We start from the raw sequence: 45,857 nt of genomic DNA on the forward strand, positions 1-45,857 counted from the left end.
TACTTTTTTCGAAAGTGCTTTTATATATCTGTATCAAATTATAACTTCAGTTCCAACAGTGGGGCTTTTTTAGAGCTATTCATATTGATTGACCCGGTTGGATTTAACCCGTTAAGCTTAATTTAATAAGTCCATTTTAAGATAACGGAGTTGTGAAAGATGAAAAATATAGCTGTCACTTATCAGAGTCATTATGGGACTACCAAACGATACGCTCAATGGATTGCAGAAGCGTTAAAAGCAGATCTTTTTGAGAGCCAACAACTCACAGAAGCGCAATTAGCTAATTATGACCTCATTATCCACGGTGGTGGCTTATACGCTAGCTCAATTTTGGGGACGAAAATGTTACGCCAATATCCCAATCAGCACTACTTGTTATTTACAGTTGGATTAGCCAATCCCGAAACGACAGATTACAGCAAAATTTTAGCGCAGAATTTACCTGCAACATCACGGCAACCAGTCAAAGTTTTTCATTTTAGAGGCGGTATTAATTATCAAAAGTTAGCTAAGCGTCACTTACTGTTGATGAAATTAATGAAAAAGATGTCAATTGATCACAAACAACCTGAAGAATTAACGGCAGAGGATCAGGCCTTTTTAGCGAGTTATGGTGGTCAAGTTGATTTTTGTGATCGCAAAAGTATTGCCCCGTTGCTTGAATTTGTGCAGCAAGATTATGCGTGATCTTTAACTAAACCTTGATAATTTTTACTAGCGCAGTTTCACGAAAGTAACTTAAAATGTTAGAATGTAATTGCTTACAAAAATAAATTACAAATTATAGACTAAGGGTAAAGTTGGTGTAAGCTAGCTATTTTGAAAGGACTGATTTAATTTGACTGACATTAAATTTCCAAAAGGTTTCTTATGGGGTGGTGCTACTGCGGCGAACCAATTAGAGGGTGGCTATCAAGAAGATGGCCGTGGTTTATCGATTGCTGATGCTTTGCCTGGTGGTCCAGAACGTTTCAAGATTGCCAGCTCACCTGATTTTAATTGGGAGATTGATTCGGACAAGTATACTTATCCCAACCATGTGGCGATTGATCATTACCATCATTACCAAGAAGATATTGCCTTATTTGCGGAAATGGGCTTTAAAGTTTATCGGTTCTCAATTGCTTGGAGTCGGATTTTTCCTAATGGCGATGAAACAAAGCCTAATGAAGCTGGCTTACGCTTTTACGATCATTTAATTGATGAATGTTTGAAATATAATATTGAACCGTTAATTACCATTTCTCATTATGAAATGCCCTTGAATTTAGCCAAAAATTACGGCGGTTGGAAAAATAAGCAATTAATTGTTTTCTTTGAACGATTTGCTAAGACGGTTATTGAACGTTATGGCAAACGCGTTAAATATTTCTTGACTTTTAATGAAATTAATTCAGCTGCTCATTTTCCAGTGATGAGCCAAGGTTTAGTGCCCAATAATGGGGCTAACGACCAGAAGAATGTTTTTCAAGCTTGGCATAATCAATTTGTTGCTAGCGCTAAGGCCGTTAAGATTGCTCATGAATTTAATCCTAATATTCAAATGGGTTGCATGATTCTTTACGCAACGAGTTATAGCTACAATGCTAATCCAGTCAATCAATTGGCTAATTTACAACATAATCAAGACTTTAACTTCTTCTGTGCTGATGTTCAAGTTCGCGGCAAGTATCCAAGTTACACGCACCGTTATTTGGCTGAAAATGGCCTCACTGAAGCTGACTTAGACCGAACACCAGAAGAGTTAGATTTATTGAAACAATATCATGTTGATTTTATTTCCTTTAGTTATTATATGTCCTCAGTCACTGAAACAACTGGCGAAAGTGATGAGACCGTTGCTGGTAACTTAATGGGTGGCGTTAAGAACCCCTATTTGCAAGCTTCTGATTGGGGTTGGCAGATTGACCCAACTGGCTTACAAATTGCCTTAAACGAATTATATGACCGTTATCAAGTGCCACTATTTATCGTTGAGAATGGTTTAGGCGCTAAAGACGTCGTCGAAGCTGACGGTTCCATTCAAGATGACTATCGGATTGATTACTTACGCTCACACATTGAGGCAATTGCTGGGGCAATTAACGATGGTGTTGACGTGATGGGGTATACACCTTGGGGTTGTATTGATTTAGTTAGTGCATCAACGGGCCAAATGTCGAAACGTTATGGCTTTATTTACGTTGATTTAGATGATGAAGGTCATGGTTCAATGGCACGTTCACGCAAGCAATCCTTCTATTGGTATCAAAAGGTGATTAAGAATAATGGTACAGATTTAGATTAATCGTAATAATGACAATAAGTTCGGACGTTGTGCAAATTGCGCAACGTCTTTTTATGAAGTTGTAAAGTATAGGGAGGATTTTTTGAATAACATGAGCATTAATCATATTTTCTGTGTAGACTTGAGCTTTTTGGTGTATTACTATTAATATGACAATAATAGTCAGTCAAGTATTTAGGAATATTGTCAACAGACTTAAATTTTAATTAATGTAGAAATTGATTAAGCCATAGGAGGACAGGATTGCGTATTTTATAGTGCAATCAGATTTATGAAAAAAAATTTAGATTTAATTATCGCGGCGGTTATTGTGGCTTTGGCCGCAGTTTTTGGTGTTGCCTATCGCGTTCATCAAAATAATGCGGTTGCTGCGCAAAATACTTATTTAACTCAGGTGAACCAGCAAATAAAGACAGTTAACAGGTCCGTTGAACAAATGAAGACTAAGAAAAGTGATGCTGACAAGTTAACCAAGTTAAAAAAACTTGAGCAAGATTATAAAAAATATCAGCAAAGTGAACATCATGATTCTCGACTAACAAATGCCTATCAAAAGGCAATTAAAAAAGGGCAAACAATTTTTGTAAAGCAAAATCAGCAACAATTAAAAGAAAATACTAGTCATGATTTAAGTAAAGAAACGCAGAAATCACTACAAAAAAAGATTGGGCATTTAAAGACTTTACGTAAAACAATTAAGACACAAGGTCAAGTTGTCTATGATCATGATCGATTACAGACCAACTTAGCGACAATTGACCAGCTGCTGAAAACTTATAAAAATAAATTAACAGCGCTAGACAAACAAGAAGATGCTGATAAAGAAGCAGAAGAAGCGGCTCAAGCAGCTACTGCTGAAGCAAATCGACAAGCAGAAATTGCCGCTGCTCAAGAACAGGCAACTGCAGCCGCTAATGCTCAAGCTAGTGAACTTGACACCACAAGCAGTGTTACTACTGATGATACTAGCAGCAGTAGTAACAGTAGTACAACTACTAGTAGCACTGATGACTATACCAGCTCTAGCTTGACGACGCCTAGTTACAGTCAAATAAGTAGCAGTCAGACTTATGGTCAATCAAATACTACTGGTAGTAGCGGTCAAAGCTATACTACTGGTGGGAATTATGGCTATAGTAGTGGTACCACAGGTGCAACTTCTTCAAGCACAAGTTCTCAATCTAGTTACAATTCAACTACTGATCAAACTAATACAAGCAGTACAACACCAGCAACACAAGATGACACCACTACGAGTACTTCAAGTAGTAGTACTTATCAACAAAATGGTACAGGTAATAGTAGCTACTAAACAAATTAAAAAAGTTTGAACAATCGAAATTGATTGCTCGAACTTTTTTAACGTTGTTGTGAGCTTATGAGGGTACTTTATTATTAACAAAGGTTGGTAGTTGTACTAAGTAATACAAGTGGCCTATAATTTTCTTAGTTAAAGTAACTGGGGGGATAATTAATGGGCGCTTATATTACACCGATCACAACGGCGATGGTTCTTTTTCCGTTTTTGGCAGCCTTAGCAGTCGTTCCTTATGCACTATATCAATATCGTAAGTATGGTTCGATTTCTAAGTTGAAATTGCTCGTGGTGTTTAGTTTTATTTTTTATTTATTATGTGCTTATTTTTTGATTATATTGCCGTTACCATCACGTTTAGCAGTGGCACAGCTAACGACACCACGTTATAATTTATTACCTTTTACTGCGGCGCGTCAGTTCTTTAATACGACTGTCTTGAATCTAATGCAACCAAGTACTTATTTAGCGGCGATTCGACAACCTGGTTTTATTCAGCCGTTCTTTAATTTAGTTTTGACGGTGCCCTTTGGTTTATTTCTACGTTATATTTGGGGTGTTTCCTTTAAAAAAGTTGTTTTAGCTAGTTTTTGTTTATCATTATTTTTCGAGTTAACGCAATTAAGTGGTTTGTACTTTATTTATCCACGGTCTTATCGCTTATTTGATGTTGACGATTTGATCTTAAATACCTCTGGTGGTCTTGTGGGCTATTTAATTGAGCCAATATTTGTTAAAATTTTTCCAACAATTACTGAATTAAATCAAGAAGCTAGTAGTGAACGAGCCATTGCCAGTTTTTGGCGTCGGTTTTTAGCACTAGTGATCGATTTATTTCTTTTTAATCTTTTATTTAGTGGTGTTAATTTATTAATTCAAGAAGTTTCGCAGCGTAATTATGGCTTTTATTTATTAGGTGTGTTGCTTTACTTTGTTTTAGTACCATATTTTAATCAGGGGGCGACCATTGGTAAAAAGATCGTCAAGATTAAGGTAGTTGGCTTAAACGACCCGACGCTTAAATTAGGTAACTTATTATTACGCCAAGTTTTACTCTATGGGGTTGTTTTAGGAAATTTGAATTATTTGTTGCCACAACTTTTGAAGTTGCTTACAACAGCCAATGGTCATCATGTTGCTTTTTACTTCACGTTAATTGCTTTTTCAGCGGGCTTTTTAGTTTTGTGCGGCTTAAACGTCGTCGTACTTCTGTTTAAGAAGAATAGTCGTATGTTTTATGAGCGTTTGACTAAAACCAAAGAAATTGGTTACTAGATATTATTGATCATCATGAGAATTGAGGGATAGTTTTGCCAGTAAAAACATTATATTTAATGCGTCATGGTCAAACGCGGTTCAATGAATTACACCGAATTCAAGGTGCTAGTGATTCGCCGCTAACCGCCTTAGGAATTGACCAGGCCAAACAGGCGCGTGCTTTTATTCAAGACGTGACTTTTGATCATGCCTATTGTTCCACGCAAGAGCGTGCCAGCGACACTTTAGAAATTGTCACCGAAAATCAAATATCCTACACGCGTTTAAAGGGCTTAAAAGAATATGACTTTGGCGTTTTTGAAGGTCAAAGTGAACAGCTCAATCCTAAAATTACCGGCGACAATGGTTATGGCGATTTCTTCGTGCAATTTGGTGGCGAATCTGCGGACCAAGTGGCCCAACGCATGGATCAAACGATCACCGAAATTATGATGCAACCTGATAATCAGCAAGTGTTAATCGTTTCTCATGGTGGGGCAATTTTTAGTTTTGCCCGCTTGCATTTTGACGCCGCTGGAATTCTCGGCCATGGCTTTAAAAATCTATCGACGTTAATTTTTACATTTGATACTGAAACACAAGCGTTCACGTATCAAAAAGTGTTGACGTTGGCCTCGTTAACGAATAAATAGTCAACATCAGACCAATAACAAGTCATTAAGCCGATGGTGCGGCTCACGGATAATTCTAGGTGTGGTATCATAGTGACTAGTGAAATAAAGGAAGATTTTTTGAGGTGATTTATGAAGCCTAAATTAGACGATGTGGCGCTAGAGGCTGGGGTGTCTAAAACAACCGTATCAAGAGTATTAAACAATCGCGGATACTTAAGTGAAAAAACCAAGCAGAAAGTTTATGCTGCTATGGAAAAATTAAATTATCATCCTAATGAAGTCGCTCGGCAATTGTTTGAAAACCGGACGCATTTAATTGGTTTAATTTTTCCAACGACTGCCAATCCGTTTTTTGGTGAACTGATTGCTAAGATTGAAGAGAATTTGTTTTTAGCAGGATATAAAGCTTTAATTTGCAATAGTATGAACAGTCCGCAAAAAGAGCGCGAATACTTACAAATGTTGATTTCTAATCAGGTTGATGGGATTATTGTTGGCGCTCATAATACTGGCATCAAAGAATATCAGACAGTCGGCTTACCAATTATTTCAATCGATCGTTTCCTAAGTGATCAAATTCCGATTATTAGCAGTGATAATTATGAGGGCGGCCGACTAGCAACGGAGTATTTATTTGCCCACGGTGCGCGGCAGATTATTCATACTAATGGCCCGATTGAAAAGAATGCACCAACGATGTTGCGAAAAAAAGCTTATGAAGATGTCATGCAAGAACATCAAATGATGTCCAAAACTTATACAATCGATCTGAATATGACTGATGTTGAAAAAAATCAGCACATTCAACAAATTTTTGCAGAAAATCCGGAAGTGGACGGCATCTTTGCCAGTAATGATCTTGATGCAATCAGCATTATGAATATGGCGAAAAAATTTAAGCGTCAAGTGCCACAAGAATTATTAGTCGTTGGCTATGATGGCACTCAGGTTATTCAAAATATTTACCCACAATTACCAACCGTGGTCCAACCAATCAATGAAATGGCACTAAAGAGTGTGGAAATGCTACTAAAGTTACTTAAAGACGAGCCTGTTACTGGAAACGTCACTTTACCAGTTAGGTTATCAACTAGCCATTAACCATATAAAAAGTCACTGAAATTTCAGTGACTTTTTATATGGTTAAATTTAATTTTTAACGTCAAATATTAGCTATGATAAGCCTTCAAAGCTAAGGCAAAATTACCTAATGTTGCGGAACCATTATTAGCCATTAAGGGCATCGTTAAATAATGTTCTAAGTCAGGAACATCAACATAATTGTTGAGTAAGCTGGCAAAATCGCGGCGAATTTTTGCTAAGAAGGTTTCGTTAACGACGCCACCCCCAAAAACAATTTTATTAGGGCGGAGTGTAAGGGTGGTTTGGATCGCAGCTTGAGCAACATAATAACTCATAATATCCCAGACGGGGTCATCTGCAGCGACATCTTGGCCCTTATGGCCAGTGCGTGCTTCAAAAGTAGGACCGGCAACTAGCCCTTCCAAACAGTCACCATGGTAAGGACAAATACCTTTGAAATCCAGATCATCAGGATGACGTTTTAAATAGACATGCCCCATTTCAGGATGGCCTTGTGTTTCTAAGAATTGGCCATTTACGACAATACCTGCGCCAACACCAGTGCCGATTGTGTAGTAAACTAGCGAGTTAAGATGTTCATTAGCCAAAGTAGCCATGGTGTACTCACCATACGCAGAACCGTTAACATCAGTTGTCCAGGTCATTGGACAATCAAATTCAGCTTTCATTCTTCCCAGAAAATCTACATCGTGCCAACCTTTTTTAGGAGTGTTGGTGATATAACCGTATTTTTTTGAGTTGGTGCGAATCTCGATAGGGCCAAAAGTGGCGATTCCTAAGCCATCTAAGTGAAATTGCTTAAAATAATCAATCGCCTTGCCCAGAGTTTCCTCAGGGGTAGTCGTGGGAAATTGAATCTGATCTTTAATACGGAAATCCTCATCACCAACGGCACAAACAAATTTAGTACCGCCTGCTTCAATACTGCCAAATAACATCAATAAAATCCTCCTAATTGTTTAAAATAAATAAAGTTAATTGAGATTAAGTGCTTCACCATGGACATCTTCGTCATCTTTTTTGAGTAGGAAGAAGGCGCAGATCGTGGCAATGAGGACAACTCCGGAAATAACGCGGAAAGTGGTGCTGTACCCAAAGGTATCACGGAATAGACCTAATGGTGTTGATAGAATGACTTGACCGATTTGTGCGGCAGCTTGAAAGCCAACCATGTATAGCGTTGCTGAAAGCCGTGTGTCAAAGTGTAACGTAAAATATCTGAAAATCGGTAACATGAACAGTGGCACTTCAATAGAATGCAACATTTTGATTAGTGAGACTGCTACTGGATTATGGACAAGACCACAACCGCCAATCCGAATCGCCATAACTAACATACCTAATATTAATGTTTTGCGGACACCAATTTTACGCATTAAAAGTGGAATAATTCCCATCATCACCGCTTCAAAGAAAACCTGAATTGAATTTAGCGTTCCGTACATATGTTGGCCTAAAGCTGGCGTGGTGAATAATTGGGTGTAAAATTCTGGAAACATCTGTTGATCAAAGACAGTATAAAAAGTCCAAGTAAACATTGTTAGAAAAATCATCACCCAAGGCTCAGGCAATTTAGCGACTGCTAACATATCTTTAACTGTTGGGATTGAACTTGTTTTTGGCATATCCATAGTTGAAGCTGAATCAGCAACGATTGATTGGTCATCCGATTTGGAAAAAATAAGATCAAGTAAGAATAATAACCCTAAAATTGAGCCACTCCAGAAATTTAATAATGGATTAATAACAAATAAGAAGCCAGCTACTAATGCTGCTAAAGCGTAACCCAACGAAGCCCAAGCACGTGCTTGACCATACTCAAAGTGGAATTTGCGGCTTGCTTTTTCAGCATAAGTTTCAGTTAAAGGTGCTGTTGCTAAAAATGCAGTTGGTAAATAAAGGGCGCCAATAATAATACCTAAAATAAAATGATTTTGCAGTAATGGGGCGTAGATCCAGGTAAAGAATGGACCAACTAGACTGGCTAAAACACCACAAAAAATTAATAATGAACGTTTAAGCCCCAGTTTGTCCTGAACGGCGCCGTAGACAAACATTAAGATTAAAGTAGTTGCAGAATTAGCTGCATAAATTGTGCCCACTGCACCACCGGAAAGACCTAAACCGCTTTTGGTAGAAGTTAGCCATAATTGGAAAAATGACCACCAGATTGCTTGACAAGCGAAGAAGAGAAAGATAGACGATGAGCTATGCAAATAGCCGGGATTATGAAAATCTTTAACGTATGACTTAATCACAATGAAACCTCCAAAATTTTATTTAAATAATTGCTAGCATTATTTGAAAACGATTTCTATTATAATCCGTTTTCATTTTATGTCAACCGGTTGACATCATAAAAAATATATAATATACTTCAATCGTCTCATAGGGAGCGCTTTCTTAAAGAGATTAATCTTAATGATTAAAATAGTTAACCTACACTAGGGAGGAATTAAAGATGACGAACTATTCTGTTGTAACTAACGATCGCTATCGTTTGAATTATCATGTGATGGCACCATCAGGTTGGATTAATGATCCCAATGGTTTTAGTTTTTTTAAAGGTTATTATCATATTTTTTATCAATATCATCCAGAATCTGCAGTATGGGGACCAATGCACTGGGGGCACGCTCGTAGTAAAGATTTAGTTCATTGGGAGAATTTACCAATTGCATTGTTCCCAGGAGATGAAGAAGATCAAGACGGCTGTTTCTCCGGTAGTGCGATTGTTAAAGATGATCGCTTGTACTTAATGTATACCGGCCATAACTTACATGATAAGAATAATCCTGATGATTATTGGCAAAATCAGAATATAGCTGTTAGTGATGATGGTATTCATTTCACTAAGTGTCAGGACAATCCTGTCATTGCTGAACCACCTACTGATAATGCTGCTGACTTTCGTGATCCTAAAGTTCGCTTTGAAAATGGCAAGTGGTTGGTGGTAATTGGTAGCAAGGATCAGCAAGGGTTAGGTCGCGTCTTACAATATCAGTCAACTGACTTAAAAAATTGGACTTATGTCGGCCCACTAGCGACTGCAGAATCTGCTGATACCCAAGGCTTCGTCTGGGAATGTCCTGACTTATTTAAGCTAGCCGGCCAAGATATTTTGATTATGTCACCTCAAGGTATTAAGCCTCAAGAATTAAAATATCGTAATTTATTCCAGACAATTTATTTATTAGGTACTGTTGATTCGGCTACGCAACAACTTAATTATCATGAATTCAGAGAGTTAGATCATGGTCATGATTTCTATGCGCCTCAAAGCATGTTAGCACCAGATGGTCGCAGAATATTATTTGGTTGGATGGATATGTGGGAAAGTGACATGCCTGAACAAGCCGATGGTTGGGCCGGAGCATTAACCTTTCCTAGAGAATTGCATTTAAACGGTGATAAATTATGTATGACACCAGTTCAAGAAATTGCGCAATTGCGGGAGCATTTACTTGTAGATGAAGCTGATTTACAAGCAAAATACTGTTTTGCGACTCCAACTAAGAGCGTCGAATACTTAGGTGAATTTGACACAACGGCTGCAGTTGAAGTTAAAGTTACTGATACCGATGATCAGGTTTTAGTTGGTCTTCGTTTTGATCCGGAAAAGCAAAAGCTTATCTTAGAAAAATATAATGATGACTTACCTCGAGAAGTTGCGGTAACTAAGATTGATGATATTCATTTATTATTGGACAAGAGTTCAGTTGAATTATTTGTTAATAATGGTGAAGTATGTTTTTCAGAACGAATTTATGATGAAAAAGATTTTTATATCGAGACGAGTTCTGATGCGGAACGCTTTTCAATTAAAGCCTATCAACTAGGTAAGGGCGTTTTTATTAACGAGTAGTACTTATGACAATTATTTAAACGATTAGGAGAGATAACTATGGACAATACAAACTATTATGACGTTACAAAATGGTCAATTGGTGATCCTTATCAAGATATTGGCGTAGTGATTAACAGCATCATTGATGATATTAAGAAACACCAAATGGATTCTGATGTTAATAATGGCGGTAAACCAGGCGCAGTTATTTATTTACCACCAGCTGATTATCATTTGAAGACCCAAGTTGTGATTGATATTAGCTTTTTAAAGATTATGGGCGCTGGTCATGGTTTTACGTCATCAAGTATTCGTTATAATGTTCCTGAAGATCAATGGCCTGACTTACATGAACTATGGCCAGGAGGCAGTCGCATTCTAGTGGATTTAAAAGCTGATGATCATGATGAATCAGCCGCTGCTGCCTTTTATGTAAAGCGCGAAGGGGATCCACGGATTAGTTCAGTTGAATTTGCTAACTTTTGCATAGATGGCGTTCATTTTGTAGATGATGGTACGGGTGAACCAAACCCAGAAAATACTTATGTTAACGGTAAAACTGGTATTTATGTAGGGAGTGCCCAAGATTCTTTTAGAATTACCGAGATGGGGTTTGTTTATTTGGAACATGGCCTGACAATTTATAATGCAGATGCTTTAACAATTCACAATAACTTTATTGCGGAATGTGGTAACTGTATTGAATTGCGCGGTTGGGGTCAAGCTTCTAAAGTGACAGACAATTTAATGGGTGCTGGTTTTAAGGGTTATTCGATTTATGCTGAGAACTTCGCACAATTGCTGGTAACGGCTAATAATATTTTTCCGCGCGGTGCTAGTTCAGTTCATTTTAATAAGGTTACGCGATCGCTACTGTCCAATAATATTTTACATGCCTTTTATCCAGGGATGGTTATTTTAGAAAATGGGTCTTCAGAAAATTTAATTGCCACTAATCATTTCTTGCGTGATCATGAGCCGTGGACACCGATGCAAATGCATGATAATGGTCTAGATGATTTATTTGGTTTGCTGACGATCTCTGGCAATAATAATTCAGTTATCGGTAATCATTTCTCTGAAATTATCGATCAAGAATATATTAAGCCAGTTGACGCACGACCAGTTATCATTCATCTTGTGGCAGGACGTGAGAACTATATTGCCAATAATAATGTTGTGGCTTCAGAAGCACATGCTCAAAGTGGCGACTCTGCTTTTGCAGCACAAGTGGATTCACTATTAACTGTTGAAGAAGCAGCGCCACTTCAGGTTATTACGGTGTTAATTGAAGACCAGGCACAAAAAAATACAGTACTAGATTCAGGAAGTGAACAACAAGTTCATTTGGATAAAACAATGAATGCTTTCAGAGCAACACCGACAATTAATTAGTGCTGTGTATGAGATTAATTAGTTAAAAAATTAAGACGTTTAAACAAATAAATTTAACCCCTAGCAGCGGCTGTTAAGCCAATGTTAGGGGTTAAATTATTATCTCTTAATTAATCTTTTTCAGAAGCGCCAGAAATGGCATCTGGTTGTTGGCGACTGACTTTTTCAGAAGCGCCGGAAGTCGCATCTGGTTTTTCAGTATCGTCTTTTTTTGAAGCACTAGAAACGGCGTCGGGTTTTTCAACGGTATCTTTCTTTGAAGCACCAGAAACAGCGTCAACTTTACCACCAACTAATTGTTTACCTGTCTTCTTCAAGTACCAGTCAATAATTGGTTGGAAGTCGAGGATATATTCATTAATACCACTATAATTACCATCAGTATCATGTAAGGCTTGGTAATTGTGGACCACATATTTACCAGGACCATGAGGAACGGGCATATGGAAGGAATCTAATTTTCCAGCACGCAACATACTGATCACTTGTTTAACATGTTCATGAGTACGTGCAGGGTGACAATTACCAATTGGATTACCGACTTGTTCAGGCTTACGATGGGCAAACATATTCTTAGAATCTTCAGTATGATTAAAGTATAAGAATTGATTGTTACCATCGACAAAAGTGATTTCAAACGGCATTGATTTTAACAATTCATCGATTTGGTCAACGGTTAAAATACCATGATCTAATTGAACATAAGTATCGCCCTTAACTGGATGAACTTTAGCAGCGGCTTCTTCAACCCAATGATCAGATGACATATCAACATCAGGAATCGTGGTGGCAACAGAGCCCCTAGCTTGTAAATCTTCATCAGGTAATTGATCTTTAGTTTCATCAAGCTTAGAAACTACACTGATGAACTTCATGAATTTTTGTAGTGTTGCTTGTAAGAAAGTCCGTGTCTTATCATCTTTAAGATTGCCAAATTCGTCAAAGGCTTCTTTAACGTTGCCTAATAAGAATTCATTGCCGGGCATGGCAATGGCGTTAACACCAGGTGATTCCAAAATTTGACGTAAATGTAATTGTGCCCGCGAAGTTCCTTGGTCGTAAAATGAACAGCCAACAATCAAAACGGGTTTATTAGCCAGGGGATGAATTTTAAAAGATAACCATTCAATTAAACTCTTTAAACCAGGCGTAATTGTATGGTTATGTTCGGCAGTAGCGATAATGACCCCGTCGGCCCGTAAAACTTTACGATTTAAATTTTGAATGGCAACACTTTCAGTTTGATCATTGCTTTCATCAAATAAAGGCAAGTCCTTAACTTCAATGAGTTCCAAATCAAATTTGGTGGCAAATTCTTTTTCAATGTATTGTAGTAATTGGCGGTTATACGATTCTTCGGCAGCAGAGCCGACGATTCCTAATAATTTCATTATGGTTGCTCCTTTATTTTATTTTGTCCCAGTCAAAATCAGCAGCCGCTTTTTTATTAGCAGCGTGGGCATTTTTTAATTGCTTAGCAATATCAACGAATAATAAGAAGTCTGCAAAAATACCTTCCAGCTTCTCAATGGTTGTTGCATCTTTTAGCTGACCATCTTCAGTGAAAGCATTCAATGAGTTACCTAATAAAAATTCTGAGCTAGGCATAATCATGGCGTGTAATTCTGGGGCGTCCAGAACTTGACGCAATTGTGCTTGAGCACGTGATGAACCTAGAGCACCATAAGAAGCCCCAGTCACCATCACAGGTTTGTCAACGAAAGGATAAATATTGTAAGAAAGCCAGTCTAAAGCATTAAGTAAAGCGGCAGGTGCAGAGTGATCATATTCTGCAGTACTGATGATTACGCCATCAGCAGCTTCAATTTTAGCAGCCATTTCTGTAATGATCTCAGGCAATTTATCTGTAGTAGGCTTATTAAACATTGGTAAATTTTGAATTTCCATCAATTCAATGGTGGCATCTTTTTGAAAATGCTTTTGCATGAATTGTAGCAATTGGCGGTTAGTTGAATTGGCAGCATTAGTGCCGACTATTCCGATTAATTTTTTCATAACAGGGCCCTTTCCATTGTATTAACTTTATTCTAGCAGTCTCAATGGGGAAATCAAAGAGGTGTTTGTGTAATTTTTGTTAAACAATTTTGTTGATTTAAGCTTAAGCTTTTAAGTACTGCTGTTTAAAATAATTGGTTAATTCGCAAAGCTTGAGGAATTCTTAATCTAAACTATGATTTTAGGTTTAAACATAATATAATTATAACTAAGTCCAAATTTATTCTGGTATTTAAATGCTGAGTAAGTTGGGAATTGATCATTATTAAGAAGTTAACATGGTGCTGCGTGTTAATGTCATTTTTAATGTTAATTAATAATAAAGATTGAGGCGGTTTATTTGTCTGATAGTTCAAAGGGTGGCATGACGCTAATTGCGTTAACCATGATGATTTTTACAACCATTTTTGGTTTTGCAAATGGTCCAGTTGCCTTTTATTTAATGGGATATGGTTCAATTGTCTTCTACGTATTGGCGGCAATTACCTTCTTTATTCCTTATGCTTTAATGATGGCTGAGTATGGTTCAGCTATTCACGGTGGTAATAGTGGGATGTACAAGTGGTTGGAAGTGAGTGTCGGGCCACGGTTTGCTTTTATTGGGACCTTCATGTGGTTTGCTTCATATGTTATTTGGATGGTTTCAACATCATCTAAGGTTTGGATTCCGTTCACAACTGCTTTTGCTGGTCATGATTTGACGCAAAGTTTGGGATTGGGTGGTTTATCGTCAACCCAAGTTGTCGGTTTATTAGCTTGTTTATGGATTATTATGGTTACTTTTGTTTCCATGCGTGGGGTCAAAAGTATTGTCCGAATCACCAGTTTGGGTGGTTTGGCCGTTACCAGTTTGAACGTGGTTTTAATTTTGATTTCTGCGATTATCTTATTCTTTAACCACGGTCAATTGGCCCAACCTTTAACTCATATTATGCACTCACCTAATCCAACTTATCAGTCGCCAGTTGGGATGTTGAGTTTTGCCGTCTTTGCAATTTTTGCCTATGGTGGTATTGAAGCCGTTGGTAGTATGGTTGATAAGACAAAAAATGCTGAAAAGAATTTCCCACGGGGAATTATTCTATCAGCTTTAATCATGTCCGTGGTTTACGCTTTGGCAATCTTCCTTTGGGGCGTTAGTACGAATTGGAAAGCTGTTTTGGGAACTGATTCAACTAACTTAGGGAATATTACTTATGTCATGATGAATAACTTGGGTTATGAATTTGGTAAAGCCATTGGTGTACAAACTGCTACTGCGGTAACAATTGGTAACTGGTTTGCCCGTTACACTGGGATCGGCATGTTCTTAGCTTACAGTGGTGGTTTCTTTACATTAGTTTATTCACCATTAAAGACGTTAGTATTAGGTACTTCTAAGAAGTTATGGCCTAAGAATTTCACGAAATTAAATAAAAACGGAATGCCAAGTATGGCTATGTGGGTGCAATGTTTCATTGTTGTTGCCATTGTGTTGATTGCGTCATTTGCCATGCCTGATTCATCGTCATTTTATAATGTGTTAACGTTAATGGCGAATGTTTCAATGACTTTGCCTAACTTATTCTTGATTTATGCATTTCCTAAATTCAAAGCCAAAAAAGATTTGGAACGGCCTTTTGAAGTATACAAGAGTCAAGCTTGGACCAACATCATTAGTGTCGTTGTCTTCATGATTGTCTTGTTGGCCAATGTCTTCACGATTATTCAGCCCGTGATTGACGGTCAAGGTTTCCATGATACGATTTGGATGATTGCCGGACCGCTTGGCTTTGGTTTATTGGCAGCTATTCTTTATCAAAGTTATGTTAACCGTACCAAAAAAGAAAAGAATTAAGTAAACGAATAAATTAGTTTGAATAGCATTGTTGCAACCTAAGATTGCAGCAGTGCTATTTTTTATGCTTAAAAGATGGTTACGTAGTTCCAGAAAATCACCGGTGGAACGTGTTGAGTATTGTGTGAGCACGACGAAGCAGTCAAACTAAGTTCACAATTTTTATTTTACAAACGGGCGAACTTGCTTCGAAAATGTTACTTTGCTATGCTGTAATAGTCCGATAACAGACTAAACAAGCGGCGCTAATTGTGGGGTGATGTTGATAATGAGTGACAGTGATTCGGTATTACAAGATTTGCATATGTTTTTTAATCAATGGCATGAATATGGTGATATTTATGCTGAATATGCCAAAAAAGTTGGTATTTCCAGTTCAACTTTGGATGTCTTGCTGGTTTTAAATGAAGACCCAGCCGAATGTACGCAAAAAATATTAGTTAATGAGACGTTTTTGCCTAAGCAGACGATTAATTCAATCGTAACGAGTTTATTGCATCAGGGTTTAGTTGCTCTAACCGAGTCGCAGACTGACCGACGCTCTAAGAATATTAGCTTAACTAAATCTGGGAAAGTATATGCTAATAAAATTGTTCAACCAATTTTAGCAGCAGAACACCAGACGATGGCAGACTTGCCAGCAGCTAAAAGACAAAAAATGTTGGCGACGTTAACACACTATTTACAGACGTTTAAGCAAAATATACGTCAAATTTAAACGATTTAAGGGGGAGCTATGACTTCACTAGTAACTTATTTAAAAAAATATAAAGGCGATGCCTTGATTGCAACAATTTCAGTGATAATTATTGCTTTTGCGACTTTATGGCAACCACGTATTCTTCAAGAAATGATCACAGCCATTTTGCAAAAAGATCAGACAACCGTTTTACATTTAGGAATTCAATTAATTGCCTTGGCAATTCTAGGTATTATTGCTGGGATTATTAATACCATTTATGCGGCTAAAACAGCTCAAGAAATTTCAGCTGATATGCGTGAAAAAGGGTATCGGAAGATCCAAACTTTTTCGTTTGGTAATATTGAGAAGTTCTCCGCTTCTAACTTAGTCATTCGATTAACGAACGACATTAATCAAGTGCAGTTAGTGATTATGAGTGTCCTACAACAGTTAACGCGAATTCCGATTTTATTTGTTGGGGCTTTTGTCTTAGCGATTGTCACAATGCCTCGCTTCTGGTGGATTATTGTGCTGATGTTAGTATTGATTGTTGTTGTTAGCGTGTTTGCTTTTACACGTATGGGGAAATATTTCGAGAAAGTTCAGACTCAATTAGAAAACAACAACACATTAGCACGCGAGAATTTAATGGGGATGCGTGTTGTTAAATCTTTCGTTCAAGAGAAAAATCAAATTGCTAAATTCTCAAAATCTTCAGATGAAATGACGGATACGACGATTAAAATTGGTAATTTATTCTCGATTCTAATGCCAGCGTTTTTCTTAGTCGGTGATTTAGCTGTTGCTGGCTCGATTATGTTAGTTGGTACGATGATCACAAAAGATCCAAGCATGATTGCTGCAGTCCAGGCATTCATTAGTTATTTGATGCAAATTCTCTTTTCAGTTGTGATGGGCGGCTTCATGATGACAGGCGCATCACGCGCATTTGTTTCGTTACGACGACTGCAGGAAATTTACGATACTAAGCCTGATTTAACGTTCCCTGATGTGCCGGAAACGTCATTAAGTGGGGACGTGCAATTTGAAAACGTGACGTTTGCCTATCCCGGTGATGACGAACCTGTTTTACAAGATATTAGCTTCAAGGTTAAGGCCGGCGAAATGATCGGTATTGTTGGCGCAACTGGTTCTGGTAAAACAACATTAGCTCAATTAATTCCGCGCCTTTACGATCCTAATTCTGGTGTGGTCAAGGTCGGGGGACGAAATATCAAAGACGTTAATGAAAAGTCGCTGCGCAATGCCGTTTCTTTTATTTTGCAGCGTTCCACGTTATTTTCGGGGACAATTTCGCATAATTTGAAACAAGGTAAGCAGGATGCAACGTTGAACGACATGAAATGGGCGGCTAACGTGGCACAAGCAGCTGAGTTTATCGAAAAGTTAGATGAGCAATATGATGCTAAAGTTGAAGAACGTTCAGCGAATTTCTCTGGGGGACAGAAGCAACGCCTGTCAATTACCCGGGGTGTGATTAAAAAGCCTGACATCTTGATCATGGATGATTCGACTAGCGCCTTAGATGCACGGTCAGAGAAGTTAGTTCAACAAGCTTTGGAAAATCAACTTGCTGGAACGACCACAATTATTATTGCTGAAAAAATTTCTTCAATCATAAAAGCTGACCGGATTTTAGTTTTAGACAAGGGACATTTAGTTGGTGAAGGGACGCATCAAGAATTAGTGAAGAACAATCAAATTTATCAAGAAATCTATCAAACACAAAAGGCTTTAGAGGAGGTGTAAGCATGGAAAATTTAAAAGGTGCTGGTCAATTTTTCGCTCATTATTTAAGTAAATATTGGCGTAAATTGACGCTGGTATTTGGGCTAACGATTTTAAGCACTTACTTCCAAGTTAAAGCCCCAGTATTCATGGGAGAGGCTTTTGAAGATTTAGCACGTTATTTGCAGGAATTCATGAATCCGGCGACACGGGCCGCTGCTTCAAAGGCTAACTTTAATGCTGCTATTTTGAATTTGGTGATTTTTTACATTTTGATTTCAATTTCAATGTTAATCAGCTCATTGATTATTTCGCAAGTGGCGGGACGCTCAACGGGGACGATGCGAATTGGGTTATTTCGTAAGATGCAACGCATGCGGATTAGTTATTTCGATACGCATTCTGATGGCGATATTTTGGCTCGTTATACATCTGATTTGGATAATATCTTTAACGCAATGAATCAAGCGTTGTACGAAGTGATTAATGCGATTGTCTTATTTATTGGGATGTTAATTATGATGTTTCGCCAAAATTCAACGTTGGCCTGGATTACAATCGCAACGACACCGTTAGCCGTGATTATCGCTGCAGTGGTGATTGTTAAGGCAGAAAAGTATGTTAATCAACAACAAGATGATGTCGGTAAACTTAACGGTTATATTAACGAACAGATCACCGGACAAAAGGTCATTATCACCAATGGTTTACAGCAAGATTCAATTAAGGGATTTTTGAAGCATAATCAGCAAGTGAAACAAACGACTTTTAAAGGTCAAACTTGGTCTGGCATTTTGTATCCATTGATGCAAGGCATGTCATTACTAAACACAGCAATTGTCATCTTTTTTGGTTCTTGGTATGTCTTAAATAGCCAGATGAGTCAAGCTGTTGGTTTAGGCTTAGTCGTGATTTTTGTCCAGTATGCGCAACAATATTATCAACCGATTATCTCGTTAACATCGTTATACAGCATGATTCAATTAGCGATTACTGGTGCACGGCGAATTAATGAAGTACGGGAGCAACCCGATGAAGTGGCCCCAGTTGCTGGGGTAAAAATCGATGGGATTAACGATAAAATTAATATTAAAGATGTTCACTTTGGTTATGTTCCGTATAAAGAAATTTTGCATGGCATCAATATTGAAGTCGATAAAGGGCAAATGGTCGCCTTAGTGGGTCCAACTGGTTCGGGAAAGACCACTGTGATGAACTTGTTGAATCGTTTTTACGATGTTGATTCGGGTGCGATTACTTTTGATGGTCGGGATATTAGGGAGCTAGATTTAAATAACTTGCGTGAAAATGTTGGCATTGTTTTGCAAGATCCACAACTATTCAGTGGTACGATTGCTGATAATATTAAGTTTGGTAAGCCTGACGCGACAGATACTCAACTTTATGATGCAGCACAGCAAGCCAATATTCACGAGTTTATTATGAGTTTGCCAGATAAGTATGAGACTAAAATTGATGATGATCACTCAATTTTCTCAGCAGGGCAAAAGCAATTAATCTCGATTGCCCGAACGATTATTACCAATCCACGCTTGCTGATCCTTGATGAGGCAACTTCTAATGTTGACACTGTAACCGAAGCTCAAATTCAAACGGCGATGGATAATGTGATTGCTGGTCGGACTAGCTTCGTGATTGCCCATCGGTTGAAGACCATCTTAAATGCTGATAAGATTGTGGTTCTTAAAGATGGTCAAGTGATTGAAGAAGGTAATCACCAAGAGTTATTAGCTGAAAAAGGCTTCTATTCAGAGCTTTACCATAATCAAATGGTCTTTGAATAGAGTTTGTACAGCAAGACAGGCTTCAATCGTAATTTGAATATAAAGATTCACAACATTAAAAACTATTAAGCCTATAAAAAGAGCTCAGAATCAGGTTAATTTGATTCTGAGCTCTTTTGCATTTTCTGATCAGCACGATGATATAGCCAGACCACGTACCACTGGAATAAATTATGATAGTCATGAAAGTCATAGCCGGTAATTTCTTTAGCTTGATTGATACGATAAGTGAGGGTATTGCGGTGAATATGAAGTAACTGCGCAGTATCAGCAATATGGCCATTAAGTTGAAAATACGCTAATAAAGTGTGATTTAATTCGCCATCATTGAGCTGATCTAATTGATTAAAGGCAGTTGTCATTTCAGGAAGTGCCAAACGTCGTTGTAATAATTCATCGGTAAATTGAACTTGCTGGTAGTATTTTAATTCTGAGTTTGAAAGTAGCTTTTGCAAATATAAAGTTTGTCGTGCTTCTGTTGAACTACGCTGTAAATTCGTTGTTAAGCTGCCAATACCAATTTGGCAATCATTCTCTTGGGCAAATTTAATCAGGCGATTTAGACCGTGTTTAGTTTGAACAATGATTAATTGAGAAGGTGGTCTAAAGGGAAGTTGAAATTCATTAACATCGAGCTGATAGTTATTGGCAGCCTTCCCAGAAAGACAGATGACCCGTCTGGGAATTTCTAAGTCGATCTGATTGGTTCGTGCTTCTAGTTTTAAGAATGAATCAGTCGTCGGCTCAGCAGTTTGGAGCCAACTACTCAGGAAACGAACCAGTTGAGTATGTCGTGTTTCTTCACGTTTACTTTGTTGATCTTGTTTAAGCAGTAAAGTTGTCGCAGTGACCAATAATCGTGCAAACGGTGAAACCTCAGCAGGGGAGCCAGTGATACCGATTACACCAATAATTTCGTTATCAAATCTAATTGGCATATTAACACCCCAATTACCAGCCTCGCCATAATCATCGGCCAGTACAATCGTTTTATCTTGCTCGATTGCAGAAACCGCGCCAATATGCCGACTACCGATGCGATTTGGATCACCGCTGGCAATAATGACACCATGTTCGTTCATCATATTGATGTTGTAAGGAATCTGTTTCATCATTCGATCGACAATAGACTGACTTAAACTAACGGATAATTTCATCGTTCATTCTCCAATCACATACTCAACAAATTGTGCATATGCACAAAGAAAACTTTAGCATAATTAGGGCAATATTTCTACTTTAGCTGCGAGTATGTCTATTTGTGCACTAATAAACTGTGGTCACTTGCCTAGCCTCAAAGTCTGATAAAATCGCTATTATAAGATTTATTAGTGAAAAAATGTATAAATGAGGAGAGAGCTTTTTTATGACAGTAAGTTGGATTGGGGCCTTAGTTGGGTTAGCTTTAGCTATTATTTTGATTCTTTATCGATTAAATCCTGTCTATGCGTTGATGTTAGGGGCAGTTGTTGGTGCGATTGTCGGAGGCGCTAATTTAACGCAAACAGTTAACATTGTTGTGACCGGTTCGCAAAGTGTGATGGGAACGGTTATGCGGGTTCTGGCGGCTGGTGTTCTAGCCGGAGTGATGATGGAATCTGGCGCTGCTAATACGATCGCTCGTGCGATTGTTGACGGTCTTGGTGAACGGTTTGCCTTGTTATCATTGGCGTTATCAGCAATGATTATTACCCAAGTTGGTGTTTTTATTGCAGTGACGGTTATTATTTTGGCACCTATTGCTTTAGAAGTTGGCGAGCGGATGCATCTTTCTAAACTTTCGTTATTAGTTGCCTTATCGGGTGGCGGCAAAGCAGGTAACATTATTTCGCCAAATCCTAATACGATTGCGGCTGCTCATGGCTTCAATGTTGAGTTAAGTCAATTAATGATTGCTGATTTTGTTCCGGCTGTTTTTGGTTTAATTGTCACGGTTTTATTAGCCACTTTAGTTAAGAATAAAGGCGAGATTGCTAGTGAAAAAGATTTAGATAAGCTATCAGTTACGGATCAAAACGTTTTACCATCGTTAAAAACGGCTTTGGTAGCACCAATTGTGGCCATTGTCTTGTTGTTAATCAATCCAATTGGTAATCTTTTAAATATTAGTTTGTTAATTAAATTCCAAGTTGATGCGATGTATATCTTACCCTTTGCTGGTATTGTTGGCGCCTTAGCTATGGGTCATGGTAAGAAGTTATTGTCGTATTGTTCAGCCGGGATGGCTCGAATGACAGATGTTGTTTTAATTTTAATTGGTGCCGGTGCCATTGGTGGCTTGATTACATCTTCTGATTTGCCAAGCCAAGTTGTTGGTCTAGTTCAACATTCTGGTATTTCTGGTGTCTTCTTAGCACCACTCGCGGGTATTTTAATGGCAGCAGCAACAGCTTCAACTTCAACTGGTGTTATTCTCGCTACGGGTTCGTTTTCAAAATCAATCTTAGCCTTTGGTGTTTCACCAATCGGTGCTGCTGTGATGGTTCATACCGGGGCAACCGTAATTGATGAACTACCACATGGGAATTACTTCCACGTCACAGCTGCTTCAATGCATATGTCGTTTAAGCAACGGATGCAAACCATCCCTTATGAAGCTTTGGTCGGTTTAACGATGACAATTGTCGGAACTATTATGTATGGCATGATACTTAAGTAGGAGGGTCAAGATGAAATTTGTATTTGCACCAGATTCATATAAGGGTAGTTTGACGGCTAAAGAAGCTGCTGCTGCAATGCAAGCTGGCGTTAGCAAAGTTTTCCCCGACGCTACCTTTGTTCAAATTCCCATGGCCGATGGCGGCGAAGGAACTGTTCAATCTTTGGTCGATGCCACTGGTGGTCACCTAGTTAGTGCAGAAGTAACTAACCCGCTCGGTCATAAGACGCTGGCCAGTTATGGCATTCTTGGTGACGGAACGACAGCAGTTATTGAAATGTCTGCTGCTAGTGGCATTCAATTTATTGATGCCGACAATGCTAACCCTTTAACGGCAACAACTTATGGCACCGGAGAATTGATGTTAGATGCGCTGGATCATGGTGTCCAACATTTGATTCTTGGTTTAGGCGGTAGTGCCACTAATGATGGCGGTGCTGGTATGGCTCAAGCAATTGGCGTGCAGTTGTTACAAGCTGACGGTCGCCCGGTTGACTTGGGCGGTGCAGGACTAAGTAAACTTGCTCGGATTGATCTTAGTCAACGTGATTCGCGTTTTGAGCAGGTGGATGTGACCATTGCATCTGACGTTACGAATCCACTAGTTGGGGCTAAAGGTGCCAGTGCCGTTTTCGGCCCTCAAAAAGGTGCCACTCCCGAAATGGTCGCCACTTTAGATCAGGCCTTAGCACACTATGCCGATATTATTAATCAAGATTTAGGCGTCGCTATTGCCCAGCAACCGGGAGCTGGTGCAGCAGGTGGCCTTGGAGCTGGCCTGTTAGCTTTTACCAATGCTCAAGTGCAAAAAGGCGTGGAAATTGTCCTTGACCGCACTAACTTCAGGGAACAAGTTAGTGACGCTGACGTTGTGCTAACTGGTGAAGGCGGGATGGATTTTCAAACGCAATACGGCAAAACGCCGATGGGTGTTGCTCAAGCAACCAAAGCTAGTGCGGGGCAAATTCCTGTGATTGCATTAGTTGGTAATATTGGTACCGGTGTGGAGGTCTTGTATGACTTAGGTATTGATGCGATTTTTAGTACCGAACCAGGTGTTCAAACACTTGATCAAGCAATCAAGGAAGCAACAGCAAATTTAATTCAAACGGCAGAAAATGTTGCACGCTTAATTAAAGCGGCGCATTGATTCTAGTGACAAATAAACCACGCTAGCCCATGTTTTAGTTGATTTGGTGACATTAAGTTTGTAAAATCAATTTTACTATCATGACTGTTCAACGACACAATTTGGCTGCCAATTTCGGCACCTTTTTGAGGTCGTTTTTTGTTGTTCTGGTCAAAAGCTATCAATGCTATAATAAAAGTTAATTGTGAATAAGGAGATTTAAAGCATGCAAATTGCCACAACAACACTTCATTTAATGGGGACGATTATTCGATTACAAGTTGAAGCTGCTAATCCAGAAGCGTTATTAGAACTTGCGTCAGCTAAATTACGTGATTATGAAAAGCGGTTTAGCGCCAATGATGAGAATTCTGAATTGATGCAAGTGAATCATCAAGCTGGCAAAAGTGGTGTGGTTGTCGATCGTGAACTGTATGAGTTGATTAAAATTGGTAAAGCCCAGAGTGTCGCACCAGGGAGCTTTTTAAACATTGCAATTGGCCCATTGATTCAAGAATGGCGGGTTGGTTTTGCCGATGCAAAAATGCCGACTGACGAACGCATTAAGGCCTTATTACGCATCATTGACCCACATAAAATTAGTTTGACTGATGACAGTCACCAAGTCTTTTTACAAGAATCGGGTATGGCGATTGATTTAGGTGGTTTAGCCAAAGGGTATTTCGCTGATAAAATTATTGCTGATTTCAAACAAGCTGGTGCCAAGTCAGGTTTGATCGATTTAGGTGGTAATGTCTTAACTTTTGGTCCAGCAGCCAATCATGAAGATGGGCAATGGCGGATCGGCATTCAAAATCCGTTCCTGCCGCGCGGGAACTTTGTCACAATTTTACCCACTCAAAACCAATCAATTGTCACGTCAGGTATTTATGAGCGTAAATTTAAATGGCAGGGCAAGACTTATCATCATATTTTTGATAGTCAGACTGGTTATCCTTCAACAACAGATCTAGCAAGTTTAACGATTGTTTCTGAAAGGTCATTAACTGGTGAAATTTGGACAACGCGCTTATTCGGCCAAAACGCACGTGAAGCGATTCAAATCATTAATCAAACGCCAGAAATTGAAGGAATTGCCATTACTGATGATGGTCAAATTGCTTTTAGTTCAGGGATCAAAACTCAATAAAAAAGCTGCGTGACTGGATGAGCTTTCATCTGGTCACGCAGTTTTTCTTTAGATATTTTCAGCGATTTTCTCAAGGAAAAAGTTAATGAGGCTTTTTTCAATGGTATTGAGTGTCTTTTTATTGGAATGGGCGATGAAATAATTCAGTGAAACAATGTCTAGAGGCAATTGATAAAGATTATAGTGTCCGCAACTAGGGGCTAAAGTCACACTTTCTGGTAAGAAGGTGACGCCCAGATTAGCTTGGGCCAGCTTGCCGATTGTAAAAATATTATTGCTTTCTAAAATAATATCTGGTTGAATGTCCAATTTTTGAATTAAGTAATCAATTTGCCGCCGAATGGCAGAACCAGATTGCGTCAAAATCAACTTTTGTTGCAGTAAGGTTTTTAAATCTAAGCTACCTGCCGGCAAATTAACTATGCCAGGTTGATAAAGTGGCGAAGATTCAGGAATAACCGCGTAATAGCCGTGAGTACCTCGATCATAACTGGTTAATTGTGGGGACAACGTTTCTGGATTTTGACCGACCAAAAAGTCCAGTTCATCATTGAGCACGCGTTGTTCATTTCTAACCGGAACATCTTCAGTTAATTCAATCTTAACCTCGGGGTATTTCGCCAAAAATTGGGGGATAAATAGTGGTAAGACGTAGGTGCCTAAACTAGAAAGGACGCCTATGTGCAAAATGAGTTTATGAGGTGAGGTGTATTTGGCAAGATTCTTTTTTAGGAGGTCTTGTTCATTAACGAGAGCCAACAAGTATTGATAATAAACGCGCCCGGCTTCGGTTAATTGCAGTGGGTGTGCTTGGCGGTCGATGATTTCAATGCCTAGCTCGGTTTCTTTTTTCTTAATGACTTGGGTTAAATAAGGTTGTGAAACGTAGATATTCTTGGCTGCTTTTGTGAAACTGCCGTGTTTCATGAGTTCTTCTAAGAATTGCAGCATATTTAATGAATTAATCTGAACCATGAAGGGCCTCCACACGCTTATTAAAGATATTATAACAGAAGTGTTATCGAGTGATAGTTAAATAAGTATTTTACAGTTCTGTTCTTTTGTTTTATGCTGAGTTTATAGACCTATTATATAACAGCTGTCCAATGAGATCGCGGGGTCATAAGTAAAACGTAATATTTTTTTGGTAACAATTGTTCTAAATATCACATATAGGAGAATCTAAGATGAAATTAATTGGGATTGTCGGAACGAATTCTGATCATTCAACTAACCGCCAATTGTTGCAATATATGCAGCAATATTTCAGTAAAGAAGCAGAAATTGAAGTTTGCGAAATTAAAGATTTACCAGCTTTTAATGAACCAGCTGATAAAGTTGCACCGGCGACTGTGCAAGAATTATCAAATAAAATTAGCGCTGCTGATGGTGTGATTATTAGTACACCAGAATACGATCACTCAATTCCCGCGGTATTAAAGAGCGCAATTGAATGGCTGTCATACACAACTCGGCCCTTGATTGATAAGCCGGTGATGATTGTCGGTGCTTCCCATGGTTCATTAGGTACTTCTCGTGCTCAAGGTCATCTGCGCCAAATTTTAGATGCGCCAGAGTTAAAGGCCCGACTAATGCCGAGTGCTGAATTCTTATTAGGTCATTCTTTGACGGCTTTTGATGATAATGGTCAATTGGTTTTCCCAGAAAAAGTGCAAGAGTTAGAAGAATGCTTTGAAGAATTTAGAGACTTTGTCACGATTAATAATGAATTGGTTAAAAATCATCAAGCCAAAGCTGAATTAAATCGTCAATTCAGTTGGGAACTTGACGCTAACGGAGGTCAAAATTAATGAAGTTTATCGGAATCGTCGGTACCAACGCCGAATTTTCATATAACCGTTTGTTGTTAAACTACATGCAAAAACATTTCGCAGCAGAAGCTGACCTTGAAATTCTCGAAGTCACTGATGTGCCAATGTTTAATGAAAGTGACGATCAAACCAATAGTCCTATTATTCAAACCTTCAATGATAAAATTACTGCCGCTGATGGTGTAATTATTGCCACACCAGAACATAATCATTCTATTCCCTCGGCTTTAAAGAGTGTTCTTGAATGGTTGTCCTTTAATGTTCATCCTTTTGATGGCAAGCCAACCATGTTAGTTGGTGCTAGTTTAAGTGACCAAGGTTCGTCCCGGGCACAATTACATTTACGCCAGATTTTGGATGCACCAGGTGTTAACGCAGCGGTGATGCCAGGTAATGAATTCTTATTAGGTAATGTTCAATTAGCCTTTGATGACGAAGGCAACTTAAAGGATCAAGGGACGATTGATTTCTTAGAAACTTGCTTCTCTCGCTTCATGCGCTTCACTAAGATTAGCAATTTATTGAATATTCCCGAAGAAATCACGTTTACCCCAGGTACTTTTGACGTCACAACACCTGGTCATAATGGCGACTTGCCAATGAAGGTCACGTTGTCCAAGAAACGAATCGAAAAAATCGATATCGATACTTCTAAGGAAACAGAAGGGATTGCGGATGTTGTCTTTGAACGAATCCCGCAAGAAATCATTGATGGTCAGACGTTAAATGTTGATGTCATTTCTGGTGCTTCAATTACCAGTCACGGCGTCATTGATGGTGTGGCACAAGCCGTTAAAATGGCCGGTGTTAATCCTGATTACTTGCGTCAACGTCCTAAGGCTGGCGCACTTCAGGCGATTCCTGATGAAGAATATACCACTGATGTCGTCATTGTTGGTGCTGGTGGTGCAGGTTTAACAGCGGCGGCGAAGACTTTACAAGAAGGCAAGCAGCCAATCGTAGTTGAGAAATTCCCAGCAATTGGTGGGAATACCGTTCGCGCTGGTGGCCCAATGAATGCAGCTGATCCTGAATGGCAAAAGCAATTCCCAGCTATTCCTGGTGAAAGCCATACTTTACAAGAAATTGTGGCGATGGATCCTGAATCAATTGATGCTGAGTATCGACCTGATTTCTTAGCTTTACGGGACCAATTACAAACTTATTTAGCAGAGAACACGGATGAAAATAGTTACTTATTTGATTCAACATTGCTTTATCGAATTCAAACTTATCTTGGCGGTAAGCGTACTGACTTAAACGGCCAAGAAATTCACGGTCAATATGATTTGGTTAAGATTTTAACTGATCATGCCCTTGAATCAGTTGAATGGTTAGAAGATATTGGTGTTGAATTCGATAAGAGTGAAGTGACAATGCCAGTTGGGGCTATTTGGCGTCGTGGCCATAAGCCGGCTAAGAGTGTTGGCTATGCTTATATTGAAGCCTTAAGCAACTATGTTAAAGCTCACGGTGGCCAAATCATGACTGAAACTGACGTCACTAGCCTGATTGACGAAGACGGTCGCGTTTGTGGCATTGTGGCTACTGGAGCCAAAGGTCAAAAGATTACCATTCATGCCCAAGCAGTAGTATTAGCTTCAGGTGGTTTTGGCGCCAATACGCAAATGTTGAAGCAATACAACACTTATTGGACTGAAATTGATGATGATATTCAGACTTCTAATTCACCAGCAATTACTGGTGACGGCATTCGCTTAGGTCAAAGTGTTGGGGCTGACTTAGTTGGCATGGGCTTCTCGCAAATGATGCCGGTTTCTGATCCTGAGACTGGTGAATTATTTACTGGCTTACAAGTGCCACCACAGAACTTTGTCATGGTTAACCAACAAGGTCAACGATTCGTTAATGAATACGGTAGTCGTGATACGTTAACCCAAGCCGCAATTGATAACGGTGGTTTATTCTACTTAATCGCAGATGACAATATTAAGGCGACTGCTTATAACACCAGTCAAGAAAAGATTGACCAACAAGTTGCAGCCGGGACATTGTATCGTGATGAAACATTAGCTGGTTTAGCTCAACAATTAGGGATGGATCCCGCTGTCTTCGAACAAACGATTGCTAACTACAACCGTTATGCAGATGAAGGTTTAGATCCGGAATTTGGTAAAGATGTTTTCGACTTAAAAGTTGAAAAGGCACCATTTTATGCTACACCACGTAAACCAGCCGTTCACCATACGATGGGTGGTTTGAAAATTGATACTAAAGCTCATGTTATCAACGAAACCGGGCAAGTGATTAAGGGCTTATATGCAGCTGGCGAAGTTGCCGGCGGTATTCATGCTGGTAATCGTCTCGGTGGTAACTCCTTAACGGATATTTTCACCTTTGGTCGCATTGCTGCCCACAATGCAATTGCTGAAGCGGCAGAATAATTAAATAACGTCGCTTAACAATGCTTCAAGTCAATACTGATCACAAGATCGCAAACAATGGAGGAGCATTATGAATAAAACTAAAACAGTTCATCGTTGGACGATTTTAGCCGCTTCAACGATTGTATTACTATGTACAGGCGCTATTTATGCGTTTAGTGTTTTAGCAGGACCTTTAAGTGCGAGTAAGGGCTGGAGCATGCCAGATATTATGTTGGCCTTTACGATTAACTCAGCAATTGCCCCAATTCCGATGATCTTAGGTGGTTTCTTCACTGATCGTGGTTGGGCGAAGTGGTCAATTACAATTGGCGGGTTAATGTTTGGCCTAGGCTTCTTCTTATCCGGCTTAGCAACCAGCACGGGTATGCTTTATGCCACTTATGGTGTGCTAGCCGGTTTAGGTCAAGGCTTAGCCTACTCAGGTTGTTTGAGTAATACCATCAAGTTATTCCCAGATAAAAAGGGACTTGCTTCAGGCATTATTACAGCCGGTATGGGTGGGGCTGCCATTATTGCTGCACCAGTGGCCAATTTCCTAATTAATCAACAAGATGCAGCTCATGCGTTTCGGATTTTAGGCTTAGCTTATATGGTTATTATTGCCATTGCCAGCTTCTTTATTAAAGCGGCGCCAGCTAATTATCAACCAGCTGGGTGGGTGCCACCTGTTCAAGCTGGCGGTCATTTCGTTAATAAGAATTGGCTTGATATGATGAAGACACCGCAATTTTATTTGATCTTCTTCATGCTGTTTACAGGTGCTTTCTCTGGCTTAATGATTGCGTCAAACGCTTCATTAATCGGTCAGCAAATGTTCAAATTGTCAGCAACCACTGCCGCTTTCTATGTTAGTCTCTATTCACTAAGCAACTGTTTAGGTCGAATTGTTTGGGGCACAGTTTCTGATAAAATTGGTCGTAATCAAACCCTGAATATTATTTTTGGTGTGATTGTCGTTGCTTTTCTGTTATTAATTACCTTGTCATCAACGGTTGGTTTTGCCTTAGGCATTATCATCTTAGGCTTGTGTTTCGGTGGCGTCATGGGGGTCTTCCCGCCAATCGTCATCGAAAATTACGGACCGAAAAATCAAGGTGTCAATTATGGCATCATCTTCTGTGGTTATTCAATTGCCGCTTTCTTCGGTCCTAAAGTTGCTGCTAATATGGCCACAGCTAACAATGGTGATTTTACCAAAGCTTTCTACGTGGCAATTGTGATTGCAGTTGTTGGCTTAGGCTTGAATTTACTATACAGTGCCTTAAAGAAACGCGCTGTTACCGTAGCAAAAGCATAATAAGTTAGCTTGTCATTTGATTAACTGAGGAATCTGATGATAAAACTATTAAAGCTTAACCAAATATCAATTGGTTAAGCTTTTTTATTGGCTGGTAATTAAACTTGAAAAGTCAAACTATTTTACAGCAGGCGAAATTTAGCTTAGTCTAAATAAATAGTTTAAAAATTCAATGATTATTGTGAGTGAACATTAATGGAATTAGTAGGAATTGTTGGAGATAATCGCTGGTGGTCTTATAATCGCTTGTTATTGACCTATATGCAGCAGCATTTCGGCGATGAAGTTGATTTGGATTTACTAGAGGTGATGAACGTCCCATTATTTAATGCTGATCGCCAACATGCTCAGCGCGATTTATTAAGAGAATATACTGAGGAAATTGAAGCCGCTGATGGTTTGATTATTGCCGCACCTGCAGTTAATCGCGGGGTGTCAGCGGCTTTGAAAAGTTTGTTGGAGTGGCTCTCTTTTGAAGTCCATCCGTTAGACCGTAAACCAGTTATGATTGTCAGTGTTAGCGAAACAGCACTGGATTTATTAACGGTTCAAAATGAGTTACGGGATATGTTAGGTGCACCAGGGGTTAACGCCGCACTAATGGGGAACAATGATTTTCTATTAAGTCAGCCAGAAAAAGCTTTTGATCAACAAGGGAATTTAATCGACCCGCAAGCAATTGCCCAATTAGAACTGAATTTTGCGCACTTTAAGCGCTTTGCGGAGATTAATAACGCATTGAATATTCCCCGAGAAGTCACCTTCAATCCAGGAACTTTTACGGTGACTACGCCGGGTAACAGTGGTGATTTACCAATGACGGTCACGTTGTCTGAGCATCGCATTGAAAAGGTTGAAATTATTACCACACAAGCAATGGCCGATTCACAGGACATCGTCTTTACAGAAATTCCGCGTAAAATTGTTGACGGTCAAACCCTCAACGTCGATGCCATTTCCGGTGCCACGGAAACTAGTAATGGTGTTGTGGAAGGGGTTGCTGAAGCCGTTAAAATGGCCGGCGCTAATCCAGAATATTTGCGCATGCGCCGCAGAAAATGAGAAGTACCATGATCTGAATTCAGTGATTGATTTATTGGCACAATAACTAAATAAACGAAAAAATCCCTCGACTATGATTTTAGTCGGGGGATTAGTGTTTATCGGATACAAAATGAGGTGTTTGAGAAATAAGGCCGGTGATATTTAAAAGACACAGTTCTTAAAAATGACAAAATTGAGATACGAACAATTTTTAAATTGCTGCAGTAAAACGAACAATTCTTAGCAAATGGTAAAAATGATGATCTATTGCGGCAATTTTTAGATTTGTCGTATCTGAAATTTGATGAATTAGAAAAATGGTGCAAATAAAAAGTGATAAATTTTTCAATTATTTATCACTTTTATATTCTGTGCTATCTTCAGCAACAAGATCTAATTTTTTAGAAAAATTATTTTGCGCGTCCATTAAGGCATGTCGTAATTGATCATCAACGGCATAAATATACAGGCCATGTACGCCACGAGTTAGCAGAATATTTAATTCATTCCTGAGCAGTTCCTCTGAAACATCTGCTTTTGATCCGTCCGAAATTGTTCTTTTTTGTGTTACCTTTTTATTAAAACTACATTTTGAATCAAAAACAATTTTTCCATTTCGATATTTTACTGATGGGCCAATAATAACACCAGCATAATTCAAATCGAAACCTTGAATAGTAAAAGTGGAGCCAACTTCACGAATTGTTTGGGGCTGTTCTGCCCAAGATAAAGATTGATTCTTTTTAATTTGAATATGATTTTCTTTATCACTTTTTTGATTAGGCTTAACTTGTAAATTCCAAGGTAGCTTCCAATTGCCAATTATCACATACCAAAGATTGCCCCCATCTGATTTGCGATCAATATAAGGCCAATCAAATGTTGCAAGAATGCGTGATAAACCATGATTAGTATCCTTTGCCTTTTCATTAATTTTATTTTGTAACTCTTGTGGTGACGATACTATTTCTAAATCATAAGTGTTATCTTCTGGAATTGGTATAATTCGTTGATTATGAGTTAGTATTTTTAGCCAATTAAGTGTTTCTGGGTTAGCTTGAATGCGCATTTGATTGTTCAATTCAATCAAATTATCTTTTGCAATCACTGTATCAAGCATTTCTTGGTATTGATCATTTTCCCAATACCCATTTATTGCAACAACCTGATTCAAGTCAAAGACCGCAATAACGACACGGGCTCGTTTTAATAGATCTTTTAGTTGATTTTTGCCACGATAGGATTGCTTACCTTGTGTCCACAGTAAATGAGCCTCGTCTACAAGTACAACATCAACTGGTTCATTACTTGAGTGACTATTGATAAAGTGGGTTGGTTTAGTAACGTGTACATGTTTAGTATCATCAATGCCTAATTTAACAGCAATCTGCTGATAAACAATTAATTGTTGGTCGTGATTAACCAAAAGATAGGCATCGGCAGTTTTAGCATCAGATTTTAAATCACTGTCTTCAGAAGTCAATAACTGTCCATCTGATGATAGTTGTTTTGAAATTTCATAAAATAGTTTACTCAGTAAAACCGTTTTTCCTGAGCCAGCTTCACCCTGAACGATGATTAATTGACCTGTTTCGTTATTTTGAAGTGCTCTTTTTACCTTATTAAGTATTTGCTGTTTGGCATCAAGTTGTTCCTCAGTTAGTTTATGGAAAGGAGAGGCTTTAAATAACGCGGAGTCACGAATAACACTTTCTAATGGAAAGATCTCAGCATGCTTTTTGTTTAGTTTGGTCCATATTTTTGAGAAGATCTTACTACGCTCATTTGCTGGATAATAATCGTATTGTTCATTTTTTCGACGATTATCAAGGTGATCAATTGTGTCAATACTTGATAGATATAACATAAATTGGTTTTCGATATCTAAAGTCATCGACTTATTAAAATGCTCATGACCAATAACAATCATTTTACTGTGATTATCATCAACCATTTCTGACCAATCTGAACGCGATTTAGAATCGATTTTAAGATGTTGAGATGTTCGTTGACGGATATTATTTGTTTCTCCGACATAAACGGTGTAATGATTTTGATTGAGTTTTTTATTGGCATCGCGATGAATTAAGTAGACAGTTGGATAGGTCAGAATATATTTTTCTTGCGCTTTTCTATACTGGTTTTTTGTTAAGTTCGTTGCTAATTCAATGATCCCATCTGAAGTAAAAGGAACTTCTTCAATTACTGGCTCACTGACCTTTGAATGCTCTGACATTATTTATCCTCTTTATCGAATTTCCAGTGTCGATTTTGGTTGATTGCAAGTTTCTCTTCAACAATTTTATTAGGATCTAAGTCCATCTTTTCACACATAAAATAAACATAAGTCAGAACATCAGCAAGTTCGAATTTAAGATCGTTTAAATCTTTTTCGCTAAGTTGATCATCCGAATTCTTCCATAGGAAAATTTTTTCAACCTCAGATGCCTCAATTCCTAAGGCACGAGATAATGATTCTAGCGTGTGATATTCTTGCCACTGACGCTCATTACGAAAGTTAATTAAATCTGCGATAACATCTTTAGTTTCCATATTTCCACCTTCATTAAAAAAGATTATGTATAAATCATATAATAGAACTATCCAGAAAAGTATATTCTTTAAAATAATTATAGTATTAACATTCATAAATAGCTTACTAATGTTTACGATTACAAAAAACATTAACGGCTATTGACAACGCATACAAGTACTGCTAACATAGTTATTTGTAATCGTAGTGTTATTACGTTAAGGTAAGCACGAGCGAAATTTATATTGATAATTTAGCTATAAATTAATAAGGTGCGATCAATTTTTTTGAGCATGACTTATTTGTTACTAGTAGTTTTTTGTGGCTAGTGATAAGTAGGTCTTTTTTTGGAACGAGGGTAAGTGTGAAAATAAAACGAGTATTAAACAATAATACCGCTATTTCAGTTAATAAAAATGGTTTGGATGTTTTACTCATGGGACCAGGTATTGCTTTTGGCAAGAAGCAAGGGCAGGATGTTATTTTAGACAAAGTTGAAAAGACTTTTATTATTAAAGATAAAGCAACTTTGAATAAATTTACTGACCTAGTGATTGATGTGCCAATGGCGGAAATTTTAGTGGCAGAAAAGATCATCAATTTTGCCAAACTGAAGCTTGGTAAGCAATTTAATGAGATTATTTATGTTAATCTTACTGATCACTTGCATAACGCGATTCATCAAGCCAAGGAAGGGATTTTTATCAAGAATCCCTTGAAGTGGGATATTGCCCGCTTTTATACTGATGAGTATGCAGTTGGCGAGAAGGCCATAGCTGTTGTTAAACATGATCTCGGGGTCGAATTAGAAGATGATGAGGCTGCTTTTATCGCGTTACATTTTGTTAATTCCGAAATCGAAAACGATGACGGTAACAATTTAGCTTATGATGTTACCAAAATCGTTAAAGAGGTTGAAGATATCGTCAAAGATTATTTTCATACTGAATTTGATGAAGGGTCATTGAATTATTATCGGTTTATTACTCATTTGAAGTTTTTTGCTCAACGTCTATTAGCTGGTAAACATTACGAAGATGACGATGAAGACTTACTAGTGGTTATTCAACAACGTTATGCTCGTGCGTTTGCCTGTGCTCAACAAATTCAAACCTTCGTGCAAGCTAATTATCATTATGAAATAAGTAGTACTGAATTATTATATTTAACCGTTCATATTAATCGGTTAGTCAAAAATTTATAGGAATGTGATCTTAATTGAGCATGACCTAATACTACCAACAAGATGGTAGCTATTTGGTCATGCTTATTTTATTAGTTGAGGAGTGTCAAAAAATGAAATATCAAACGTCTGCTCAAGCCATTTATGAGGCTGTTGGTACAGAATCTAATATTATCTCATTAATCCATTGTATGACCCGCTTACGCTTCAGATTACGAGATGAAAGTATTGTTGATGATGAAGCGGTCAAACAAATTCCTGGGGTCGTTGGTGTTAATCATCAATCTGGTCAATATCAAGTAATTATTGGCAATGATGTCGCTAATTACTATGACGAACTAGCTAAACTAGGCAATTTTACCAACGATAATGATGATAGCAAGGTTGAAGAGTCAAAAGAAAAAGATAGTTTATTCAATCGCTTTGCTAGTTTTATTTCTTCATGTATGTCACCTTTAATTCCTGCTTTAATTGGTGGCGGTATGATTAAGGTTGTCTTGATTTTATTACCAATGCTGGGTTGGTTAAGTGAAAAAGGTCAAACTTACGCCATTTTAACAATTTTTGGTGATGCTCCTTTTTATTTCTTACCCATTATGTTAGCTTATACAGCAGCCCAATATTTTAAAGTGACACCAATGTTAGCTGTTACTGTTGGTGCTATTATGATTCATCCTAACTTTGCCGCAATGGTAACGGCAGGTAAGTCGGTAACTTTCATGGGCTTACCTGTGACATTAGCTACTTATTCTTCATCAGTCATTCCCATTTTAATGATGGTTTGGTTAATGAAATACATTGAAAAAGGGATTGATAAGATTTGTCCAGCATCACTAAAAAGTGTTTTAAAACCACTATTAGTGCTCTTCATCTCAGGAACATTGGCCTTAGTTGTTGTTGGACCGATTGGAACTTATGCTGGGAATTTATTATCAACGGTTATCTTATTTATTCAAGGTAAGGCTAGTTGGTTAGCGATGCCATTAATGGCTGCCTTTATGCCATTGATTGTCATGACTGGGATGCACTGGGCCTTTGCGCCAATCTTCTTGGCTGCTTCTCTAGCTCATCCGGATACTTTGATCTTGCCAGCGATGTTGGCCGCTAATATTGCTCAAGGTGCTGCTTGTTTGGCGGTTATGTTCAAAGCAAAGAACAAAAATACTAAACAAGTTGCTGGTGCTGCTAGTATTTCAGCTTTGTTAGCTGGTGTAACCGAACCAGCCTTATACGGCATTACTTTGAAATATAAGAAGCCTCTTTATGCCGCCATGATTTCTGGTGCCATCACTGGTTTATATATGGGTATTGTTAATTTGAAATCATATGTCTTTGCCGTTCCTTCACTGGTTTCTATTCCCCAATTTGTTAATAAAGCTGACAGTGCTAATTTTATTAATGCGTTAATTGTTTTAGTAGCTTCATTTATTTTGACGTTTATTCTAACTTGGATTTTTGGCATTGATGAAGAGGTTGAGCCAGCTACTGTAGCAGCTTCAACGACATCTGATCTTAATAATGTTGATGATCAACTCGATTCTGGCGCTCAAACGACAACTAAGATTTACAGTCCTATGGCTGGTGAATTGATCAGTCTAGACAGTGTTAATGATCCAACTTTTGCTCAAAAAATGTTAGGAGATGGCGTGGCCATTATTCCTCAAGATGGTCATATCTATGCACCATTTGCTGGAACGGTTATGACTGTTTTCCCAACCAAACATGCAATCGGCTTGAAGAGTGATACTGGTGTTGAATTATTGATTCACTGTGGATTAGATACTGTCAACTTACAAGGCGTGCCATTTACAGCTTATGTCAAAGATAACCAACACGTCGCACAAGGCGAATTATTAATGGATGTTGACTTAAAACAAATTAAAGCAGCTGGCTATGATACTACAACACCACTAGTTGTAACGAATAGCAGTGAATTCGTATCTGTTGAACCGGCTGATAAAACCGTTGTCACCGCAAACGATGTGGCAATGTACGTTATTTAAATCATAGATTAGTCAAAGAAAGGATGTTTCAACATGGCAAAATTTCCAGAAGGATTCTTATGGGGTGGCGCGACGGCCGCTAATCAGTTAGAAGGGGCTTATCAAGAAGATGGCAAGGGCTTGTCTATTGCTGACGCTTTACCTGGGGGTCCTGATCGTTTCAAAATTGCAAATCAAGAAGATTTTGATTGGCAAATTAAACCAGATCAATACACTTATCCTAATCATAATGGTATTGATTATTATCACCATTTCCGTGAAGATATTAAATTATTTGCTGAGATGGGCTTCAAGTGTTATCGCTTTTCGATTGCTTGGTCGCGTATTTTTCCACAAGGCGATGAGCTTGAACCTAACGAAGCTGGCTTGGCATTTTATGATCAAGTCATTGCTGAATGTTTGAAATATAATATTGAACCAGTGATCACGATTTCTCATTATGAAATGCCGCTAAACTTGGTTACCACCTATGGCGGCTGGAAAAACAAAAAATTAATTTCATTTTACGAACGCTATGCTAAAACGGTGCTCACACGCTATTATCAAAAAGTTAAATACTGGATGACCTTTAATGAAATTAATAGTGCCTTGCATTTCCCCGTAATGGGTCAGGGCTTAGTCTCAAGTAATGGTGCTAAAGAGATGAAGAATATCTATCAAGCTTGGCACAACCAATTCGTAGCCGGGGCCAAGGCAGTTGCAATTGCTCATCAATTAGATCCCAAACTAAAAGTAGGTTGTATGTTATTATATGCGACAACTTACAGTTATAATGCTAATCCTGTTAATCAACTAGCCACCTTAAAAGAAAATCAGGCCTTCAATCAATTTTGTGGCGATGTACAAGTTCGTGGTGAATATCCAAGCTATACAGATAGCTTACTGAAAGAATACGGTTTTAATTTTAGCGATTTAGAAACGACTCCAGAAGAATTAGCCGTCTTAAAAGCTAATCCGGTTGATTATATTGGCTTTAGTTATTACATGTCAGCGACTGTTGATGTTACTGGTGAGACCAACGAGACTGCTTCTGGTAATTTGATCGGTGGTGTTAAGAATCCTTATCTTAAAGCAAGTGATTGGGGTTGGCAAATTGATCCAACTGGTTTGCGGATTGCTTTGAATGAATTATATCAACGTTATCAAAAGCCTTTGTTTGTAGTTGAAAATGGATTAGGTGCTAAAGATGAAATCGATGATCAACATTATGTTGCCGATGATTATCGGATTGATTATTTACGCCAACATATTGAAGCAATGGCTGGAGCAATCGCTGATGGCGTTGATCTCATGGGTTACACACCTTGGGGCTGCATTGACTTAGTTAGTGCTTCAACTGGTCAAATGTCTAAGCGTTATGGTTTTATTTATGTTGATCTAGATGATAACGGTCAAGGTACATTGGCTCGGTATCCTAAGAAGTCATTCAAGTGGTATCAACAAGTTATTAGAAGTAACGGCCAGGAGCTTTAATTAAGTGAACATAAAAGAACCTCAATGAAATGTTATTTCATTGAGGTTCTTTTAGCTATGATATGTCAGTGCGTGTTAAAAACAAAATTTAGAATGAATTTTTAAGATTCTCACTTCACTGCAATACTATCCAGCAACAACTTTAAATCAAAAGCAACGGTCTGCTCTAGGCCAAAGTTTCCATCGCTGAGGCAACCACATGTAGATGTCGCCAACGGAGAGGCGAAAAATGCTGGCAGCGATCTCAACTGGTTGTAGATCTGGTCTAAATTCGTGTCGAATTTGGCCGTCAGCAATAAGTTTCACTAAGCTGGTTAATTCAAAACGATGTTGTCGCCAATTTTGCACATCAGTAATTAGCAAAGCAACGATTAAAACCAGGAGCATCTTGATACACAACGATTTGCTAGACCAGTTTATTTTTTCAGTTAACTAGTGGTAAGCTAGAGGACATAGTTAGAGATTTAAGGTAAGGATGATGATTTCAAATCGCACTAATTGGTAAAGTTATTTCAATTATTTTTTTAGATTTAGTTTTAAGTGGTGACAATGCGGTGGTGATTGCACTAGCCACACGCAAGTTAATGGGAAAAATGCGCACACGCGCGATTATTATTGGTACCGGTGGAGCAGTTATCTTTCGCGTTTTGTTAATGCTAATTGCCATCCAGTTGCTAGCGATTCCTTTTGTGAAAGTTATTGGCGGGCTCTTATTACTTATGATTGCTTTTAACCTGGTTAAAAAGGGACCGACTGAAGATGAAACTGAACAAATTAAAGGCGGAGCCACCTTATTAAGTGCAGTTGGAACGATTATTGCCGCCGATTTCGTGATGAGTCTGGACAATATTTTAGCAATTGCTGGAGCGGCTGATGGTCAACCACTGTTAGCGGTTTTTGGTTTAGCAATTAGTATTCCGATCGTTGTTTTTGCCAGTCAGTTAATTGCAGCGATTATGAATCGTTTGCCAATTATTGTTTGGATTGGCGGCTTACTGATCGCTTATACTGCTGGAACAATGATTGCCGGTGATCCATTTATCAAACCATTATTAAGTACAACAATGACTGCCATTCCGTTGATTCCCATTATCAGTTGCGTCTTATTATTAACGGTCACACTCATTTACAATCAATATCAGACTAGCATTAAACGTCATTAAAAAGGCCAGCGACTTGAAAAAGTTGCTGTTTTTTTTTAATGACCACTGGTGAATTTGATGCCAATAATGCCAATGATTAATAACACCACAAAGCCCCAAGTCAACAAGGATAGTTGATCTTTAAAGAGCACGACACCAACAATAATTGAGCCAACTGCGCCAATACCTGTCCAGATGGGATAGGCTAAGCTAAGGGGTAGGTGTTTAACCGCTAACTCTAAAAATAAAAAACTTAAAATCATGCCAAGTACAGTGGCTAAACTATAACCAAGATGACTAAAACCTTGGCTTAATTTCATCGTGGTTGCCCAAGCTACTTCTAAAATACCAGCAATAAATAAAAATAACCAAGTCATGAAAATTCCTCCTCAAAATAAAACAGCGCCTACCGCACTCCGCTAAGACCTATGGAGTACGATAAACGCTGCATCACCCGGTGGTGAATTCTGATTTAATTAATAAAAGTAACTTAGCAAATTTAAACTAACTTGTTAACTGGCTAATTTGTGGTGGTTTCAATTGGTTTTACCATAAATATTCAACAGGATTCTTGATATAGGTGTTGTAAATATCTTGCACGATAGCCATTTGATCTTCGGTAAAGGCTGGTAATTCAGCTGCTTGAGCATTAGCTGTGATTTGTTCTGGCTTGCTGGCACCAGGAATAACAGTTGAAACAGCCGTGTACATCAGAATATAGCGTAAGGCCATATCAGCAAGGTTATCAGTTCCTAAGCGGTGCTTTAATTCATCAGCAGCTTTAACCCCGGTTGCAAAATCAACGCCAGAGAAAGTTTCACCTTTATCAAAAGCGGCGCCATTACGATTGTAAGTGCGGTGATCATCTTTGCCAAAAGTGGTTGCTAAAGTGTACTTGCCACTTAATAAGCCACTTGCTAAAGGCACTCGCGCTAAAATACCAACATTGGCGGCTTGGGCTTCAGCGAAGAAGCGGTCAGCAGGGCGCAGCCGGAACATATTAAAAATAATTTCAACTGCAGAAATATCGAACTGTAATGCTTTTTCAGCTTCTTCAACCCGCTCAACACTGACGCCATAGTTTTGGATTTTACCAGCTTGTTTCAACTCATCTAATGTCCAAAAAACGGTGGGATCATAATAGACACTAGTTGGTGGACAGTGTAGTAGAACTAAGTCTAACGCTTCAACACTCATATTTTTTAAAGAACTTTCGACAAAAGTTGTTAAATTCTCTTTGGTATAACTAGCTGGTGTATGTGTTTCTAACTTGCGACCAATCTTGGTGGAATAGTGAACATCAGGGTGTTGTTTAAGAAATTCACCAACGGCATGTTCACTATGGCCATCTTGATAAATATCAGCAGTGTCGAAATAATTGACACCTGATTCATAAGCAGCGGCCAACGTTTCAGCAGCATCTTTAGCATCGAATGGTTCGCCCCATTTGCCGCCAAGTTGCCAAGTCCCTAATGAAACTTCACTAATATTGAAACCTGTTTTACCTAATGTTCTAAATTTCATGACATCCTCCTTAATGATTAATCAAAGCCTATGATAGTTGATTTAGAGGCTTAGAACAAGAATTGTCCCAAGTTAATCATGATTAACGTTATTTAAAAATCACCCACTTCACTTAATAATCAAGTATAATAAAAAAGTAATTAGTTGAAAGGTGGTAGTTTGAATGAATGCTTCTGAATTATTTGATAAAGTTAAAGGTCTAGTAAGTGGTGGCAACCTTGATGATGCTAAATCATTTATTGAAGACCACAAAGATGAATTAGGCGACTATTTAGAACAAGCTAAAGGCTTGCTTGATGGTGGCGATTTACTCGATAAAGCCAAAGATTTATTTAAATAAGCGTTGAATGAAAAAGTCTGACCTGTAATTCAGGTCAGACTTTTTTGTGTCTTCTTAACAAGCTATTACCGTTTGAAGCGATCACGATAAAACTGTCGGACCAACGTCAGCATGGCGACAAAAGCACCGATATTCAGCACAACCATGAATACTTGACCGATCGCAGATAAATTAAAGAAATAAAACAATAATACCCAAGTGAAACCCCATAACCAAACGATGAGAATTTTTGCAAGGTTGGCAATTAACTTGGCATTGAGAATGCCGCTATTTGCTAGTTGATGTAACCATAAACGCACGGCTAAATTTACTAACGTTATCGCAGCTAAAAAAAGCAATGCCGGTCCTAAAATTCGCCGGTCATAATGATAATAATTCGTCGGCACGCCGGTAATTGAAAAATAAGTCGGCATCGCTGTGGTTAAATGATGTCTAAAAACAATTAAAATCAAACTTTGAATCAATTGGGTACTGAGAATAGTGATTAAATATTTCTTCAATGGTTTCATCAAAATCACTCTTTTCGCGATGATTAATTGCTAATTTTAACTTGATCTTACCATGAATCCTGTACGGCAGATATTGAATGACTCAAAGACAGTGAAAATCTATTGTGAAAACTGGTAATTAAGCGCTATTTCCGCTACAATTTTCAATGAAACGTTTTTATAAATTTTTGAGTGATGAGGTCGTATAAATGAAAGATGTTAAACTAGTTGCCAGTGATATGGATCATACTTTACTAACCGAGAAGAATGAACTACCACCAACATTGTTTCAAGATATTGATAAACTACAGTCATTAGGGGTCGAGTTTGCGATTGCTAGTGGTCGTCCGGTTTATACATTAGAAGATATTTTTGGCGATTTAAAATCAGAAATGACCTTTGTTAGTGATAATGGCGGCGTCATTGTTTATCATGGTGAAGTTATTCATATGAGTCCTTTGCCAACAGCTGATTATCAGAAGATGACGCGGTTTACTTTAGAACAAACTACCGGTGTGCCGGTTATTTGTGGTTTGGATGCGGCTTATGTGCCAAGTTCAGCACGTGAATATGACGCTGCTTTAAGAACGTTTTATACCAAAATTAAGTTCGTTGATGATATTTATGCCGTTGATGTTAAAGCTGATAAATACACGATTTATTTCCCTAATGGCGATAGTGAAGTCAGCAACGACGATGTCTTCTTACCAGAATTTGGCAATGATTATTCTGTTGTCATTAGTGGACCTGAGTGGATTGACGTCATGAACAAAGATATTCACAAAGGGACAGCCATGGCCATCCTTGGGGATAAATTAAAAATTAAACCTTCAGAAATGATGGCCTTTGGTGATATGTATAATGATATCGAAATGTTGAAGTATGTTAAATATAGTTACTTAGTTGCCAATGCCGCAGCTGATATGGCTCAATATGCAAATTATCGCACTGATTCAAATGATGATTATGGTGTGACGAATGTTTTGGAACAGTTGATTGAAGTGAAAGAACCTTAAAAGTTAATCTAAACTCAGAGATAAAAACATGAAAAAACCGACTAGTATTAGTGCTTGTCGGTTTTTTGAGTCTTCTTAACCTTCTTGGTTGACATTTTGCTGATGAAAGTCAGTTGCAGCAATCTGGCAAACGAAAGTTTCTAAATTATCCAAATCCTTTTCAGAATAGAAATCCTTCAATAAGTAACTGTTTTTAAATTTAAAAGTTTCTAAGAAATAGGGCGAATCAGCTATGAATAAATCATAGTTTTGAGTGGACGTGGCAATTTCAATTTGGTACTTGTTGGGTGGTTGAAGCTTATGCTCAAAATCACGTTTCAACTTTTTTAAATATGGAACTCCATGTTTAGAATAGAGACCGATTAATTTTTTATCAGACTTATAATACATTGCATCATCAAGGAAAAAATTGAAAAAATGTGAATAAGTCAATTCTAAGTAGTCTCTATTGGTAGTTTGATCAATAGTTTCTAGCGACTGGTCTTTCAAGATGGTGATTAGTGGTGTTGCTAGATTTGATCGGTTCCAAGATTTTTTGTATTTATGCGTCCAATAATCACTAAAGCTGAAAATGATTTGTCCTTTAAAAAGATAATGTTGATTAAATAATTGAGTAAAAAGTGGTTGCCATTTCTCTTTTAAGTTCTCTTCAGCTAAATAATTTGATAATTTTAATTGCTTAAAAGCTGTTGTAAAAATCCAATCGACGTGACGGTTAACAACTATAAAAGGATTCTTCCAAGAAGCTTGATTAATTTTCCTTAAAACTAGTTGATTTTGATTGTCTCGAATAAGATCAGTGATAATGAATAGGTATAAGTAAAGACTATTTTTTTTATTAAGATTAGTTATATTTGTGACGGCAGTTGAGTTGTAAGCTTGAAGGATCTTATGATAGAGTGGATCTTGAAAAGCGTCTTTCAATAATTCATCGTATTCATTCTCTTTGAACTCATTGACAAGTTTAAGACGAGATTGACAAACTTTTAACCATAATGCAAGAGATAATGAAGTTTGCGCACTAAAATTGGTATCGAGTATTGTTTCAAGTTTCTTTATAATATTCTGCGTTTCACTTTCTTTACGAAGGGTTTTAAACTGGACTAAAGAGCATGTGCTCCAGAGAAATAAATAATAGAAGTGGACAATTTGTAATTCAGAACCATAGATACGACCATTTTTTATTTTTATACCAAATTCAGATAATTTGTGGTTTAAATGACCTGTCTGACGGAATAAAGTTGATTCACTAATATTTAATTTATCGGCAAGCTGTGGAACATTGTAGGAAAATTTGTCAAATAAATACATTAAAATTTGATATTGCAAGGTTTCATGAAGATAAAGGTCATAGAGTTGATTAACATTAGTAGCAGTTGAATTTAATATCTGATAAGCATCATGACCTTCTGAGTTATCAATGGCTAATTTTAAGCCTAATTCAGGATGTTCTAGTAACTTTTGCATTAAGCGATTTGCAGATTCGTGAATGATAAATTTAGAAGTATCCAAGTTATAAACTAGCTGTTTATCACAAACTGTTGTTTTATTATGACTCAATAAATAATCGATCAATTCCAGTTCTTGTAGGTTATTATTGGAGATCAAACTAAATAAGTTCAAAAAAGTCCCCCCCAATTGATAAGATATCATTTAATGATGATTTATTTAAGGCATGATAAATCCATGAACAATCAATTATAACATTACTTCACAAAAAAATGTTAATACATATCTAGTTACAATATAAATATAGTAGGATTATGAAAACCTTTATAAAAATTAATCGTCGATTAAAGATAATAATAGCCTTGTTCAAATTTTATGTACACACGAAGGCTATGAAAATAGGACTTCGTCAGTTATTTTCTCTTAATAAAAAAATGTTGACGGATATCTATCTAACGAAGAATGTATAATAATCACAAGGGATATAATAATATTGTGTAACGATAAATATCACAATTCTTATGGATTCGGTACGTTGATTATCGTTTCTAGAAGTAGGAGATATTTCTTATGCGGAGGGATTAAATTTGAAGAAAAATAAATACTTTTTATGGGCGGCTGTTTTATTATCAACAAGTGGGAGCTTTGTTTCAGCAGCTAATGTACATTCTGTGTATGCTGCGACCCCTATTGCTTCTGAATCATCTCTTACAAGCACGACAGCAAAGAACGCTAGCAGTGTTGTGCAGCATACTTCTAGTGTTTCAGAAACTAGTACGGTTAGTTCTAATGTTCAAGAGTCTTCGAAGAGTGTAAATGCACCAGCGGTTTCTAATGATACTAGTTCTGCAAGCAGCTCAAGTACACCAACTGCTGTTAGTAACTCTGACAGCACGAGTACTGAGAAAACATCAAACACTACAGAGATTTCTAAGAATGCTAGCTCTGTCAGCAATTCCGAGGCCCCAAGTGTTGTCAAAGACAAAGAATTGTTAAATACAACAGTAGAAATAGTAGATCAAGATGGCAATAATTTAGGTAATTATTATACAGTTAAAGGTTCGCAGGGTACTGTATTAAGTGACGGCAAAGGCTGGAATGCAGTAGGCCAAGCATTAAATGGTTACTATGAAGATGGTTATTATCCGGTAAATACAAGTGCTATGAACGAAACTATCGGAAAATCTAATCAATTATTCACCATTACAATTGGCAATAAGTTAACAAGTGCAGTTAAGATTGTAGACCAAGATGG

General features: G+C 38.0%; 38 protein-coding genes and 1 pseudogene. 26 read left to right on the top strand and 13 right to left on the bottom strand.

Going from position 1 to position 45,857, the window contains the following annotated elements:
• Positions 1-159: 159 nt before the first annotated feature.
• The 6 genes from FC84_RS06360 (at position 160) to FC84_RS06385 (ending at position 6,598) form a co-directional block, all read left to right on the top strand.
• A complete protein-coding gene (locus FC84_RS06360; RefSeq protein WP_057756960.1) occupies positions 160-690 on the top strand; it encodes a flavodoxin domain-containing protein in 531 nt (176 codons plus the stop codon).
• 151 nt (positions 691-841) lie between these two features.
• Entirely contained in the window at positions 842-2,290 is a 1,449-nt protein-coding gene (locus tag FC84_RS06365) for a glycoside hydrolase family 1 protein (RefSeq protein ID WP_057756962.1), read from the top strand.
• 271 nt (positions 2,291-2,561) lie between these two features.
• Complete coding sequence (locus tag FC84_RS06370; protein ID WP_057756964.1) at positions 2,562-3,602, top strand: hypothetical protein; 1,041 nt, start codon at positions 2,562-2,564, stop codon at positions 3,600-3,602.
• A 162-nt stretch (positions 3,603-3,764) separates the two neighbouring features.
• Positions 3,765-4,880, top strand: coding sequence for a VanZ family protein (locus FC84_RS06375; protein WP_057756967.1), 1,116 nt, complete (start codon positions 3,765-3,767; stop codon positions 4,878-4,880).
• 35 nt (positions 4,881-4,915) lie between these two features.
• A complete protein-coding gene (locus FC84_RS06380; protein ID WP_192496383.1) occupies positions 4,916-5,515 on the top strand; it encodes a histidine phosphatase family protein in 600 nt (199 codons plus the stop codon).
• Positions 5,516-5,626: 111 nt separating this feature from the next.
• A complete protein-coding gene (locus FC84_RS06385; RefSeq protein WP_057756969.1) occupies positions 5,627-6,598 on the top strand; it encodes a LacI family DNA-binding transcriptional regulator in 972 nt (323 codons plus the stop codon).
• Between the two features lie 68 nt (positions 6,599-6,666).
• On the opposite strand, the gene scrK is transcribed toward FC84_RS06385, so the two are convergent.
• Both scrK and FC84_RS06395 read right to left on the bottom strand, forming a co-directional pair.
• Positions 6,667-7,539 carry a fructokinase ScrK gene (gene scrK, locus FC84_RS06390; protein WP_057756971.1) on the bottom strand — a complete coding sequence of 291 codons (873 nt, stop codon included), beginning with the start codon at positions 7,537-7,539 and terminating at the stop codon, positions 6,667-6,669.
• Positions 7,540-7,575: 36 nt separating this feature from the next.
• Positions 7,576-8,859, bottom strand: a complete 1,284-nt coding sequence (locus FC84_RS06395) for an MFS transporter (RefSeq protein WP_083479567.1) — start codon at positions 8,857-8,859, stop codon at positions 7,576-7,578.
• 203 nt (positions 8,860-9,062) lie between these two features.
• Between FC84_RS06395 and FC84_RS06400 the strand changes: the two genes are divergently transcribed.
• Positions 9,063-10,466 carry a glycoside hydrolase family 32 protein gene (locus FC84_RS06400; protein WP_057756973.1) on the top strand — a complete coding sequence of 468 codons (1,404 nt, stop codon included), beginning with the start codon at positions 9,063-9,065 and terminating at the stop codon, positions 10,464-10,466.
• Between the two features lie 39 nt (positions 10,467-10,505).
• The gene (locus FC84_RS06405; RefSeq protein ID WP_057756975.1) at positions 10,506-11,843 is read left to right on the top strand and encodes a NosD domain-containing protein; all 1,338 of its coding nucleotides are present in this window, start codon (positions 10,506-10,508) and stop codon (positions 11,841-11,843) included.
• Positions 11,844-11,953: 110 nt separating this feature from the next.
• On the opposite strand, the gene FC84_RS06410 is transcribed toward FC84_RS06405, so the two are convergent.
• Together FC84_RS06410 and FC84_RS06415 are read right to left on the bottom strand one after the other, a co-directional pair.
• Complete coding sequence (locus FC84_RS06410; protein ID WP_057756977.1) at positions 11,954-13,234, bottom strand: NAD(P)H-dependent oxidoreductase; 1,281 nt, start codon at positions 13,232-13,234, stop codon at positions 11,954-11,956.
• Between the two features lie 13 nt (positions 13,235-13,247).
• Positions 13,248-13,859, bottom strand: coding sequence for an NADPH-dependent FMN reductase (locus FC84_RS06415; RefSeq protein WP_057756979.1), 612 nt, complete (start codon positions 13,857-13,859; stop codon positions 13,248-13,250).
• A gap of 364 nt (positions 13,860-14,223) precedes the next feature.
• On the opposite strand from FC84_RS06415, the gene yjeM reads away from it, so the two are divergent.
• The 4 genes from yjeM (at position 14,224) to FC84_RS06435 (ending at position 19,932) form a co-directional block, all read left to right on the top strand.
• Positions 14,224-15,696 (top strand): glutamate/gamma-aminobutyrate family transporter YjeM, encoded by a 1,473-nt coding sequence (yjeM, locus tag FC84_RS06420; protein ID WP_057757037.1) that lies wholly within the window; start codon positions 14,224-14,226, stop codon positions 15,694-15,696.
• A 268-nt stretch (positions 15,697-15,964) separates the two neighbouring features.
• Complete coding sequence (locus FC84_RS06425; protein ID WP_057756982.1) at positions 15,965-16,414, top strand: MarR family winged helix-turn-helix transcriptional regulator; 450 nt, start codon at positions 15,965-15,967, stop codon at positions 16,412-16,414.
• A gap of 18 nt (positions 16,415-16,432) precedes the next feature.
• A complete protein-coding gene (locus FC84_RS06430) occupies positions 16,433-18,148 on the top strand; it encodes an ABC transporter ATP-binding protein (RefSeq protein WP_057756984.1) in 1,716 nt (571 codons plus the stop codon).
• A 2-nt stretch (positions 18,149-18,150) separates the two neighbouring features.
• Positions 18,151-19,932: an ABC transporter ATP-binding protein gene (locus FC84_RS06435; protein WP_057756986.1), complete on the top strand. Its 1,782-nt coding sequence runs from the start codon at positions 18,151-18,153 to the stop codon at positions 19,930-19,932.
• Positions 19,933-20,027: 95 nt separating this feature from the next.
• Here the strand turns inward: FC84_RS06435 and FC84_RS06440 are convergent, their stop codons facing one another.
• Entirely contained in the window at positions 20,028-21,089 is a 1,062-nt protein-coding gene (locus tag FC84_RS06440; protein WP_057756988.1) for a CdaR family transcriptional regulator, read from the bottom strand.
• Positions 21,090-21,298: 209 nt separating this feature from the next.
• Between FC84_RS06440 and FC84_RS06445 the strand changes: the two genes are divergently transcribed.
• The 3 genes from FC84_RS06445 to FC84_RS06460 all read left to right on the top strand — a co-directional run bounded on the left by FC84_RS06445 (position 21,299) and on the right by FC84_RS06460 (position 24,870).
• Positions 21,299-22,591 (top strand): GntP family permease, encoded by a 1,293-nt coding sequence (locus FC84_RS06445; protein ID WP_057756990.1) that lies wholly within the window; start codon positions 21,299-21,301, stop codon positions 22,589-22,591.
• Positions 22,592-22,601: 10 nt separating this feature from the next.
• Positions 22,602-23,741: a glycerate kinase gene (locus tag FC84_RS06450; RefSeq protein WP_057756992.1), complete on the top strand. Its 1,140-nt coding sequence runs from the start codon at positions 22,602-22,604 to the stop codon at positions 23,739-23,741.
• Positions 23,742-23,946: 205 nt separating this feature from the next.
• A complete protein-coding gene (locus FC84_RS06460; RefSeq protein ID WP_057756996.1) occupies positions 23,947-24,870 on the top strand; it encodes an FAD:protein FMN transferase in 924 nt (307 codons plus the stop codon).
• Between the two features lie 48 nt (positions 24,871-24,918).
• On the opposite strand, the gene FC84_RS06465 is transcribed toward FC84_RS06460, so the two are convergent.
• Positions 24,919-25,845, bottom strand: coding sequence for a LysR family transcriptional regulator (locus tag FC84_RS06465; protein WP_057756998.1), 927 nt, complete (start codon positions 25,843-25,845; stop codon positions 24,919-24,921).
• A 212-nt stretch (positions 25,846-26,057) separates the two neighbouring features.
• Between FC84_RS06465 and FC84_RS06470 the strand changes: the two genes are divergently transcribed.
• The 4 genes from FC84_RS06470 to FC84_RS06485 all read left to right on the top strand — a co-directional run bounded on the left by FC84_RS06470 (position 26,058) and on the right by FC84_RS06485 (position 31,469).
• Positions 26,058-26,681 (top strand): NADPH-dependent FMN reductase, encoded by a 624-nt coding sequence (locus FC84_RS06470; RefSeq protein WP_057757000.1) that lies wholly within the window; start codon positions 26,058-26,060, stop codon positions 26,679-26,681.
• Positions 26,681-29,107 carry a flavocytochrome c gene (locus FC84_RS06475; RefSeq protein ID WP_057757002.1) on the top strand — a complete coding sequence of 809 codons (2,427 nt, stop codon included), beginning with the start codon at positions 26,681-26,683 and terminating at the stop codon, positions 29,105-29,107. The genes FC84_RS06470 and FC84_RS06475 overlap by 1 nt, the downstream gene beginning before the upstream one ends.
• A gap of 70 nt (positions 29,108-29,177) precedes the next feature.
• Positions 29,178-30,407, top strand: coding sequence for an L-lactate MFS transporter (locus FC84_RS06480; protein ID WP_057757004.1), 1,230 nt, complete (start codon positions 29,178-29,180; stop codon positions 30,405-30,407).
• 195 nt (positions 30,408-30,602) lie between these two features.
• Positions 30,603-31,469, top strand: a complete 867-nt coding sequence (locus FC84_RS06485; RefSeq protein ID WP_057757006.1) for an NAD(P)H-dependent oxidoreductase — start codon at positions 30,603-30,605, stop codon at positions 31,467-31,469.
• A 331-nt stretch (positions 31,470-31,800) separates the two neighbouring features.
• Here the strand turns inward: FC84_RS06485 and FC84_RS06490 are convergent, their stop codons facing one another.
• Together FC84_RS06490 and FC84_RS06495 are read right to left on the bottom strand one after the other, a co-directional pair.
• Positions 31,801-33,687, bottom strand: a complete 1,887-nt coding sequence (locus tag FC84_RS06490; protein ID WP_057757007.1) for a DUF2075 domain-containing protein — start codon at positions 33,685-33,687, stop codon at positions 31,801-31,803.
• Complete coding sequence (locus FC84_RS06495) at positions 33,687-34,004, bottom strand: MazG-like family protein (RefSeq protein ID WP_057757009.1); 318 nt, start codon at positions 34,002-34,004, stop codon at positions 33,687-33,689. Before FC84_RS06495 ends, FC84_RS06490 begins: the two co-directional genes overlap by 1 nt.
• 344 nt (positions 34,005-34,348) lie before the next feature.
• On the opposite strand from FC84_RS06495, the gene licT reads away from it, so the two are divergent.
• The 3 genes from licT (at position 34,349) to FC84_RS06510 (ending at position 38,643) form a co-directional block, all read left to right on the top strand.
• Positions 34,349-35,188: a BglG family transcription antiterminator LicT gene (gene licT / locus FC84_RS06500; RefSeq protein WP_057757011.1), complete on the top strand. Its 840-nt coding sequence runs from the start codon at positions 34,349-34,351 to the stop codon at positions 35,186-35,188.
• A gap of 92 nt (positions 35,189-35,280) precedes the next feature.
• Positions 35,281-37,170 (top strand): beta-glucoside-specific PTS transporter subunit IIABC, encoded by a 1,890-nt coding sequence (locus tag FC84_RS06505; protein WP_057757013.1) that lies wholly within the window; start codon positions 35,281-35,283, stop codon positions 37,168-37,170.
• A gap of 33 nt (positions 37,171-37,203) precedes the next feature.
• The gene (locus FC84_RS06510; protein WP_057757015.1) at positions 37,204-38,643 is read left to right on the top strand and encodes a glycoside hydrolase family 1 protein; all 1,440 of its coding nucleotides are present in this window, start codon (positions 37,204-37,206) and stop codon (positions 38,641-38,643) included.
• Positions 38,644-38,790: 147 nt separating this feature from the next.
• Here the strand turns inward: FC84_RS06510 and FC84_RS06515 are convergent, their stop codons facing one another.
• Positions 38,791-39,030 (bottom strand): hypothetical protein, encoded by a 240-nt coding sequence (locus FC84_RS06515; protein ID WP_057757017.1) that lies wholly within the window; start codon positions 39,028-39,030, stop codon positions 38,791-38,793.
• Between the two features lie 131 nt (positions 39,031-39,161).
• On the opposite strand from FC84_RS06515, the gene FC84_RS06520 reads away from it, so the two are divergent.
• Positions 39,162-39,806 carry a TerC family protein gene (locus FC84_RS06520; protein ID WP_225733092.1) on the top strand — a complete coding sequence of 215 codons (645 nt, stop codon included), beginning with the start codon at positions 39,162-39,164 and terminating at the stop codon, positions 39,804-39,806.
• A 35-nt stretch (positions 39,807-39,841) separates the two neighbouring features.
• Here the strand turns inward: FC84_RS06520 and FC84_RS06525 are convergent, their stop codons facing one another.
• Together FC84_RS06525 and FC84_RS06530 are read right to left on the bottom strand one after the other, a co-directional pair.
• On the bottom strand, positions 39,842-40,162 hold the full coding sequence (locus tag FC84_RS06525) for a DMT family transporter (RefSeq protein ID WP_057757022.1): 321 nt from the start codon (positions 40,160-40,162) through the stop codon (positions 39,842-39,844).
• Positions 40,163-40,331: 169 nt separating this feature from the next.
• Positions 40,332-41,309, bottom strand: coding sequence for an aldo/keto reductase (locus tag FC84_RS06530; RefSeq protein ID WP_057757024.1), 978 nt, complete (start codon positions 41,307-41,309; stop codon positions 40,332-40,334).
• 163 nt (positions 41,310-41,472) lie between these two features.
• Here FC84_RS06530 and FC84_RS09035 point away from each other — a divergent pair, with 163 nt between their 5' ends.
• Complete coding sequence (locus FC84_RS09035) at positions 41,473-41,649, top strand: hypothetical protein (protein WP_057757026.1); 177 nt, start codon at positions 41,473-41,475, stop codon at positions 41,647-41,649.
• A gap of 65 nt (positions 41,650-41,714) precedes the next feature.
• Here the strand turns inward: FC84_RS09035 and FC84_RS06540 are convergent, their stop codons facing one another.
• Positions 41,715-42,158, bottom strand: coding sequence for a hypothetical protein (locus tag FC84_RS06540; protein ID WP_057757027.1), 444 nt, complete (start codon positions 42,156-42,158; stop codon positions 41,715-41,717).
• Positions 42,159-42,346: 188 nt separating this feature from the next.
• On the opposite strand from FC84_RS06540, the gene FC84_RS06545 reads away from it, so the two are divergent.
• Positions 42,347-43,153 (top strand): HAD family hydrolase, encoded by an 807-nt coding sequence (locus FC84_RS06545; RefSeq protein WP_057757029.1) that lies wholly within the window; start codon positions 42,347-42,349, stop codon positions 43,151-43,153.
• A 75-nt stretch (positions 43,154-43,228) separates the two neighbouring features.
• Here the strand turns inward: FC84_RS06545 and FC84_RS06550 are convergent, their stop codons facing one another.
• Positions 43,229-44,776: an AcpB/EbpR/MafR family transcriptional regulator gene (locus FC84_RS06550; protein ID WP_057757031.1), complete on the bottom strand. Its 1,548-nt coding sequence runs from the start codon at positions 44,774-44,776 to the stop codon at positions 43,229-43,231.
• A 413-nt stretch (positions 44,777-45,189) separates the two neighbouring features.
• Here FC84_RS06550 and FC84_RS06555 point away from each other — a divergent pair.
• A pseudogene (locus tag FC84_RS06555) lies at positions 45,190-45,857 on the top strand (hypothetical protein); the annotation flags it as partial.

The sequence above is a fragment of the Lapidilactobacillus dextrinicus DSM 20335 genome (assembly GCF_001436095.1).
GTDB lineage: Bacteria > Bacillota > Bacilli > Lactobacillales > Lactobacillaceae > Lapidilactobacillus > Lapidilactobacillus dextrinicus.

Coding starts and splice junctions, on each gene's coding strand:
- FC84_RS06360 (WP_057756960.1), top strand. CDS start 160: ATGAAAAATATAGCTGTCACTTATCAGAGTCATTATGGGACTACCAAA.
- FC84_RS06370 (WP_057756964.1), top strand. CDS start 2,562: ATGAAAAAAAATTTAGATTTAATTATCGCGGCGGTTATTGTGGCTTTG.
- FC84_RS06375 (WP_057756967.1), top strand. CDS start 3,765: ATGGGCGCTTATATTACACCGATCACAACGGCGATGGTTCTTTTTCCG.
- FC84_RS06385 (WP_057756969.1), top strand. CDS start 5,627: ATGAAGCCTAAATTAGACGATGTGGCGCTAGAGGCTGGGGTGTCTAAA.
- scrK (WP_057756971.1), bottom strand. CDS start 7,539: ATGTTATTTGGCAGTATTGAAGCAGGCGGTACTAAATTTGTTTGTGCC.
- FC84_RS06400 (WP_057756973.1), top strand. CDS start 9,063: ATGACGAACTATTCTGTTGTAACTAACGATCGCTATCGTTTGAATTAT.
- FC84_RS06405 (WP_057756975.1), top strand. CDS start 10,506: ATGGACAATACAAACTATTATGACGTTACAAAATGGTCAATTGGTGAT.
- FC84_RS06410 (WP_057756977.1), bottom strand. CDS start 13,234: ATGAAATTATTAGGAATCGTCGGCTCTGCTGCCGAAGAATCGTATAAC.
- FC84_RS06415 (WP_057756979.1), bottom strand. CDS start 13,859: ATGAAAAAATTAATCGGAATAGTCGGCACTAATGCTGCCAATTCAACT.
- yjeM (WP_057757037.1), top strand. CDS start 14,224: ATGACGCTAATTGCGTTAACCATGATGATTTTTACAACCATTTTTGGT.
- FC84_RS06425 (WP_057756982.1), top strand. CDS start 15,965: ATGAGTGACAGTGATTCGGTATTACAAGATTTGCATATGTTTTTTAAT.
- FC84_RS06430 (WP_057756984.1), top strand. CDS start 16,433: ATGACTTCACTAGTAACTTATTTAAAAAAATATAAAGGCGATGCCTTG.
- FC84_RS06435 (WP_057756986.1), top strand. CDS start 18,151: ATGGAAAATTTAAAAGGTGCTGGTCAATTTTTCGCTCATTATTTAAGT.
- FC84_RS06440 (WP_057756988.1), bottom strand. CDS start 21,089: ATGAAATTATCCGTTAGTTTAAGTCAGTCTATTGTCGATCGAATGATG.
- FC84_RS06445 (WP_057756990.1), top strand. CDS start 21,299: ATGACAGTAAGTTGGATTGGGGCCTTAGTTGGGTTAGCTTTAGCTATT.
- FC84_RS06450 (WP_057756992.1), top strand. CDS start 22,602: ATGAAATTTGTATTTGCACCAGATTCATATAAGGGTAGTTTGACGGCT.
- FC84_RS06460 (WP_057756996.1), top strand. CDS start 23,947: ATGCAAATTGCCACAACAACACTTCATTTAATGGGGACGATTATTCGA.
- FC84_RS06465 (WP_057756998.1), bottom strand. CDS start 25,845: ATGGTTCAGATTAATTCATTAAATATGCTGCAATTCTTAGAAGAACTC.
- FC84_RS06470 (WP_057757000.1), top strand. CDS start 26,058: ATGAAATTAATTGGGATTGTCGGAACGAATTCTGATCATTCAACTAAC.
- FC84_RS06475 (WP_057757002.1), top strand. CDS start 26,681: ATGAAGTTTATCGGAATCGTCGGTACCAACGCCGAATTTTCATATAAC.
- FC84_RS06480 (WP_057757004.1), top strand. CDS start 29,178: ATGAATAAAACTAAAACAGTTCATCGTTGGACGATTTTAGCCGCTTCA.
- FC84_RS06485 (WP_057757006.1), top strand. CDS start 30,603: ATGGAATTAGTAGGAATTGTTGGAGATAATCGCTGGTGGTCTTATAAT.
- FC84_RS06490 (WP_057757007.1), bottom strand. CDS start 33,687: ATGTCAGAGCATTCAAAGGTCAGTGAGCCAGTAATTGAAGAAGTTCCT.
- FC84_RS06495 (WP_057757009.1), bottom strand. CDS start 34,004: ATGGAAACTAAAGATGTTATCGCAGATTTAATTAACTTTCGTAATGAG.
- FC84_RS06505 (WP_057757013.1), top strand. CDS start 35,281: ATGAAATATCAAACGTCTGCTCAAGCCATTTATGAGGCTGTTGGTACA.
- FC84_RS06510 (WP_057757015.1), top strand. CDS start 37,204: ATGGCAAAATTTCCAGAAGGATTCTTATGGGGTGGCGCGACGGCCGCT.
- FC84_RS06515 (WP_057757017.1), bottom strand. CDS start 39,030: ATGCTCCTGGTTTTAATCGTTGCTTTGCTAATTACTGATGTGCAAAAT.
- FC84_RS06525 (WP_057757022.1), bottom strand. CDS start 40,162: ATGACTTGGTTATTTTTATTTATTGCTGGTATTTTAGAAGTAGCTTGG.
- FC84_RS06530 (WP_057757024.1), bottom strand. CDS start 41,309: ATGAAATTTAGAACATTAGGTAAAACAGGTTTCAATATTAGTGAAGTT.
- FC84_RS09035 (WP_057757026.1), top strand. CDS start 41,473: ATGAATGCTTCTGAATTATTTGATAAAGTTAAAGGTCTAGTAAGTGGT.
- FC84_RS06540 (WP_057757027.1), bottom strand. CDS start 42,158: ATGAAACCATTGAAGAAATATTTAATCACTATTCTCAGTACCCAATTG.
- FC84_RS06545 (WP_057757029.1), top strand. CDS start 42,347: ATGAAAGATGTTAAACTAGTTGCCAGTGATATGGATCATACTTTACTA.